61 protein-coding genes, 6 tRNA genes and 1 other annotated feature (2 of these 68 cut by a window edge) are annotated in these 57,671 nt (G+C 38.7%); of the genes, 58 read left to right on the forward strand and 9 right to left on the reverse strand.

Going from position 1 to position 57,671, the window contains the following annotated elements; genetic code table 11:
* From H6793_04075 to H6793_04205, 27 genes are all read left to right on the forward strand, one after another.
* Positions 1–237 carry the 3' end of a DDE-type integrase/transposase/recombinase gene (locus tag H6793_04075; GenBank protein ID USN95474.1) on the forward strand. It extends 870 nt beyond the left edge of the window, so only the last 237 of its 1,107 coding nucleotides appear in the window; its start codon lies off the left edge, out of view; the stop codon is at positions 235–237.
* A 247-nt stretch (positions 238–484) separates the two neighbouring features.
* Positions 485–8,260 (forward strand): BspA family leucine-rich repeat surface protein, encoded by a 7,776-nt coding sequence (locus tag H6793_04080; protein USN95475.1) that lies wholly within the window; start codon positions 485–487, stop codon positions 8,258–8,260.
* 58 nt (positions 8,261–8,318) lie between these two features.
* The gene (gene infA, locus H6793_04085) at positions 8,319–8,540 is read left to right on the forward strand and encodes a translation initiation factor IF-1 (GenBank protein ID USN95476.1); all 222 of its coding nucleotides are present in this window, start codon (positions 8,319–8,321) and stop codon (positions 8,538–8,540) included.
* 70 nt (positions 8,541–8,610) lie between these two features.
* On the forward strand, positions 8,611–8,727 hold the full coding sequence (gene rpmJ, locus H6793_04090; GenBank protein USN95477.1) for a 50S ribosomal protein L36: 117 nt from the start codon (positions 8,611–8,613) through the stop codon (positions 8,725–8,727).
* Between the two features lie 2 nt (positions 8,728–8,729).
* The gene (gene rpsM, locus H6793_04095) at positions 8,730–9,116 is read left to right on the forward strand and encodes a 30S ribosomal protein S13 (protein ID USN95478.1); all 387 of its coding nucleotides are present in this window, start codon (positions 8,730–8,732) and stop codon (positions 9,114–9,116) included.
* Positions 9,117–9,134: 18 nt separating this feature from the next.
* On the forward strand, positions 9,135–9,539 hold the full coding sequence (rpsK, locus tag H6793_04100; protein USN95479.1) for a 30S ribosomal protein S11: 405 nt from the start codon (positions 9,135–9,137) through the stop codon (positions 9,537–9,539).
* A gap of 4 nt (positions 9,540–9,543) precedes the next feature.
* The gene (rpsD, locus tag H6793_04105; protein ID USN95480.1) at positions 9,544–10,161 is read left to right on the forward strand and encodes a 30S ribosomal protein S4; all 618 of its coding nucleotides are present in this window, start codon (positions 9,544–9,546) and stop codon (positions 10,159–10,161) included.
* A 10-nt stretch (positions 10,162–10,171) separates the two neighbouring features.
* Positions 10,172–11,110 (forward strand): DNA-directed RNA polymerase subunit alpha, encoded by a 939-nt coding sequence (locus tag H6793_04110; GenBank protein USN95481.1) that lies wholly within the window; start codon positions 10,172–10,174, stop codon positions 11,108–11,110.
* A complete protein-coding gene (gene rplQ / locus H6793_04115) occupies positions 11,110–11,559 on the forward strand; it encodes a 50S ribosomal protein L17 (GenBank protein ID USN95979.1) in 450 nt (149 codons plus the stop codon). The genes H6793_04110 and rplQ overlap by 1 nt, the downstream gene beginning before the upstream one ends.
* 1 nt (position 11,560) lies before the next feature.
* Positions 11,561–12,001: a 50S ribosomal protein L13 gene (rplM, locus tag H6793_04120; GenBank protein ID USN95482.1), complete on the forward strand. Its 441-nt coding sequence runs from the start codon at positions 11,561–11,563 to the stop codon at positions 11,999–12,001.
* Positions 12,001–12,399, forward strand: a complete 399-nt coding sequence (gene rpsI, locus H6793_04125) for a 30S ribosomal protein S9 (GenBank protein ID USN95483.1) — start codon at positions 12,001–12,003, stop codon at positions 12,397–12,399. The genes rplM and rpsI overlap by 1 nt, the downstream gene beginning before the upstream one ends.
* A gap of 210 nt (positions 12,400–12,609) precedes the next feature.
* Positions 12,610–12,807, forward strand: coding sequence for a hypothetical protein (locus H6793_04130; GenBank protein USN95484.1), 198 nt, complete (start codon positions 12,610–12,612; stop codon positions 12,805–12,807).
* A gap of 20 nt (positions 12,808–12,827) precedes the next feature.
* Positions 12,828–13,856 carry a tryptophan--tRNA ligase gene (trpS, locus tag H6793_04135; GenBank protein USN95485.1) on the forward strand — a complete coding sequence of 343 codons (1,029 nt, stop codon included), beginning with the start codon at positions 12,828–12,830 and terminating at the stop codon, positions 13,854–13,856.
* 112 nt (positions 13,857–13,968) lie between these two features.
* Positions 13,969–14,826 (forward strand): RluA family pseudouridine synthase, encoded by an 858-nt coding sequence (locus H6793_04140; protein ID USN95486.1) that lies wholly within the window; start codon positions 13,969–13,971, stop codon positions 14,824–14,826.
* The gene (locus H6793_04145; protein ID USN95487.1) at positions 14,823–15,680 is read left to right on the forward strand and encodes a hypothetical protein; all 858 of its coding nucleotides are present in this window, start codon (positions 14,823–14,825) and stop codon (positions 15,678–15,680) included. The genes H6793_04140 and H6793_04145 overlap by 4 nt, the downstream gene beginning before the upstream one ends.
* 19 nt (positions 15,681–15,699) lie before the next feature.
* On the forward strand, positions 15,700–16,356 hold the full coding sequence (locus H6793_04150) for a tetratricopeptide repeat protein (GenBank protein USN95488.1): 657 nt from the start codon (positions 15,700–15,702) through the stop codon (positions 16,354–16,356).
* A 63-nt stretch (positions 16,357–16,419) separates the two neighbouring features.
* Positions 16,420–16,496: transfer RNA gene (locus H6793_04155), tRNA-Thr, on the forward strand.
* 81 nt (positions 16,497–16,577) lie between these two features.
* Positions 16,578–16,663 (forward strand) — tRNA-Tyr (locus tag H6793_04160).
* A 32-nt stretch (positions 16,664–16,695) separates the two neighbouring features.
* Positions 16,696–17,010 (forward strand): hypothetical protein, encoded by a 315-nt coding sequence (locus tag H6793_04165; protein USN95489.1) that lies wholly within the window; start codon positions 16,696–16,698, stop codon positions 17,008–17,010.
* Between the two features lie 91 nt (positions 17,011–17,101).
* Entirely contained in the window at positions 17,102–17,506 is a 405-nt protein-coding gene (locus H6793_04170) for a hypothetical protein (protein USN95490.1), read from the forward strand.
* Between the two features lie 24 nt (positions 17,507–17,530).
* Positions 17,531–17,605: transfer RNA gene (locus H6793_04175), tRNA-Thr, on the forward strand.
* Positions 17,606–17,761: 156 nt separating this feature from the next.
* Positions 17,762–19,021 carry a hypothetical protein gene (locus tag H6793_04180; GenBank protein ID USN95491.1) on the forward strand — a complete coding sequence of 420 codons (1,260 nt, stop codon included), beginning with the start codon at positions 17,762–17,764 and terminating at the stop codon, positions 19,019–19,021.
* Positions 19,022–19,126: 105 nt separating this feature from the next.
* On the forward strand, positions 19,127–19,354 hold the full coding sequence (locus H6793_04185; protein USN95492.1) for a PspC domain-containing protein: 228 nt from the start codon (positions 19,127–19,129) through the stop codon (positions 19,352–19,354).
* Positions 19,329–19,535, forward strand: a complete 207-nt coding sequence (gene rpmG / locus H6793_04190; protein ID USN95493.1) for a 50S ribosomal protein L33 — start codon at positions 19,329–19,331, stop codon at positions 19,533–19,535. Before H6793_04185 ends, rpmG begins: the two co-directional genes overlap by 26 nt.
* Positions 19,536–19,731: 196 nt before the next feature.
* Positions 19,732–20,403 (forward strand): transglycosylase family protein, encoded by a 672-nt coding sequence (locus tag H6793_04195; GenBank protein ID USN95494.1) that lies wholly within the window; start codon positions 19,732–19,734, stop codon positions 20,401–20,403.
* Positions 20,404–20,535: 132 nt separating this feature from the next.
* Entirely contained in the window at positions 20,536–21,240 is a 705-nt protein-coding gene (locus H6793_04200) for a DUF4203 domain-containing protein (GenBank protein USN95495.1), read from the forward strand.
* 101 nt (positions 21,241–21,341) lie between these two features.
* Positions 21,342–22,106 carry a class D sortase gene (locus tag H6793_04205; protein USN95496.1) on the forward strand — a complete coding sequence of 255 codons (765 nt, stop codon included), beginning with the start codon at positions 21,342–21,344 and terminating at the stop codon, positions 22,104–22,106.
* 122 nt (positions 22,107–22,228) lie between these two features.
* Here the strand turns inward: H6793_04205 and H6793_04210 are convergent, their stop codons facing one another.
* Entirely contained in the window at positions 22,229–24,994 is a 2,766-nt protein-coding gene (locus H6793_04210) for a hypothetical protein (GenBank protein ID USN95497.1), read from the reverse strand.
* Between the two features lie 1,810 nt (positions 24,995–26,804).
* Here H6793_04210 and H6793_04215 point away from each other — a divergent pair.
* Complete coding sequence (locus H6793_04215) at positions 26,805–27,095, forward strand: hypothetical protein (GenBank protein USN95498.1); 291 nt, start codon at positions 26,805–26,807, stop codon at positions 27,093–27,095.
* Between the two features lie 814 nt (positions 27,096–27,909).
* Here the strand turns inward: H6793_04215 and H6793_04220 are convergent.
* Positions 27,910–27,986: transfer RNA gene (locus H6793_04220), tRNA-Trp, on the reverse strand.
* Positions 27,987–28,104: 118 nt separating this feature from the next.
* Between H6793_04220 and H6793_04225 the strand changes: the two genes are divergently transcribed.
* The 11 genes from H6793_04225 (at position 28,105) to H6793_04275 (ending at position 36,969) form a co-directional block, all read left to right on the forward strand.
* Positions 28,105–28,758: an AAA family ATPase gene (locus tag H6793_04225; protein USN95499.1), complete on the forward strand. Its 654-nt coding sequence runs from the start codon at positions 28,105–28,107 to the stop codon at positions 28,756–28,758.
* A gap of 3 nt (positions 28,759–28,761) precedes the next feature.
* A complete protein-coding gene (locus tag H6793_04230) occupies positions 28,762–29,463 on the forward strand; it encodes a M48 family metallopeptidase (GenBank protein ID USN95500.1) in 702 nt (233 codons plus the stop codon).
* A gap of 21 nt (positions 29,464–29,484) precedes the next feature.
* The gene (locus tag H6793_04235; GenBank protein ID USN95501.1) at positions 29,485–30,600 is read left to right on the forward strand and encodes a hypothetical protein; all 1,116 of its coding nucleotides are present in this window, start codon (positions 29,485–29,487) and stop codon (positions 30,598–30,600) included.
* 84 nt (positions 30,601–30,684) lie between these two features.
* On the forward strand, positions 30,685–31,056 hold the full coding sequence (gene secE, locus H6793_04240; protein USN95502.1) for a preprotein translocase subunit SecE: 372 nt from the start codon (positions 30,685–30,687) through the stop codon (positions 31,054–31,056).
* Positions 31,053–31,595: a transcription termination/antitermination protein NusG gene (gene nusG / locus H6793_04245; GenBank protein ID USN95503.1), complete on the forward strand. Its 543-nt coding sequence runs from the start codon at positions 31,053–31,055 to the stop codon at positions 31,593–31,595. Before secE ends, nusG begins: the two co-directional genes overlap by 4 nt.
* Before the next feature lie 2 nt (positions 31,596–31,597).
* On the forward strand, positions 31,598–31,903 hold the full coding sequence (locus H6793_04250) for a hypothetical protein (GenBank protein ID USN95504.1): 306 nt from the start codon (positions 31,598–31,600) through the stop codon (positions 31,901–31,903).
* A gap of 74 nt (positions 31,904–31,977) precedes the next feature.
* A complete protein-coding gene (gene rplK, locus H6793_04255) occupies positions 31,978–32,406 on the forward strand; it encodes a 50S ribosomal protein L11 (GenBank protein ID USN95505.1) in 429 nt (142 codons plus the stop codon).
* Positions 32,406–32,840 carry a hypothetical protein gene (locus tag H6793_04260; GenBank protein ID USN95506.1) on the forward strand — a complete coding sequence of 145 codons (435 nt, stop codon included), beginning with the start codon at positions 32,406–32,408 and terminating at the stop codon, positions 32,838–32,840. Before rplK ends, H6793_04260 begins: the two co-directional genes overlap by 1 nt.
* 52 nt (positions 32,841–32,892) lie before the next feature.
* Complete coding sequence (gene rplA, locus H6793_04265; GenBank protein ID USN95507.1) at positions 32,893–33,885, forward strand: 50S ribosomal protein L1; 993 nt, start codon at positions 32,893–32,895, stop codon at positions 33,883–33,885.
* A 68-nt stretch (positions 33,886–33,953) separates the two neighbouring features.
* Positions 33,954–34,658 carry a deoxycytidine triphosphate deaminase gene (locus H6793_04270; protein USN95508.1) on the forward strand — a complete coding sequence of 235 codons (705 nt, stop codon included), beginning with the start codon at positions 33,954–33,956 and terminating at the stop codon, positions 34,656–34,658.
* Positions 34,651–36,969: an FAD-dependent thymidylate synthase gene (locus tag H6793_04275; protein ID USN95509.1), complete on the forward strand. Its 2,319-nt coding sequence runs from the start codon at positions 34,651–34,653 to the stop codon at positions 36,967–36,969. Before H6793_04270 ends, H6793_04275 begins: the two co-directional genes overlap by 8 nt.
* Positions 36,970–36,973: 4 nt before the next feature.
* On the opposite strand, the gene H6793_04280 is transcribed toward H6793_04275, so the two are convergent.
* Positions 36,974–37,339, reverse strand: coding sequence for a hypothetical protein (locus H6793_04280; protein ID USN95510.1), 366 nt, complete (start codon positions 37,337–37,339; stop codon positions 36,974–36,976).
* An 830-nt stretch (positions 37,340–38,169) separates the two neighbouring features.
* Here H6793_04280 and H6793_04285 point away from each other — a divergent pair.
* The 13 genes from H6793_04285 (at position 38,170) to H6793_04345 (ending at position 48,576) form a co-directional block, all read left to right on the forward strand.
* The gene (locus tag H6793_04285) at positions 38,170–38,544 is read left to right on the forward strand and encodes a hypothetical protein (protein USN95511.1); all 375 of its coding nucleotides are present in this window, start codon (positions 38,170–38,172) and stop codon (positions 38,542–38,544) included.
* Between the two features lie 152 nt (positions 38,545–38,696).
* On the forward strand, positions 38,697–38,888 hold the full coding sequence (locus H6793_04290) for a hypothetical protein (protein ID USN95512.1): 192 nt from the start codon (positions 38,697–38,699) through the stop codon (positions 38,886–38,888).
* 6 nt (positions 38,889–38,894) lie between these two features.
* Positions 38,895–39,338, forward strand: a complete 444-nt coding sequence (locus H6793_04295; GenBank protein ID USN95513.1) for a hypothetical protein — start codon at positions 38,895–38,897, stop codon at positions 39,336–39,338.
* A gap of 56 nt (positions 39,339–39,394) precedes the next feature.
* Positions 39,395–39,531, forward strand: a sequence feature (ribosomal protein L10 leader region).
* A gap of 35 nt (positions 39,532–39,566) precedes the next feature.
* The gene (locus H6793_04300; GenBank protein USN95514.1) at positions 39,567–40,091 is read left to right on the forward strand and encodes a 50S ribosomal protein L10; all 525 of its coding nucleotides are present in this window, start codon (positions 39,567–39,569) and stop codon (positions 40,089–40,091) included.
* Positions 40,092–40,110: 19 nt separating this feature from the next.
* Positions 40,111–40,494 (forward strand): 50S ribosomal protein L7/L12, encoded by a 384-nt coding sequence (gene rplL / locus H6793_04305; GenBank protein USN95515.1) that lies wholly within the window; start codon positions 40,111–40,113, stop codon positions 40,492–40,494.
* Between the two features lie 159 nt (positions 40,495–40,653).
* Positions 40,654–41,163, forward strand: coding sequence for a hypothetical protein (locus tag H6793_04310; protein USN95516.1), 510 nt, complete (start codon positions 40,654–40,656; stop codon positions 41,161–41,163).
* A 48-nt stretch (positions 41,164–41,211) separates the two neighbouring features.
* Complete coding sequence (gene dnaX, locus H6793_04315) at positions 41,212–42,654, forward strand: DNA polymerase III subunit gamma/tau (protein ID USN95517.1); 1,443 nt, start codon at positions 41,212–41,214, stop codon at positions 42,652–42,654.
* On the forward strand, positions 42,654–44,006 hold the full coding sequence (dnaB, locus tag H6793_04320) for a replicative DNA helicase (GenBank protein USN95518.1): 1,353 nt from the start codon (positions 42,654–42,656) through the stop codon (positions 44,004–44,006). The genes dnaX and dnaB overlap by 1 nt, the downstream gene beginning before the upstream one ends.
* Before the next feature lie 40 nt (positions 44,007–44,046).
* Entirely contained in the window at positions 44,047–45,246 is a 1,200-nt protein-coding gene (locus tag H6793_04325) for a hypothetical protein (GenBank protein ID USN95519.1), read from the forward strand.
* Between the two features lie 21 nt (positions 45,247–45,267).
* Entirely contained in the window at positions 45,268–45,561 is a 294-nt protein-coding gene (locus H6793_04330; protein USN95520.1) for a YbaB/EbfC family nucleoid-associated protein, read from the forward strand.
* Between the two features lie 6 nt (positions 45,562–45,567).
* Positions 45,568–46,176 (forward strand): recombination protein RecR, encoded by a 609-nt coding sequence (recR, locus tag H6793_04335; protein ID USN95521.1) that lies wholly within the window; start codon positions 45,568–45,570, stop codon positions 46,174–46,176.
* Positions 46,173–47,186, forward strand: coding sequence for a DHH family phosphoesterase (locus H6793_04340; GenBank protein ID USN95522.1), 1,014 nt, complete (start codon positions 46,173–46,175; stop codon positions 47,184–47,186). The genes recR and H6793_04340 overlap by 4 nt, the downstream gene beginning before the upstream one ends.
* On the forward strand, positions 47,173–48,576 hold the full coding sequence (locus H6793_04345; protein ID USN95523.1) for a cysteine--tRNA ligase: 1,404 nt from the start codon (positions 47,173–47,175) through the stop codon (positions 48,574–48,576). Before H6793_04340 ends, H6793_04345 begins: the two co-directional genes overlap by 14 nt.
* A gap of 5 nt (positions 48,577–48,581) precedes the next feature.
* On the opposite strand, the gene H6793_04350 is transcribed toward H6793_04345, so the two are convergent.
* The 4 genes from H6793_04350 to H6793_04365 are packed head-to-tail and all read right to left on the reverse strand — an operon-like array spanning position 48,582 to position 52,835.
* Positions 48,582–49,664 carry an AI-2E family transporter gene (locus H6793_04350; GenBank protein USN95524.1) on the reverse strand — a complete coding sequence of 361 codons (1,083 nt, stop codon included), beginning with the start codon at positions 49,662–49,664 and terminating at the stop codon, positions 48,582–48,584.
* Positions 49,651–50,769 (reverse strand): glycosyltransferase family 4 protein, encoded by a 1,119-nt coding sequence (locus tag H6793_04355; protein USN95525.1) that lies wholly within the window; start codon positions 50,767–50,769, stop codon positions 49,651–49,653. Before H6793_04355 ends, H6793_04350 begins: the two co-directional genes overlap by 14 nt.
* Entirely contained in the window at positions 50,766–51,884 is a 1,119-nt protein-coding gene (locus H6793_04360; protein USN95526.1) for a glycosyltransferase family 4 protein, read from the reverse strand. Before H6793_04360 ends, H6793_04355 begins: the two co-directional genes overlap by 4 nt.
* 24 nt (positions 51,885–51,908) lie before the next feature.
* Complete coding sequence (locus tag H6793_04365; GenBank protein USN95527.1) at positions 51,909–52,835, reverse strand: alpha/beta hydrolase; 927 nt, start codon at positions 52,833–52,835, stop codon at positions 51,909–51,911.
* Positions 52,836–52,897: 62 nt separating this feature from the next.
* Between H6793_04365 and H6793_04370 the strand changes: the two genes are divergently transcribed.
* Positions 52,898–53,653, forward strand: coding sequence for a M15 family metallopeptidase (locus H6793_04370; GenBank protein USN95528.1), 756 nt, complete (start codon positions 52,898–52,900; stop codon positions 53,651–53,653).
* On the opposite strand, the gene H6793_04375 is transcribed toward H6793_04370, so the two are convergent.
* A complete protein-coding gene (locus tag H6793_04375; GenBank protein USN95529.1) occupies positions 53,654–54,889 on the reverse strand; it encodes a CapA family protein in 1,236 nt (411 codons plus the stop codon).
* 50 nt (positions 54,890–54,939) lie between these two features.
* Positions 54,940–55,767 (reverse strand): hypothetical protein, encoded by an 828-nt coding sequence (locus H6793_04380; GenBank protein ID USN95530.1) that lies wholly within the window; start codon positions 55,765–55,767, stop codon positions 54,940–54,942.
* Between the two features lie 268 nt (positions 55,768–56,035).
* Between H6793_04380 and H6793_04385 the strand changes: the two genes are divergently transcribed.
* The 5 genes from H6793_04385 to H6793_04405 form a co-directional block, all read left to right on the forward strand.
* Positions 56,036–56,110 (forward strand) — tRNA-Gln (locus tag H6793_04385).
* Positions 56,111–56,129: 19 nt separating this feature from the next.
* A tRNA-Gln gene (locus H6793_04390) sits at positions 56,130–56,203 on the forward strand.
* Positions 56,204–56,498: 295 nt separating this feature from the next.
* Positions 56,499–56,720, forward strand: a complete 222-nt coding sequence (locus tag H6793_04395; GenBank protein USN95980.1) for a YdeI/OmpD-associated family protein — start codon at positions 56,499–56,501, stop codon at positions 56,718–56,720.
* A gap of 179 nt (positions 56,721–56,899) precedes the next feature.
* Positions 56,900–57,181: a metal-sensitive transcriptional regulator gene (locus tag H6793_04400; GenBank protein USN95531.1), complete on the forward strand. Its 282-nt coding sequence runs from the start codon at positions 56,900–56,902 to the stop codon at positions 57,179–57,181.
* A gap of 81 nt (positions 57,182–57,262) precedes the next feature.
* On the forward strand, positions 57,263–57,671 hold the start of the coding sequence (locus H6793_04405) for a copper-translocating P-type ATPase (GenBank protein USN95981.1). Its footprint extends 1,523 nt past the window's final position; only the first 409 of its 1,932 coding nucleotides appear in the window; it begins with the start codon at positions 57,263–57,265; its stop codon lies beyond the right edge, outside the window.

Here is a 57,671-nt window from a genome sequence, read left to right on the forward strand (position 1 = left end):
TTTAACCGTAGCATCCAAGAAGAGTTTATAGACTGGAACCTAGATAATCTAGCCTATGACCTTGAGGATTTCAATAATTCATTGATGGACTGGTGTATATGGTATAACACAAAAAGACCACATTATGGACTTGGTTTAAAAAGTCCAATGCAGTACTTACTAGAAGTGTTACAATTAAGCCAACAGGAGTCCAGAATGTTATGGACGGATACACCCCCTTTCATTCCCCAACCATAACCAGTACAATATTACTCAGTACATTAAGTAGTTGAGTGGTACCAACAAGTCGTAGTTAATAACAGACTTATATCAAATCCTGCACTTACCTATTCTGCCTAAACAAAGTTAGTATTAGTCACATAGTATAGGCTAAGTATCAATAAGCTATACGACATAATTCATCAACACCCCATCTCAACAACCAACAAATTAGTAGTACCTAAAATAGCAACTAATTTAGATAAATACCAAATCATTCATTAATATGAAACTAAACCCCAAAGCCCTACTATCCAAACTACCACTACCTTTCTGGGCTTCCTTCTATCTATTTCTCATCATACTTACCATACCAGTACTAGCTTATATAGGCACACTCAGTAAAGCAGATCCCGGAACCCTAACAGTAACCATCAATCAAAAAACAGGCACAACAGACCCCAATCCTTCTTATACATCAGTATTCACTGTAGTATTCAATGAAGCCATAAACAGTAACACCTTCACCAACACAGACATTACTCTAGGTGGTACCGCACCAGGGCAAACTATCCAATCTATTACTGAAGCTGGAGCCTTCAACAAAACCACCTACGAAGTCCGAATCCAAGCCACCGGAGCTGGAACCATCATCCCAACCATAGCCCAAGAACTCATCACTGCCCAAAGCAACAACACTAACACCAACCAAGCCTCTAGCTCATCAGACAATACAGTTACCTATGATGGAACCTATGCACCGAATGAATTTGTTACCACCTGGAAGACAGACAACCCAGGAATAAGTGCCAGTAATCAAATAACTATACCTACACATTGGACTGGAGGATACAACTACAACGTAGACTGGGGAGACTCTACCACTAGCTCTAACCAAACCGGAGACTCCACCCATACTTACTCAACACCAGGAACATACACCGTAAAAATATCCGGAACATTTCCTAGAATACATTTTGGAAAAGGTGTTTCAGATTATATAAAAATCTTAACTGTAGAGCAGTGGGGTTCAAACCCTTGGACTTCAATGAACGAGTCATTTTACTTCCCATATAATCTAACCATCCCTGCTATAGATGCTCCGAACTTATCCAATGTAACTGATATGAGTTCTATGTTCTCGAAGGCAACTTCACTAAATCAATCACTTAATCATTGGGATGTAGGTAACATAACTAATATGAGTAGAATGTTTAATGAGGCAAGTACATTTAACCAATCTTTGAACAATTGGAACACATCAAATGTGACAAATATTTCTGGAATGTTTGCATACGCCACTTCTTTTAATGGTCTTATAAATGATTGGACCACATCAAACGTAACTGATATGTCTGGAGTGTTTGTAGGCGCTACAATCTTCAATCAGCCACTAAACAATTGGGATACCAGTAGTGTAACCGACATGAGTTGGATGTTTTATCAAGCGACTTCTTTCAATCAATCTTTGAGCAATTGGAATACATCAAATGTGACAAAATTAAATATAATGTTCACCGAAGCGGCAGCTTTCAATCAGCCACTAAATAACTGGAATGTCGTTAATGTACTTGATTTATCAAATCTATTTGCTCGAGCGACTTCATTCAATCAACCTTTGAATAATTGGAATACCAGTAATGTTACGAATATGTCTGGACTGTTTGCGGGCGCTGCATCATTCAATCAACCTTTGAATAATTGGAATACCAGTAATGTTACGAATATGTCTGGACTGTTTGTGGGCGCTACGTCGTTTAACCAGCCACTTAGCGGCTGGGACTTGAATAGTGTGACAAATATGACGATGATGTTTTCTAGTACTTCAATTCAAGTTGCGCCTGGAGTAACATTATCTCCTTCCGGCCTCTCCACCACCAACTATGACTCTACCCTAGCCGGTTGGTCATCCCAATCATTACAAAGTGGTGTCACCTTTGATGCCGGCACTAGCAAATACTGTAACTCTGAAACCCAAAGGCAAAGTATAATAACCAATCACTCATGGACTATTAACGATGGTGGTAAAGATTGTAGTTCTATTGGCTCAACTGAATTCATTACTACCTGGAAGACAGACAACTCAGGAGTAAGCGGAAGCAATCAAATAACTGTTCCTACCTTTTCAGGAGAAACCTACAACTACAACGTAGACTGGGGAGACTCTACCACTAGCTCTAACCAAACCGGAGACTCCACTCATACTTACTCAACACCAGGAACCTACACAGTCAAGATAACTGGAACCTTTCCTAGAATATATTTCGATGGAACAACCGATCACGATAAGATCCTAACAGTTGAACAATGGGGAACTAACCCTTGGACATCCATGAATGGTGCATTTTCGGGCGCATCCAACATCACAATCCCTGCAACTGACGCACCAGATTTATCCGGTGTGACTGATATGAACGGCATGCTCCAGGGGGTAAGTACCTTTAATAGTAATATAAACAACTGGGATGTCAGCAACGTAACTAATATGGGGAGTATGTTTGCGGGAACAACAAATTTCAACCAACCTCTCAACAGCTGGGATGTCAGCAATGTAACAGCAATGGATGGAATGTTTTTCGGGGCAACGTCTTTTAACCAAAATATTGACAGTTGGGACGTTAGTTCAGTAATTAATATGAGCGGTATGTTTTCTGGGGCAAGCGATTTCAATCAGCCCTTAAATAGCTGGGATGTCAGCTCGGTAGAAAATATGACAGGAATGTTTGGCGGTGCACTAGATTTTAACCAACCTCTAAATAATTGGAATACTGAGAATGTAACAGAAATGGTGGGAATGTTTGCTAGCGCAACTTCTTTTAATCAGTCTCTAGATTCATGGGATGTAGGTAATGTAACATTAATGAATTACATGTTTGGTAATGCTAATGGATACTTAGAGCAAGCTTTTGCAGGTGTTCCATATGAAGATTGGCCAGCAATGTTCCAAGCATTATACAATCTTCCGATGTCAGGCTTATCAACCGCTAATTATGATGACACTCTCATCTCATGGGCACAGCAAACAGTTCAACAAGGAGTAGTATTTGGTGGTGGAACGAGTAAGTATTGTTTGTCGGAGACTTATAGACAAGCATTAATTAGTAACGATTCGTGGTCTATAACTGATGCCGGCAAAGATTGCCAAGGAGTGTCACTAGATAAGCCTCAAAACTTATCAGGCACGCCTTTTACTAGAATTGTTGAACTAGACTGGGATTCTGTAACTGGATCACACCATTACGATGTGCAATACAAAAAGACCTCTGAAAGTTCATGGGTTGATTACGTGGATTCAACAGTTTATGGGTCGTTTATTTCCATCTATGATCTAGATCCACAGACATCCTACGATTTTAGGGTTAAGACAGTTAGAAGTGATAGTATTACTAGTGATTGGTCGGATATCCTAACGGTTACAACTCTACCACAATCAACGTATCATATAACAAATTGTCAACAGTTGCAGGCAATAAGTATCGACCCAGTTACTTATGAGTTAGGAGATGCCTCCGGGAATTACATCATTGATAATAATATTGATTGTAGTGAGTCATCAAATTGGGATTGGCAAGGACTCCTGCCTGTAGAGATGCAACAAACTACAGGTTTTGTGAGCATATATAACATTACTAACGGAGGAGATTTTACCGGAAATTTTGAAGGCCAAGGACATACCATTAGTGGACTATACCAAGATTCTGATAGATATGGTGGGCTATTTTATACTATAAAGTACAGTAGTATCAAAGATATAAATCTCGCCAACATAGATGTAAATTTTACGTCTAATCATATAACGTCAAGTTGTCAGAATGAGTCTTCGTTTAGTGTTATCGATGAATCTAATGTTTGTAGTGCTATAGGTGGATTGGTTGGTGGCATGAGGGAAAACTCTAAGATTAGTAATATCTCAGTGGGTGGCCAAATACATGTTGACTCTACCCCCATTAGCAATGCGAATGGTTACGAAACAACAAATATTATTGGTGGCCTTGTTGGCGTTGGGTCTGATACGTCTTTTGATGGTGTTGTTGATATCAATAACTCATCATCTAACGTAAATATTACTGTTTCTAGCTCAAATAAGACGGTAGCACAGCCTGGGCTTCAAGATTTTGTAGCAAAAATATTTAGCCTGGATGTTGGTTATGAGAATAATGACCCGAACTATACTAGTATTATTGCTGGTGGGGTTATAGGTTCTGCGTTGGGATTTGAGATTTCAAATGTTCAGGCTAACGGAGGGGTGTCAACTAACGGTTATTATAATGTTAGATCAGTTGGTAATCTAGCTGGAGTTTTTGCTTCTGCTTTTGATTCTTCTATAAGTAATAGTACTGCAGGGGGAACTATCGAATGTCAGGGCGGAGGATCAATGAGCTCAATTGGTGCAGGTGTCGGTATTGTTATGAATATGATCCCGCTTAACCTTAGCAACTCTGAGAATATTTTTAGCAATGCATCTATACACGATATCTCAACATCAACAAATATAAATTGTAGTGTTGATTATAGTTCATTTAGTGTTGGAGGTGTCATTGGGGCAACCTTTTCAATGGCTCCAGCAATAGAAGCTATCGAGCCAGAAGTTGTATATAACAATCTTTCATCGACAGGCAACATAAGTATAGGGGCCAGTAAATATCGATCTTACACAAATTTTGCATACTCCATATTCACATACTTTGGTGGTCCACATAAAATTTTGGATGGTGTCGGTGGTATTATTGGGTCTGTTGCTGGTGGGCCAAGTGGTGCTGATTTTAAAATAAGTAAAACATCTGTAAAATCCTCTCACTCTAGTTCTAATATAACAGTAAAGTCTGGTATACCTATCGGTGGTCTTGTTGGTTTAACAGAGGGAAGAGTACTGATTGAGGAGAGCGACTCGTCAGGCAACATAGTAAGTGATACTACAGAATGGGCACAACAGCCTTCTGAATGTTACTTCGCACCAGATGCCAATAGTGATTGCGCTGGGTACTATTTTAGTTATGGTATTGCCGGCGGGCTAGTCGGTATGGCAAACGGCAATTGTTCTTATCCAATAACAGAATTCCAAGACGACAATACAAACTGTGAGAATCGTATTGATATACAAAATGCAAAAGCAACGGGCAATGTCGAAGCACTCAATGGTAGGGGCATATCGGGCGGGTTAGTCGGGACGGCGAATAATACATTAATAAGCCGTTCATACTCTTCTGGAGAAGTACAATCGAGGATTGCCGGCGGGCTAGTCGGGGTAATTATCTCCGATTCGGTAAATAATCAAGGTATTGAAAACTCGCATTCAACCAGCCAAGTAACTTCAACGTATGACCCAAGTAATCCAACATATTTTGATGAAGGGTTTTTGTTCGGAGGATCCATACCAATCGCTGGTGGACTAGCGGGGATATCCATGGCGCAAATATCTTCATCATATGCTTCTGGAGATGTTACCATTCAACAATCTGCCAGCCGGATAGGTAACGGAAGGTTATATGGGGTAGGTAGTGCCGGAGGGCTGGTTGGTTATGGAATCGCTGGCTTAGATACATCTAACTTAATTACCCTACCACCAGAGGATAGGCCAAACCCAGTGAATTTTGCACCATTCTTTACGCGTCCATCAACGGATCCACTCGGTGTTTTTGGCGTCGTTAACTCTTTTGCTACCGGTAAGGTTAGCGTACCTAGTAACGAGGTTTATGTACCTATTATTGATAAGAATGTTCCTGTTATTAGTGCTGGTTTGATTGGTATGTATCCCGAATATCGTGATCCAGATTATATTTCACAGAATAATATTTTGCCACTAGATTTTAATAGTTATTATGATGTTGAAAAAACAGGACAAGACGAATGTGTTAAAGATATTTCTGTAATTATTGGGGCACTTGCGTATCCAGATATGTATTCCGACTGTCACCCCATCAACACCGATGGTTCTCAACCTAACTACTTCAAGAACAACTCTACCAACCCCCCCTTGAACCAATGGAACTTCTCTACTATATGGAAGACTAACTGTACTAACTATCCAGACTTTGTAGGCTCAACCAACTGTAATCCATCCAACCCTCCAGAAAACCCAGGCAATGGCAATCCTCCAACAACTCCAACTACCCCAACCACCCCTACAACTCCTACAACCCCAACCAATCCTCCAAAGACTCCTAGTACCACCAAACCACCTACTCCCACAACTCCAACCACTCCTCCATCTCCAACAACTCCCACAGAATCAGACACCCCTTCATCTTCATCCAATAATCAGTACTACTCCAACCCTCAATCTACAGCACTACCAGCTCCCCTATCTAAAGTAGTCAAAGGTTCCTTCATGCAATCTCTAGTGAACTATACTGCTAACAATATACCTAAACCCGTAGCTAAAGCCATTCCATACAGCCTACTCATACTTCTACTAGCTCTCTCAGCCCTCTATGGCTATTCTAGCTATCTAGAAAACAAAAGAAGACAAGCTCTCCAAGCTCTCATCACTCGCTTTAAATCTCTACTATCGGCTAGAGCTACCTTCCTACGTATTACCTCCCACTACATCAATACACCGATCACTAAGATCCAAGGAACCATAGAACTACTAGCTATGGGTACTACTTCAACCACAACTGCTAATACCACAACAGCAAGTACCAACACCACAAACAATAACTCAAGTACTAACAATAACTCTACAGGCTCTAATACCAACCCTCCTACTAATACCAGCTCTACTCCTCCAAGTAACACTACTAGCTCTACCAGTAATCCAGGCACTACCTACACCCCTAACTCTAGCTCCCAGACTAGTTCAGCTTCCGTAAACAGCTCTAGCAATCAGGCTAGTACCACCAGCTCCATCAGTTCTACTCCTAGCTCCCCTAATAGCATTAGTATACCTATTAATACTAACTCTAGCTCTCAGTCTGGTTCAGCTTCCGTGTTCACCTCAACCCTAGCCACTACAGCTACCACTCTAACTATCCCAGAAGCCTCTATCGTAGCCTCTAAGTCAGCCATCAAGAGTCTCACTAACCATGCCAATGAACTACTAGATGAAGGACAATCCCTCACCGGAAGACAACAAGCTAACATCAGAAACCTAGAACAAAGAAAAGGACTTAGCTTCCTAACCCATCCTTTCTTCTGGCTCCCAGTAGTAGTTATCTCTACCTTAGTAGTACTACTCAACATCATCTTCATTCAAGCTGAACGCTATACCCCTACAGCTATTACTATTGCTTCTCAACTTATCCTAGGCTTCGTTGGTGTTATAGCTTTAGGTGTCAGCTACTACTTCTACCGTTCCTTCCAGTCCCAAAGACAAGCTCTACTAACCGAACAAGAAATAGAACAAGAGTTCAATGCTCGCCAAGCTAACTTCATAGCTGATGCCTACAACAAGCTCAACGATGACATCATAATCCTAGAAGGTGTCAGCCAAGACCTAGCTAAGTATCCTAAAGTCCGTAACTTCAACCAAGGCCTCAATGAACTAAAAGACATAGTCTCCCAACTAGAAAAACTCAGCAACCTATCTAAGCATGTCCCAGGACTGCAATACCACACCAACCTAAGCAGTACTATATCTACTACCCTAACTAACCTCAGATCCCTAGCTGACCAACAGAACATCACTATAACTACCAACAACATCAAACCCAACCAAAACGTCAACATAGAAGCTAATGCTCTAACCCATCTACTGTCAGCTCCACTCAAGAATGCTATCTCAGCTAGTACTGCTGGCTCCAATATAGAACTATCCCAATCCAACCACAAAGCCAACAAATCTAACCAGATAAATAAACCCAACACAGTAACTACCAACCTTAGCAATACCAACCTACCTATCCAAATAACTATTACCGATCATGGCAAAGGCATACCCCCAGAACAACTAAACAATATCTTTACCCCATTCAACTCAGCCCATAGCCTAGAACACTTCACTGATACCGGACTAGGACTAGACCTCTACCTATGCAAAGTAATTGCCGAACAATACAACGCCAACCTAACCATCACCAGCCAACCAGGAGAAGGCACAACAGTGATAGTGGGGATGGGGTGAGAAAAAGTGCTTTACATGATCTTGTACATCTGATAAAATTAAATCTTGTTATATATTTATGGCTAGCAACAAAGAAGTAATCGAGTTAAATGGTGTGATTGTGGAAACCTTACCGGGTACACAATTCAAAGTTGAACTCGAGAATGGCCATCAAATTATAGCTCATGTTGCTGGAAAGATGCGCAAACACTACATACGTATCGTGCCAGGTGACAGCGTTACGGTTGAGTTGACCCCTTATGATCTCACTAAGGGAAGAATCACCTATCGCAAATCATAAATAATAATACGCAGTGAGTTGCAATATATTGCAATCCGTAATCACCCACGATAAGGAGACGATCAAAAGGATGAAAGTACGTGCAAGTGTAAAGAAGATCAGCCCCGACGATAAGATAGTTCGTCGTAAAGGGCGACTTTACGTTATCAATAAGCTAAAACCAAAGCATAAGCAGAGGCAAGGTTAATTATGGCAAGAATTTCTGGAGTTACAATTCCAAATGACAAACAAATTGAGACTGCCCTAACTTATGTATATGGTATTGGCCCCAAATTCAGCAAAGATATACTGAAACAAGCCAAAATCGATCCGACAATTCGTGTCAATAAATTAACTGATCAAGAAATTTCACAAATTCAAGATGTTATAAATAACAATTATACAGTTGAAGGTGAATTACAAAGAATTGTCACGTCTAACATCAAACGACTTAAGGAAATAAATTCTTATCGTGGAATGCGCCACAAGGCAAACCTACCGTCTCGCGGTCAACAAACTCGAACTAATGCACGGACTCGACGTGGCAAGAAGACTACAGTTGGTGGAACTAAGAAGAAAGCACCAGCTAAGACTTAGGTCAGGAGAATATAGGATATGGCAGAGAATACTACAAGTACAACAACTATCAAAAAGAAAAAAGCTAAGCGCGCAGTTCCATATGGACAAGTTCATGTATTGGCGACTTTTAACAACACAATAATTACTTTCACTGATAGTAAGGGTGGTGCATTAACCTATGCTAGTGCGGGTGGTTGTGGATTTCGTGGGTCAAAAAAGGGTACGGCATACGCAGCGCAAGTCGCGGCAGAAAAAGCAACACAAGCAGTTAAGCAAATGCATGGTATGAGTAAAGTTGATGTGTATATTAAAGGTATTGGTCTTGGTCGGGATGCAATCGTCAGAGTTCTAAATACTATGGATGTTCGCGTCGAAAAGTTAATTGATGTAACTACCGCTCCACATGGTGGTGTTAGACCAAAGAAAGCACGAAGGGTTTAGTATTATGGCAAGAGATTTACAACCAATTGTTAAAATGAGTCGTCGTGAAGGTTATGCCTTGCACCCAAAGGCACACAAAGCGTTGGTTAAGCGGGCTACACCAGCAAACCCAGGTGGTCGAAATAGTAGAAACAAACCTAGCCAATATGCGATACAATTGCGCGAAAAACAAAAAGTCAAGCGATTGTATGGATTATTAGAACGACAATTCCGTAAATTAATGGCTGAGGCCGACCGTACAGAAGGACAATCTGGCGAACATCTATTGATATTCTTAGAAAGGCGCTTAGACAACGCGGTTTACCGTAGCGGCCTAGCAGTTAGTAGACGTTCAGCAAGACAGTTAGTTACTCACGGTCATTTTATGCTAAATGGACGTCGCGTAGACATACCCTCAATCCGTATTAAGCCTGGTGATGAAATCGTTCTTCGAGAAGCGAGCAAATCTAACGAGTATTTTAAGAAGATTGATGATGTCAGTCCAGGAGGTCAAGAAAATGAAGCCTCATGGCTTACTATAGATAGAAAGAAGTTCAAAATAAGCATCACCGGTATTCCAACACGTGATGAAGTTGAACCAGATATAAATGAGCAATTAATTGTTGAGTATTACTCACGATAAGGAGGCAAAGATGTCAAAAAATATATATGTACCAGGAGTAGTGTCAGTTGATGAACATTCTGCTACAAGTGCAACTTTTGCAATCGAACCATTACATACAGGCTATGGAATGACACTAGGTAACAGCTTACGACGTGTTCTTCTTTCAAGTATTGCTGGCGCAGCGGTAACGGGCTTTAGGATTGAAGGAGCAACACATGAATTCACAACTGTATCTGGAGTCAAAGAAGATATTGTTGATATTATGTTGGCACTTAAAGGTGTTCGTTTCAAAGTATTTTCAGACGAACCACAGGTCTTATCTATAAAGAAATCAGGAAAAGGTCCAGTATTGGCCAAAGATATTCAAGCTACTGCTGATGTAGAAATAGTTAATGCTGATCACATTATCTGCACAATAGACGACCCTAAAACTAGTTTAAACATTGAAATTACGGTTGAAACAGGTCGTGGCTATCGCCCGGTTGACGAAACAGCCCATCGAAAATCTAGTGATATGATATCGGTTGACGCGATCTTTAGTCCTGTACAAAGAGTACGATATAAAGTTGAAAACACCCGTGTTGGCCAAATGACCGACCTTGACAAACTAATATTAGTCATCGATACAGACGGAAGCATTACTCCGAAGGACGCTTTCGAAGAAGCTGCAGCCATTTTAGTTAATCAATATACTGCGCTTGCTGGTCAAACTAAAGTTGAGGCTGCTCCCAGTCTTGTAGCAACTCAACCTGTTGAGGAGGAAGCTTCTGAGGACAGTGCAGAGTTGATGACGCCCATCGAAGATCTCAATCTTACGGCTCGCACAAGTAATGCACTTGTTAATAACGATATACATACATTGAAGGACTTGTTAAGTTTAGGTGATGCTGAATTACGAGACCTAAAGGGATTTGGAGCAAAAGCTCTTGACGAAGTTAAAGATAAAATGGCGGAGTTGGAGATTTAATTATGCATCGCCATGGATACGTAGGTCGAAAATTTGGACGTGAACGTGATCAACGCGAAGCTTTAATTAAAAGTCTAGCTGAGTCGTTAATTGTTCAAGAATCAATTGAAACCACATTACCAAAAGCTAAGGAACTTGTTCCTTATGTTGAAAAATTGATTACTAAAGCAAAAAAGGGGGATTTGCACAGTCGACGTCTTGTTGTTAGTAGATTAATGACTAAAGAGACTGCAAATAAATTAGTTGATGCAATTGCGCCTAACCTAACCGATCGCACCAGTGGTCACTTGAGAATTGAGCGAACACGTTTACGTCGTGGAGATAATGCTCAACTAGCAAAGGTAAGTTTTGTAGACGATCTATCTTTGGATGAAAAGAAAGAGTCCAAGGATGACGCTAAATCAAAGACTCTCACTTCAAAGTCAAAGAAGAAAGACGAGGTGAAGTAATATGAAGACGTATAGCGCAAAGCCAACAGACATAAAAAGAGAATGGTTTGTTATTAATGCAAGTCAAGCAACCCTTGGTCGCTTATCAACACAAATAGCTAATATCTTGACCGGAAAGCTAAAACCGCAATATACACCTCACATCGATTGCGGTGATTATGTGGTTGTGATCAATAGTGATTCACTAAAGGTAACAGGAAAGAAGTTAACGGACAAAATGTATTATCGACACTCTGGATATCCCGGTGGAATAAAGCAGATGACCCTAAATGAAAAGATAGAGAAGGATTCTGCAGATGTAATCATCAAGGCCGTGAGAGGAATGATTCCTGCCAACAAATTGCGTCCCGGTCGATTAGCAAGACTTAAGGTTTATGCTGGTAACGAACATCAGCATACAGCTCAAAAGCCAAAGCAAGTTAACGTTAAGGAAGCCAAATAATGACAAAAAACAGTTATTTCTATGCACTTGGACGACGAAAAAGCTCAACTGCTCGTGTTCGTATCATGAATGGAAAAGGGGTAGTTACTATTAATGATAAATCTGCAGAAGACTATTTTTCGGGCAGTAAAACATTATTATCAGAACTTCAAAAACCATTTGCGCTACTTGATCAGATCAATAAGTTTGATGTAAGTGCTAAAGTTAGTGGAGGTGGTCATAATGGACAAGCTGAGGCCATAAGACTCGGAATAGCACGTGCATTAGCTACGATGAACGGCGACCTAAAGGGTACTTTAAAGCGCGCAGATATGCTTGGACGTGACCCTAGGGAAAAAGAACGCAAGAAGTTCGGCCTCAAAGGTGCCCGAAAACAACGCCAGTTCACTAAGCGATAGTTACCGGACTATATTATTTACCTACATATTGACAATTAGTCACTATCGGTGTATTTTGGTCTAGGATGATGCGCATATTAGATTACATATTTTTTTGGTTTAATCGCTCAGAAATGGCGGTTGCTAAAGTGCGTATTAAGTAATAAACTCAGCAAAAATTGATATAACCGCCCTAGCCAAAGGCGGTTATTTTAATTGAAAGGAATGTATATGATAGTAGACAACAGATTAGCTAGAGAAGTACTCAGCGAACATAAGATTGAGATGGATCCAACCGATTCTCGATCAGCAGAAGAGTATGTACTGCAATTACTGGTTTTGATAGAAGAACTACAAAAGAACGATATTCGGAACGAACAGAATCTAAGAAGTGAATCAGCACAGTCTGACGTTCCGTATTTTGCATAATATAAAGTATAATTATATCTATGAGTAAATCAGTAGTCTTAACCGGTATTAGGTCAAATGAAGAACCTCAGCTAGGAAATTATTTTGGAGCAATGCTTCCAATTATTGACATGGCAAAAAAAAATTCTAGTAAATATCAAATAAATTTATTTGTACCGGACCTTCATAGTTTTACTACAGAAATCCAATACGATCGACTATATGATCAAACAATCAATACTCTAAAAAAGTTTGTAGCTTCGGGCTTGCCACTAAATGACGACAATGTGCATATTTATAGACAAAGTTTTGTGCCTGCTCACAGCGAGCTAACGGTAATACTGAACAATTTTACTGGATTTGGTGAAATGTCACGTATGACTCAATTTAAGGATAAATCAAAAGGTAAAGATTCAATAAGTGTTGGTCTGTTTGACTATCCTGTGTTAATGGCGTCTGATATTTTGTTGTATAACGCTCGGTTCGTTCCAGTAGGGGATGATCAATCTCAACATCTTGAGTTTACCAGAGATATTGCAGAGAGAATTAATAGTAAGTTCGGTAATATCTTCACTATTCCTGAGTCCGTAAAAGATCAACACAAACTGTTTGGAAACGATCAAGGCTTGAGGATTAAAGATCTACACGACCCGCTCAAAAAAATGAGCAAATCTGATGAAACTGGTAAAGGTGTTATATTCTTAAGCGATAACCCTGAACTTGCACGAAAAAAGGTAATGAGCGCAACTACAGACAGTATTGGGAAAATTCACTATGACATCATTAACCAACCAGGTATTAGTAATTTACTGCAAATTCTTGCCTTATTGCTAGGAGAAGAACTAGATGTAGTGGTAAAGAGATACGTAGGCCAAACCCAATACGGAGCATTAAAACAAGATGTAGCAGAGCAAGTAGTGATATTCTTATCAGCTTTTCAACAAAAATTATCATTGGTTGACGAAACGGCCTTGATCAGTAAGTTAGAAAAATCCGAAAAGGTTATGAATAAGCAGGCAAACACAGTACTATTTAAGCTACAAAAAGCTGTTGGCTTAAGGAGCAAATAACTGTATGCACAAAACTTTAAACTTCAGAGGTATGACACCAGAATTAAAACAGATCAGACAGCTATTGTCGCCTATTGAAGTTGATAAAATAGAAGAAATTGAAAAAATATAAATGAAGAAATGGGAATATAAAGCTGATTCAAGTGTCCGACTTGACATTGCACTGCAACAACAATTTCCAAATTTATCTAGGAGCTACATAAGAAAACTTTTAGATAATGGCAAGATCTTGGTTAATAATCAGCGCTATAAGGCTGGATATATGCTCAAGAATAGCGACTTAGTCTTGATTGATTTTGAAGAATCTGATGGGCGGATTGATGATATAAATATACCAATTATCTATGAAGATCATGACTGTCTGGTAATAAATAAACCAGTGGGGGTGTTAAGTCACAGTAAAGGCTCGTATAATCCAGAAGCTACAGTGGCAACATATATTGCAAATAAAATTGACGGACTCGAAGGAGAAAGGGCGGGTATAGTCCACCGCCTAGACAGAGCTACATCTGGTGTGATGATTTGTGCAAAAAATCAAGAATCACAAAAGTGGCTTCAAAAACAATTTGCCCAAAGAAAAGTCAAAAAAACATATGTAGCAGTAATAAAGACTGGTTTAAAACCCGAGAAAGCAAGAATCGACATGCCAATAGAGCGCGATCCACGAAGCCCTAAACAATTCAGAGTAGGCGTAAATGGTAAAGAAGCTCAAACAAATTACGAGGTGACTGAATCGAATAACCTACATTCAACAATAATTCTTAAACCTGAAACTGGCAGAACTCATCAGTTAAGGGTACACTTAAAACAACTTGGCTATCCGATTGTTGGCGACATACTATATGGTGGAGAGGATTATTCCAGATTAATGCTACACGCCAAGGAACTAGAGTTAACTTTGCCAAATAAGCACAGACAAGTTTTTAAAGCACCACTACCCAGTGAGTTTAAAGATATAATGGATCTATGAAAATTCTACTAAGTGCAAATACGCAATCTTCAATAAGAAGTATATGCAGTAAACCCCCTCATGGACTTGGGATATTCGCACCGATAGGATTCGGTAAAATGCATGTCGCTAAATATATTGCGTACAAGGTTCTGGGCAATTCACCTGACTTTGAAAGTCAACATATGAAAATAATATCTCCAGAAGAGAATAAGAACATGGTAACTATTGATCAGGTTCGTGAAATACATGCTTTTTTTAAGCTAAGGATTAAGTCTGATAAACAGGTTGCTAGGGTTTTGATAATTGAGGATGCACATAAGATGCATACAGACGCTCAAAACGCGTTGTTAAAGATAGTAGAAGAACCGCCTAGTCATTCTATGATAATACTGACAGCCACTTCTACAAGTGGTTTGTTGCCTACTATCCTTTCGCGCATTGAAAGACTGCAACTATCGGAAGTCTCGACCTCAAAGATTCATTCATATTTTTCTAGCGACTATAATGAAGATGAGATTTCTAGAGCTCAGATAATTGCCAGGGGACGGATTGGGCTGATTGCGTCCATATTGCAAAAAGCCGACCATCCTTTGCTTGAATCAATCGAATCTGTCAAGAACTTCTTAAAGGGAGACAAATACACCCAGCTAGCATCTTTAAATGAACACTTAAATTCAATAGAAACCTTCTTGGAAGCACTTAAGATTATTAGTTATTCTGCATTTATGCAAAGTGTAAACAAAACTACCTTGCCTAACGAACAAGCTAAAAGATGGTTGAAAATATACAAGCAATCATACTTTGGGTTACAAGACATACAACATAATGCTAACCCTAAAATACTTTTAACAAACTTAACCTTAGCAATCTAGTGTAGTATAATACAAATAGATGTTTGCTTTAATATTGCTTGGATTTTTTGGGTTTCTGACTTACCGCAGTGCTAGCCATTATGAAGATGACATAGTTCAACTACCAACAAAGCTTTCTAATCGACTGGGTCAACTTTGGAATGTTGCTCATCAAGGGATGCGTGAAAACAGGTTCTTGCGTGCCGAGAAAGCTTTATTATTGATACTAAGGATCGATGAAAAAAATGCTGCGGCATATAATCGGCTTGGAATATTGTATGCAAAACAAAAAGAGTATAAAGATGCGATTGATTGCTTTGAGATTGCTTCAAGTATCGAGACATCGCCATCAAGTTTACATAACCTTGGTCTTATATATTACGAAACGGAACATTACGACAAAGCTGGCGCGGCCTTCGAGCAGGCACTAAAATTAGAAGATGGACTTGCTACTAGACATATTGCGTACGCTAAAGTTCAAGAAAAGCTCGGTAATGATAAGTTGATGTTTCAAGAACTAGAGAAGGCCGTAGAGTTAGAACCAAACAAAGAATCATTAACTTTACTGCATCGTGCCTATGAGAGTCGTAATCGCGAAGAAGACGCAGATAAAATTCAAAAAAGGCTAGATAAACTAGTTGTCCCAAGTGGTAAACCGAAAAAGGTCATCAGACATAAGCGCAGAGTTGTAATTTAACCTCTGTTCTGATAAAATTCTTCGAGTACATTAATAATCTGTCAACAAGTGATGATGTATTTTGCCGGCATAGCTCAGTTGGTTAGAGCGACGGTTTTGTAAACCGTAGGTCGTGGGTTCGAATCCCTCTGCCGGCTCCATTTAGGTATAATGCGAGAATACCTAAATATCCTGAGGAGAGTCAGGTCGGTGTTCTTTGACTAACACCTGTTAGTCAAATTGCAGGGATAGTGAAGCGGTCAAACACGGCAGACTGTAAATCTGCTGGCATATGCCTTCGGGGGTTCGAATCCCTCTCCCTGCACCACTACTAATTATGATGCTTGCGAGTTACTATTTATGAGTCAAAAAAGCAGGAAATGGGATTTTGAATACCCAGAGGACGGATTAGAGTTCTGGCAAGAATCCACTAAAACTGACAGAAGAGTAATGTTGACGAGTTTAGGTATAATCATCACCAACGCAACGATGATCGGTGCAGGTGCAGTACTCAGCGTAGAGGGAGATATTGTTAACGGAGCAATATGTGTTTCCGTAGGGGTCGGTGCTGTAGCATTGTCTACCAAAATCTTCTTAAATGAGCTCGATGAATATTCAAAGTCAACAAGTAAAGTGTCTATGTATCAATCGAAAATCGAAGCACAACAAAGATGAACTCACAAATCGTGTAGTGTAATTTGATTGTTGTAAATATTTAAATAGGATTGCTAGAAGCTTACTGTTGAATATATAATTCTTATGTTACATGAGAACAAATATTGAGGGAGACTGGTTTAGAGTGTACGTTGGTACTGAAGCTGAATTCATTACCTATAATCATAGTAAAGATCATGCAATAGATTCGGTTAAGGAATATTGCGATGAAAATAGGTTTTTAGGATTAGATCCGACGATGATGTTGCCCCACGGAACAATCAGTAAACCATTACAACCGCATGAAAGCCAAATGTATTCGATAATATCAAACGAGAATAATCTCTTTACTCCACGTCTTGTTAATTATCGCGAAAACTCACAAAGTTCAAAGGAGGAAATCGGAAGTCAAACCGAATATGTTTCAGCAAACCAACTAGCCTTATTTGGGCTAAAAACCGTAACATCGCTAGGTTTAGCTACGAAAGAAAGTGACTATTCGTATTTTATCCCCTAGTTTGATAAAATTATCCAGGCGTATGCCGTTGTAGCTCAGTGGTAGAGCACTTCCATGGTAAGGAAGGGGTCCCGGGTTCAAGTCCCGGCAACGGCTCCACAACCAAACTTTTTCAGGATGTAATGGTTGCACTGTCATATTTTGCAGTTTCCGGATAATGATTATATCTTAGCAATAGCGAAGCATCGACATAATTATGTTAAATGATCGGCACTGTACATAATAGTTTATTTGCTCTTATGTTAAAGTAGTAAAATGAGACAAACTATCTTTCGATTCCGTAGACCAATGTTAGTCATTGGAGTGATTGCTACAATTGGAACATTGATACTAGTTATCTCGAGGGCTTCTAGCTCATACATTTCATTAGAAACAGAAGACGGAAGTACTGTAGGAGCAAATATTAGTTTAGACTCAACGGCATCAGGTGGGAAATATGTACTTTTTGGTGATAGCGCCACTTCAGAGAATTGTTCAAAAGGAGGTAAATACCTATGGGACAATCTTGAGAAGTGTGGTTGGCCGGGTCCCAACAATACTGGAGTTAATATGTCTGAGTGTCCTAATGGCTTGACGCCTCTAGGTTCATCTATAGCATCCATAACAACCATAAAAACAGAAAATACAACGATTGAATGTAAAGAAGTAAAAGGCAGTTTGAATATAACTGCACAAAATGTAACTATAAAAAATAGTAAAGTATCATATGACGCTGGAGGTCCAACTAAAGGGGGGTCTGGTGTTATTAAGATATTAGATGACGCTAGTGCCACTATCGAACAAGTAGAATTGGACGGCATGAACAAAACTCATGCATGTATATTTAATCTAGGCGTAAAAGGCAAAACACTGAAGTACAGTATGATTGTAAAAAAAGTTAATTGCCATAATGCCAGCGACGGTATATTTAGCTGGTACTCTGCACCCGGTAGCGATTATCCGAGTAAATACCCAAACACAGCCAGTGATTCTATTATAGAAGATAGCTATTTGCATGACTTTACCGAGGGAGCAGCAAATGGACACATAGACGGATACCAGACCCAAGGCACCTCAAACGGTATTATCAGGAGGAATACTTTTAATGTATTCATCCGGCCGGGTGATACTCATGTCGAAGGTGGGGGCCTTAATAGTGTCATGGCTATTTGGAATGTATCGAATAATGTTAACAACTATGAAATTTCAAACAACTTGATAAGCGGTGGTGGCTTTACAATATATGCATATGACCGTCATCCAGAGGTTAAGCCTCCCGAAAAGGGCGGTAATGGTGTTGGTGGTTACTACGTAAAGGGTGTCAAAGTATTAAATAATTCCTTCAGTAACTACTTTAATAAATGTGTAGGTAAGTATGGTGTGTGGTTTGAGCGTTCTCAATGGCCACCGTTGTTTGGCGGGCCAACTGGTGGTTGGAGTAGTAGCAATACAACAGACTCAAATTATAGATCTGGTAATAAAGTACTAGAAACGGGCCTTAACTTAGACACGGGCAACCCAGCTGGTTGTAAATAAGCATAACTATTAGAATAATAGCATGTAGGTAGCAGAAGTTTGTAGTGAAATTACCCAAGATGCATATTCTTGAAAAGAGAGTAATCTTCTGGTAAAATATTCAAAATGAAGAAATATTTATACAAATCCGAGGATGACAAAAAACTCGATGGTGTTTGTTCAGGGATAGCTGAATATTTCGATTTAGATCCAACTTTGATACGTGCCGGGTACGCATTACTAACGATAGTAACTGGCGTGTTTCCTGGGATATTTGGATATATAGTATTATCAATAATAATGCCTAAAAAGAGCGAGGTACAATCAAATGGCAAAAAAATCAGCAAAACGTAAAGTAATTGGCTTAGTGTCAGAAGAATCAGGCAATAGAAACTATTACACAAAGAAGAATCATCAGAATACGCCTGATAAATTAGAATTACGTAAATACGATCCAAAGCTTAGAAAACATGTTTTATTTGTGGAAACAAAAAAGAATTTAGGAAGAAACGAAGTCAAAGCCAAAAAACGGTAACCATAAATCTAAAGATCCAGTTATATTTATTACAACACAAATTCTACTCTGTAAGGCTTGACAATATATACACAACAAGTATGATAGAATTTGTGTCTTTTTTATGTGAGGAAAAAGTACACCAATTACCCCAAATGACAAAGAAAAAATATTAGTGATCATACGAGGGTACTTCAAAAGGTATAAGGAGGAATAAATGCGGAAATCCGTAATAATTGCGGGCTTATTTGTGGCGAGCTATATTTGGTTTGTCAATAAACCTGCTGTTAAGGCTCAGGAAGCGAATAATCCTGTAGCACAAGAGCAAACTACACAACCAGAACCAGTTGTTGTGGAAGTACAAAAGGGCGATAATTTATCAAAAATTGCCAAGAAATACGAAACCACGTATTCGCGTCTTTATGATGCTAACATTCAAATTAATGACCCAGATGTTATACATCCGGGAGATAAGATTAGAATACCAACTGCAAACGAACAATTAGTAAGTCGTAAACAACCTACTAACTCAAATGTTGTAACGACCACAAACAGAGTAAATACATCAGTCCGTAAGACTACGCCAAAAAATACGAAAGCCAGGAAACGTCAAGTAACAAAGCAAACGACTCAAGCTTCTCCAGTGACTACTGGAAGTGTTTGGGATAATTTAGCTCGTTGCGAGTCTGGCGGAAACTGGTCAATTAATACCGGAAATGGATATTATGGTGGCCTTCAGTTTACGGCTTCAACATGGAGAGCCGTTGGCGGAACAGGCTTGCCACATCAAAACTCACGAGAAGAACAGATACATCGTGCACAAATTCTACAAGCTCGTAGTGGCTGGGGGCAGTGGCCAGCATGCACAAAAAAACTTGGCTTAAGATAATCGCCGTATATTACATTTAGCCTTGGTAGCTCACACTATCAAGGCTATTTTAAGATTATCTAGACTACAAAATATATGAGAAATTCACATGCTAATGTATAATTGTACTTAATAATAATAAAGGAGGCGTACATGGGTTTTGGTGAAATACTAGTAGGGATATTTGCGATATTAATTGGAGCGCTGTTCGCTTTCCAGGGTGGTAACTTACTGCGGATAATGTTCCCATTTGTTGGATTCTTCGTTGGATTTTCAGCAGGTGCTGGTCTTATTTCTGGTGTAACTGGGGATGGTTTCTTGAGTACATTACTTGGTTGGGTTGTTGGATTTTGTGTAGCGATACTTTTTGCATTTTTGGCATATTTCTTTTATTCTTTTGCGGTTATTTTAGCTTTCGCAGGTTTAGGGTTTTCTATCGCAGCTGCGATTCTAGGTTTGTTTAATCTTGACTGGAATTGGCTAGTTCTGATTGCTGGCACAGCTCTAGGTGCTGTTTTTGGATTATTCGCTTTTGTTGGTGGATTGCCAATGATCTTGTTAATTGTGGCGTCATCATTCTTCGGGGCGTCAATGATAATTTATGGTCTATTGCTAGTATTCAATGGAGCTAGCTTTGGTGACCTAGCAAATGGTACGGTATACACAATGATACGTGATAGAGCTGGCTTATATATTCTTTGGCTTATGATCGGAATCTCATCTAGTATTACCCAAGTCCGTATTCTAGGTGAACAAATGAAAATGGCACAGGAATACTGGAATTCGTCAATGACGTTTGATGAATTTTTAGTCAGTAACTCATCAAACGTAAAGAAATCAAAAAGTAAGAAAAAATAGATATACAATACTAAACCGTAGGCACTGAATTAGAGATTATCAATATTAACACAAACTTGATTACATTCGATTTAGACTAAGATATAATAATCTGTGCTACCATGTCACTATTTACCAAACAATTAACGGACCAGCACGACAATATTAATAATGAAACAGATGCAACAGATATTAATTTATCATTAAGTCCATTAGATAATAGTAGTAAAGTCCAATACCAAGAACTACATTTAAAAACCACAAATAAGTTACGTATTGTCAATAATTGCCTATTGGCCGTTTTAATAGTTATTAATACCTATATCATCCTAGTGCCTTTGATGCCACAACTTATCTATTCTAATAATATTAATTCTGGCACGCAAAAACTGCTTGAGGAAACCATAAAGCAAAGGGTTGATAGCAATAAACCTACCAATAATGTTAGTAATGTAGCTACTTCCATAGCAAACAAGAGCACTCCTAATACCTTAACCGTACCTTCTATGTTGTTAGACGAGCCAATTATTGAAGGGCAAAACTCTATCAAAGCATTAAGACAAGGTGTTTGGCGATGGCCTGGTGGTAGCACACCAGATAAAGGCGGAAATACTGTTTTGGCAGGACATCGTTTTACATATAATAAACCTAAGGGTACTTTTTACTTTCTTAACAAGATAACCATAGGAGACACCATTGGTGTTACCTGGAGTGGCCATACATATATGTATAAAGTTATTGAGACCAAGACTGTTAAAACCTCGCAAACTGATGTTTTGCATCCAACGGAACAACCAAGATTAACATTATATACCTGCACACCACTTTGGAACCCTAAGGATAGGCTCGTGGTAATTGCTGAGCTTCAGAAGAAGGATACTAAGTGAACGAAAAACGCCTATTTATTGTGCTGTGCTTGCTGATATTGTTGAGTATCGGACTGATGCTATACATATCAGGCAATGCAAATAATGTCATAGTTTCATTGGGATAATAACAGATATTGTCTTTATTTATTATTACCTCTACGAACCCACACAAACACCCCAACTCCACAACTAATAAGTACAATTGCGGTTAACATGCTAGCAATAAGTACTTGCCCGGTGTTAGCAAATATAGTCGCTGGCTTATTCTTTACTTGATTAGTGCTTGACTGAGGTACAGGAGAGCTTGTTGTATTTTCTGTGGAATTAGGTGTGGTTGTAGTAGGATTTGTTGTTTCTGAATCCTGAACAGGGGGATTTACTATAGAAGCAGTAGTAAACCCGAAATCTAGTGTGTGATTATTAGCACCACTTGGTCCGGTATCAAATGTTACAACTGCTGGATTTGATGCAGATAGGGGGGTCTGCAAACTTAAAGTTACGGCATTTGAATCGTTCTGTGAGTTACCATCGTTAATCCTAGAATCTGCTGTTGTTAGGTAAAGTCCGTTCAGCCGGTCTTGTGTCATATAATCTGATTCATTTCTCAATTCTAATCTAAACCCTTGTGTATTAGTAGTTAATCCAGATACGCCGTATATATGGCTACTTGAACTGTTCATGGTATTACCATCTTCATCTTGAACTCGATTAGAAAAGATATAATTCCCATTGGAATCTGTTATAGCAGTTGCCAGTACATTATTAGCATTATCAAGTAAGCTTACGGTGACACCAGGGATAACTGGCTCGCCTGCATCTTGAATGCCATTGGAGTTTTTATCGTTCCAAACTAAGTTGCCCACCTCGATCGGAGCCATTTTACAAATAGCCTCAATATCACCAATACCATTGGCTTTACCGAAGTATGGTGTTCCAGCTACGGCATTCTGGTAATCACTCTGATATAAACGGTAAGCATTATTTTTTGTTCCATTATCGCTATTGTACCAACGTAGGCCTCCACTCCATATTCCATCCGGAATGCCTCTCAATGGGTTCATAGCTGAGCTTACAATAGAACTAAATCCTGGTACTTGCGCTAAGCCACCCTGAGCCCCCTCGTCATGAAATAACGGATTATCGTTATCATCTGCATAGAAGTCGAAATTGTAGAACTCAAAATCACCAGGTCCTTGAGGTAAACTATCAACAACTGCATGTACTCCACTACTTCCAGGACCTTTACCATCGCAGAGGCCGGCATTTTCTAAAGTAAATTTTCCATTTACTGAGCAAGCACGTAATAAGTCGCCTGTACTGGTGGCTATATATAGAGTATTGTCGGTATTGTTGGTATTAAAAGCTTGGTAGCCCATTTGATCACCGTATCGATCGCGTAACCCTATTGTCATACTACCATTTGATCCAAATGTAATATCAGTCAAAATTGGTTGCGGTGCGGTTAAGATCTTGACTCCATTTCCCATAGGGGGCTGACCATCATTGACTAACGGATCATCAAATGAATCTATCCAAGGAAGCCAGTTGGCTCGTTGCCAACAACCAGTGTTGTTGTTGCCATTTGAACAAGAGCGACCATAATTCAATGGAAATTCTAATGTCGGAGCTGTTGAAAATGTCATGGTTTGTGGAATAAAGCTGTATACGTATGCTCGTAGATCGGATTGATTTCTGCTAGTTTGTGCTGAGCAGGTCATGCCAACGTAACCTGTGCCTTGGTAAACAGTTACAGCAAAAGGCCTAACATCAGAAAGAGTGCAAGGCTGGTGCTGACCTGATGCGCTACCTTCAGGTAATGCGTCAGCGCCACTATTCGGTAGGTTAAGAGGCAAATTATACTCACTTACACTCTTTGTAGTATCTAAGTTGGATACTTTATATATTTTTCTGTTATTTAGATTTATAGTTAATAATGAATCATTAGATGTATTATCTGGATCCGAAAATAATGCCAGACCACCTAGTCCGCGCTTGTTAATTGTGCTGAACGAAAATTCATCACGAGCCCAACATAAGTTTGTATTCTGGCTTTGCTGTCCATCTCGTGAATCGCAGTTTGTATTGCTGATAGGATGTGGATCTGTGCCTGTGTCTGGTATTGTAGCCACATGAATTGGAGCAGTAGAGCCTGTTCCAGAATCGGGGACAGGAGAAGCATATATTGCACCGGAACCACCTGGACCAAAATCAGCATGTCTTTTCATAAACGCCCCACTATATAACGTTTGCGTTGACCGTCTGTATGCCAACCCCCATGTTGATCCTACCAGACCAACTTTACCAAGTTGCATGGGCGGGGTAGTAGTGCCAGAGATGTTGAATGGGAAACCCACCAGCGTATCATTATTAGTATTGCTGTCGGCAATATTTCCGAAGCTATAGCATGAAGTAACTAAATTTGGATTATTTTGGCAGAATTCGTCAGGTCGATTGATCCCTAGGTTTGCTACACCTCCTGAAGCAACGAACTGTGTTGTAGATTGATTATCTTCCCCTAATTGTGATGGATACGTACTTGCTGGAATATCAGAAAATTCAATACGAAACTGCGTGGAAGTACAGGTACCCATATTAAGAGCGTATTCGCCATTTGAGTTAGTTTTTTGCGCCCCACATAATTGCCCATCAGAATCAAAGCCTTTTACTGTAATATCTTTGGCACCTAAGTCTGTTGCAATAGAGTTATTGATTGTTTGGACATTATCTCGCTTACCATTACCGTTATAATCATAAAAAACAACTCCCGATACCGTTGCGCTATCAGCAAAAGTACTGAGCAAAACTATTACACCTATTACGCCAAAAAATAATGCAACCAAACATCCACGAACCATGTTTTGATGTTTTGAAGATATTTTTCCGTATCTAGTAGCTAACTTATCCATAGTCCCCCCATGATTTTCAATAAATACAGTATATCATCAATGATTGTGTTTTTATGTATGAAAAAACTTTACTAAAAGCATCACAAATAATGTTCTGGTCTAAGGGGCATCAAATCCGATATGGCAGCAGTTACAGTACGACTATAGAACTTTAATAGGGGTGGCACCTCGTAAAAGTGTTGTAAAAAACCATCGCTATAGATATTCGTCAAATGGTACTATACATATAGTGAATAATGTTCTAGAACTACGAGAGCTAAAACAGATTTTGAAACTTAGTTCCTGGTCGCAAGAACAGCTTGCAGCCGTTAGGTGTATCTTTTCCTGCGCTCAATGCTTGATTAACGGTCGTGCCCTAGGCCAAGGCACGAGACCGAATCAATTTACTTTACATTCAAATAGCAGGAGCAACTGAGGTATCTAAAGATGAAGCCTAACAAAGTCGACAACGGCTCTTGCTCAATCTTTAACCGCCCAACAAATTATCTCAGATAAAGATCTCCGAATACCTTACACTGCATTTGACATACCACACGAATACTATCGAGGGCAGTAATACCATGACGTTAGTTGATGTTAACGACGTACTATTCGACGGCAAGCAGTACTATCTTAATCGACGCATATTGAGCAGCTGAAGCAAAAAAATCAACTAATCTGTTTGTACTGGTTGCTTGATGTAAGCTTGCAGCCACGAGAGATTCATAATTGGTGAAGATTTACCGCTTAATCTACACCTTAGATTAATGAACGGATTGTAGGTGATGCAGGTCATCTTAGGAAGCACACTGTCAGGATCATGGGGGCAAATGTACCGCCTGCAAATTGGCAAGAAGGTTCCTACGCTTAGCAGAAAAGCATTAGGAAGATAATAGTAAAAGCAAAGAAAGTATCATCTCGAAAATAGCTCATTTTCATGCAAAGTTCGAACAAATTCATCCTTTAGTGATGGCAATGGTCGTACTGGACGTCTATTAATGCTGGCTCAAGCTCTTCAGTCTAACATCGCACCACCGCTCGTAGTAAAGGAACGCAAACATGCCTACTTTATAAATATCTCGAAGTAGCACAAACCAAAAACAACTATTTACCTTTGGAATTGTTCGTTTGCTGAACCGATAAAATTTTCAGGAGATCTATTACGAAAGAAGTGGAATCATATTTACTAATGATTTATTGGGCCAGGCCTCTATAAACTCAATGCTCTAACTGTCACTACATTTTCTTCAACAACCTCGACATCAGCAAAGAACATAATTGTATAAGCGGACCCTACTTCTTTCGGATTCATAATATTTCAACAGGATTTAACAAGTGTAGCTTTCTCATCGTACGTACGTCCACGTTCTCCATTAAAACTACCGTCTTCAATACAGTCTCTATGACGCCTTTTCCATCGTTCTGTAGGGATTGCACGTTTATCAAAAGCCATGGTCATTCAACAATTATAACAAACCAAACGGGAAATTTGCTAGTGTAAAACCACCCCAAATGCGACTTTTTCGTAACTTTCGCTAGTTCTGAGTGTAGCAGTTTCGGTTCTTTACCCAAAAAGTTGGCAGGGGTAAAGGAAGGGTTTTCTGAAGAACAACCAATCAGACTTTGATCCAGCAGAGTTAGATGATATCATGAAGATATATGCATAGCTGAGTCACTATGAAAGGGTCTTCGCTTTTTATGGTGATGATTATTGGCTTGCAACTAATCCCACAAAACGGCCAGGACTTAAGGCAGGTTGCGTTTGGATCTAGAATTTAGACAATAGTTATCCCACTTGTATGGCCTAGCGAATATTCAAAATCCATCATCAATGGCGAAGATTGCGATTTCTCGGTCTCAAATTTCATTGACTGTAGCAATTACAGAATTATATTTTTCTGAATCTAAGCTTTTCAAACATCCTAAACAACAGGGTGATTGCTGCTTCATGATTATTGGAGCAGCTAAGTTCAATGTCGCGCCATTAATCGTTCCGTTGCTGTTGCTAAATACTTGGAAAATATATACTCTGCCATATCCCAGCTTGATGTTTTCATTAAAACCAACTATAGGTAAAATTATGGAATTAGAATTTGAAATCCAAGCAGCCACAAACTTGTAATTGCCCACAGTTTTCCAAACTCCAGTCTCCTAGAGTCACTGGAAATAAAAGCGGTTTTGCTAACTCCTGAGCTTGGTGGTTTGAAGAATACACTTTATGCCTGCCTTTGTGTCTTTAAGAAGTACATCCGGAAATCTTAGATATCTATATAGCTTGGACGCTATCCATAAGTCGCCAACAGCCCTGTAAAGTTACTCTTGAAAACCTAATAGCGCAATTTGCTGATGCTCAGGAAATAATATAGCGAGCGAGATGAAGAAACAAGATAATACGAAGAAGGTAAATATGCAACGACTAGCATTGAGGGAATTGAGAGCATCTTGTTTGAAGTAGCGTACGCAATCGGCATTAAATCCGGCTATACTAATATCAAATTTTGGTTTAGCCTTTAGCTAACAAAAAATCCAACCATGCAGTAACTCGTGAATAATAATTGTATTTATGTATGTTATAGGTGGGTGACCCAACTGTTGACACTGATATTGTCGGTAACGTAATCCTGGTGATAGCTCCAATAAAGAATAAAATATCATCTGTAGAGTTAAAACGTATGACATTTGTTTATCTATTTTGATAGTGCTAATCTTTTTCATTTTAACTGTATTCATGAAATAAGTTTAGCATACTCAGATAAGCATTAGGATTCTTTGTAAATACAAAAATTTGGTAAAACTTGAACTTTACTAACTGAAAAATAATAGAAGAATGTGTTATTAGATATGAAATACACCTGACCCTATAACATATTGAAGGAAACGATACTTGTCTAAATTTTACAGATCAGTTCGATCAGGATAATAGCTTCTTGTAAGTTTGGCAGGGGTGGAGGGACTTGAACCCCCGACACCAGGTTTTGGAGACCTGTGCTCTGGCCAGCTGAGCTACACCCCTATGTCTATAAAAGAACAGAGGTAATTATACATTATGCGTTAAATTTTGTCATTATTTTATAATCTACATCCTGATGATACTTTTCAAAATATGGCATATCTGTTATACAATATAGTACATGGCAAAATTAGAGTTAACTAAGCCTACTTTATTTATGCTATATGGCTATCCTGGTTCAGGTAAGTCGTACTTAGCAAAAAATCTGAGAGACACTATTCAATCTGCGCATGTTCATGCAGACAAAATTCGATATCAGTTATTCGAGAATCCTAGATTTGATCGTGCCGAGAACGAAATTGTTGATCAGTTAATGGAGTACATGACTGAGGAGTTTTTAGATGCAGGAGTCTCTGTTATTTTTGATACAAATGCAATAAAAAAGTCCCAAAGACGCATTTTACGAGATATTGCTAGAAAAAAGAAGGCCGAAAGTATGCTTGTTTGGCTTCAAATAGATGCAGACAGCTCTTTTGCACGTGCATCACAGAGAGATAGACGTAAGACAGAGGACAAAGTTGCTCAACCGATAGATCGACCGATGTTTGATAGCATAAGTTCAAGGATGCAGAACCCAGGGCATGACGAGGATTACATAGTATTGAGTGGCAAACATTCGTTCCAAATGCAAAGGAGTGCCATAATCAAAAAACTATATGATCTAAAGTTGATTCGTACGGAAAACGTATCACCTAATGTAGCAAAGCCTGGCTTAGTGAATCTAGTTCCAAACTCCTATAATGGCGATAGTAGACGAAATATTGCAATTCGGTAATTGATGGCTAGTAAAACTATATACTTTGATGACATCGGTGATGTTACTTTTACTAAACGAAGAGATGCAAAGAATATTAAAGTTAGAATCGTTGGTTCTCATGTACGAGTGTCATTACCAACTTGGGTTCCGTACTCATCAGCGATATCTTACATTAAACAACGCACGGAATGGATAAATCAGAACAGGCGACAGGCAGTCATTCTAAGAAATGGCACTGTTTTTGGCAAAGATCTGCGTCTATTAGTGAAATTAACTGAATCCAGTAGAATTAGTTCAAAATTTATCGCTGGTATTTTAACTGTTAATGTTCCTATCGATAAAGATATTAGTTCGGATGATGTTCAGAAGAAGATTAAAGAACGAGTCATAAAGATTCTTCAAATGCAGGCAGAACAATTGCTAGTACCAAGAGTAAGACAGCTAGCTAAAACTGGTGAATACGATGTTAATCGAATTGAGGTGCGTAGACTTCGAAGTAGGTGGGGAAGTTGTACGAGCGAGAAAAATATGACATTTAATCTCTTCTTGATTCAACTACCTTGGCAGTTTATTGATTACGTCATCTACCATGAATTGTCACATACTGTTCACATGAATCACGGAAGTCAATTTTGGGCTTTAGTTGAAAGCCATGTTCCAAATTATAAATTGATTCGTAAACTAATGGCGAATTATTCACCAGATATAATTCTGCAAACATAACAATTATGCAATAATATATATGTGAACGACGAAGCAAAACAGTTGACACCAAAACGTGGCTCGCTAGAGCATGAACGATTAAGTAGCTTGATTAACAGCATGGCAGATGGCGTTATTGCCATTGATGATCAGATGAATGTAGCTATATATAATGGAGCGGCTCTAAATATCATCAATATAAATACTGCTATTACTAACAAGAGTATAAGCCAGGTTCTTAAACTACAAGATAAAAATGGTCAACCAATAAATCTAGTAGAACTTATAAACAGCCTAAAGACACAGTATTCAAATAGGGATTTGGTGCTTAGCTATCCAGATGGTAGCCAGATTAACGTATATCTTAGTATTGCGCCTGTTAGATTAGGCTACGGTATAAATGGAACAAAGGGGCATGTTGTCTTGATTCGTGACATTACTCATGAAAAATCACTAGAGGAAGAACAGGCAGAGTTTACAAGTGTCGCGAGTCATGAGCTAAGAACTCCGATTACAATAGCTGAAGGAAACATAAGCAACGCTTTAGTGCTTGCGGAAAAGTTTGGCAACAATCCATCAATATTAGATGCATTAAAGCAAGCCCATCAGCAGATAGTCTTTTTGAGTGACTTAATAAACGACTTATCAACCTTATCGAGAGCTGAACAAAACAAGCTTAAAGTTAATATCGAAAGTATAAATGTACATCAGTTTATATTAGATATCTCAAAGAATTATCAGCCTCAGATAGAAGCAAAAGGTCTAAAACTACATCTAGAATTAGCGCCGAATCTAGAACTACTTAATACAAGTAAACTTTATCTTGGTGAAGTATTGCAAAATTTTATTACTAACGCCATAAAGTACACAACTGAAGGCAGTGTTACGATTGGTGCTAAACCTCATGTTAAAGGGGTGCAGTTTTATATCAGAGATACAGGTATTGGCATTAGCAGGAATGATCAAACAAAAATATTCAATAAATTCTTTAGGTCTGAAGATTTCAGAACAAGACAAAGTAATGGCACTGGTTTAGGTTTATATATAACTTTAAAGCTAGCAAAGTTAATACATGCTGAGATTAATGTTCAGAGCGAATTAAATAAGGGCTCGTTATTTACAATATTAATTCCAAATTTAAGCATAGAGCATCATTGACAATGACATATGTAAGTAGTATTATTGACATGTTTGACCTACTATTAATAGTAGGTTTGTTAAATTTAGGAGGCTAAGCAGGCAGTGGCAAGAACTAGAAAGCTACCAAGTAAAAAAAGCAAGAAATCGCCAAGATTTAAAAAACCCACTGCGGTTGGAAATTTTTTTTCCAAAATATGGAGTGTCATCAAGAAGCTTTTTAGGCCTTTTCGATTTTTGCTGAAGCCATTTAAACTCCGACCAGTAAGATTTATTGGTAGAGTCTTGCGCAAAATTCTATTAATAGATTATTTTATAGCAAGTTGGCGTGAACTTAAGTTAGTTTCATGGCCTGGCAGAAAAGAAACATTTCAACTCACGATCGCTGTTTTTGTTTTCGCTATTGGATTTGGCGTTTTTATCGCAATTGTCGATTTTGGATTAAGTAAACTATTTCAAGAGGTATTATTAAAATGAGTAAGAGATATGACACAACAAAACATTGGTACGCAATTCATACTTATAGTGGTTATGAAGAAAAGGTTGCAGAGAGCATCAGGCAACGAGCTGACAGCCTGGATATGAAAGACAAAATTTTTCAGGTATTAGTGCCTAAAGAAAAAATGATTGAAGTCAAAAATGGCAAACGTAAGGTAGTAGAAAAGCGAATATTTCAAGGGTATGTTATAGTTCAGATGAAACTGACCGAAGATGCTTGGTATATTGTTAGGAATACTCCGGGGGTAACCGGGTTTGTAGGAACTGGCACAAATCCAAGTCCAGTTAGTGAAGCAGAAGTTGAAAAAATCCTAAAGCGAATGGGTCGTGCTGAACCAAAACACAAAATCGACTATCGTGAGGGAGAGGTTGTAAATATTATTGACGGACCATTTAAGGGATTTGATGGCACGATAAACGAAATTGATGCCCAAAAAGGCAAATTAAAAGTACTTGTTAATATGTTTGGTCGTGAAACACCAGTTGAACTAGATAGTTTACAAGTAAAAAGGGTATAGAAATGGAAAAACTACCGAATCCAGAAGAACATCTGATTTTTGAGTGGATGGACAACATGATAGACGACAATCTGGATATTGAGCGAAGAAATATTGGTGAATCTTACCATAAGTTTGGCCTTACCTACGTCTTAGCTGTGTTAGAAGGTGGAACCGCCAAATGGGATCACAGAGTGAGGCTTTACACACCTGCTGAGTCAATTTTTGCAGATCACGCCACTGGAAATCTGTCATTCAGTGAAGTTTCTGAGATTCTAAATACAATGGTTGATGGAACCTTTAGTGGTTACACTAGACAACAGAGGTGATCTTTGTTATAGTAAGCTACGTTACACATATTATTTAGCGCAACAAGCTTCGGTTGCAATCAATAAGGAATTATATGGCACAGAAAGTAGTAAAAGCAAACTTGAAACTCAAAATACCAGCAGGTAAAGCAAGTGCGGGCCCGCCAGTTGGCAGCACGCTTGGTCAATATGGAGTTAATATGATGGATTTCGTTACTCCATTCAATGAACAAACACGAGACATGAAAGGCACTGTTACAGCTCACATCACAGTTTATGACGATCGTTCTATGGATTTTAGAGTAGTTAGCCAGCCCACAGATGATTTAATCCGAAATGCACTTGGCATTCAAAAAGGATCGGGTAAGCCGAATAGCGAGAAAGTTTCCAAAAAACTGACTGATTCTCAGCTAACGCAAATTGCCGAAGAAAAAGCTAAAGATATGAATACAGATGACATTGAGGCAGTTAAGAAAATGGTTGCTGGTACGGCCAGAAGTATGGGTGTGGAGATTGAAGGTTAATGATGACTCTCTACGCAGGTCAGACAAAGAACTCTGTTACTCCACTCGAAACAGAAAAGGGGCTGACACTTTTTGATGAGGCTACACGAAAACAAGCCAATAACGCATTAGAGACAGGTGTTGTTTCTTTCGAACTAAAGTCAAAACTTGAATCTATGTATATTGATGGAAGTCATCAAGCAGGATATTTTCTTGGCACAATGATTATACAGGGAGTCATTGAGTACCCTATTGCAATAACAAAAAACAAAGTCTCACGTGGAAATGCTGGCCCTGGCATGGAAGGTCCAGAGTATGAGAGAATGGTTGAAAATATGAGGATGCGTATATTCACAGATATGAATGATAACGAAACCGACTCACCAGTATCTACACTAGATTATTTACGAGCTAGAGGTATAGATGACGTATATAGTGCAATTGAAGAGGAATAATTAATACAATTGTGGGAGAGTTAAACTCGCTTGTACCACGAAAGGAGTCACAATGACAAAGAAATCGGAACTATTAGAACAAGCTACTGAGCTTGGTTTAGATGCTACAGCAAAGAATACAATTGCCGAGATTGAACAAGCTTTAAGCAATGCTACCAACATAAATAATAACGACACACCAGATAAAGAAGAAAAATTAGCAAAATCTGGTAAACATAGCGCCAAAGGGATTAAGGAGTCTGAAGAAAAACAGGCAAAAATCGAAAAACAGCATCATCGTGATGAAGTAATGGATAGTGAAGAGCAAGCTTCTAACCCTAAGCCCAAAAAACCCGTAAAGCCAACACGCTCTAAATTAGAACGCCGTGGGAAAAAATACAAGAGTGTAGCCAAGTTAGTCAATAAAGACAATGAATACTCACTAGATGAAGCGCTTGAATTATCAATTAAAACTAATCCTAGTAAGTTTAACGCAAGTGTTGAGCTACACGTAAAATTAGGCGTTGACCCACGACAAGCTGACCAAAACATACGCGGAACAGTCAGCTTGCCTTCTGGTACTGGTAAAAATGTTAAAGTGGCAGTATTTGCGGATGTTGAGGATGTAAAGAAAGCCAAAGAGGCTGGAGCTGATATTGCTGGAAGTGATGAATTCTTGCAAATGCTCGACAAAGAAGACATCCAGTTTGATGTACTAATTTCAACTCCTCAAATGATGGCAAAGCTAGGTAAATATGCCCGTCTACTAGGACCAAAAGGATTGATGCCAAACCCCAAGAGTGGGACAGTTACCAAAGACATTGCTGTTGCTGTCAAGGAGGCAAAGGCTGGAAAAGTAGAGTATCGTGTTGATTCCACCGGAATTATTCATTTGAGTATCGGTAAGACTGATTTTAGTATTGATGATCTACAAAAAAACGCAAATGCTGTTTTTGGTGCCATAAAATCTGCCAAACCATCTTCATTAAAAGGAAGTTATGTGCAAAGTATATATATTGCGACTACAATGGGGCCATCAATTAAAGTCAGTCCTAGCGTAATATAGACTCTACTTTCTCGACGCTATAAAAAGAACAACAGACTAAGAATCGAGCTGTTGCTATAATCTCCCTTATGGGAGTTTATAGCAACAAGCAGATCAACGATGCAATTAAGTCTAATCACATTGTCTACCATCCATACAATGCCAAGCATATTGCTGGTAGTAGCGTTGATGTAACTTTAGGTAATTGGTATTACAGAACAGAGAAGCCAAGCCAAGGTGGGTTTTATAATCCTTTTGATAAGAAATCGGTTGATAGCTATTTTAGCGGTCCATTTAAAGCTGAAATTCATCAAGAATGGGCCGATAAACACGGAAAGAAACTGTTTACTAATATACCTGCTGATCATCCTATAATAGTATTGCGTCCACAAGAACGTATTTTGGCGCACACACATGAGTTTGTCGGTATCAGAGCACCTGGGACTAGTACAATGCAGGCCCGAAGTACATGGGGTAGAAATGGTGTTGCTGTTTGTCTTGACGCTGGCTGGGGTGATCCGGGGTACATTAATCGTTGGACAATGGAAGTTTATAATATGAACCAACATGAAAGTGTAATTCTGCCGGTAGGTGAACGGATTGCACAAATTGTGTTTTATGAAACAGGCCCTGTTGATAACGAATACAAAAAAATTAGTGGTAAATATCAATCAAGTACCAGTGATGATCTTGATTCAATAATTGCAATGTGGACACCAGAACAAATGTTGCCACGAGGATATAAAGATTCACGAATCATTCCGGAGGCCATTAAAGGTATAAAATATGAATAATGAGCCTACGCCTTATGAAAGTGGTGGGCAAAAGGGTTTATTCATAGTAATTGAAGGAACTGATGGTTCTGGAAAAAGCACGCAATATAAAAAGCTACGAAAACATCTTGCTGATAGTGGATATGAAGTTGTCGATATGCATTTTCCTAGATATAAAGAAGATTCTAGCTACTTTGTCAGACAATATCTTGCAGGAAAGTACGGGTCATCTGATGACGTCGGCCCATTCACTGGTTCACTTTTTTATGCCTTAGATCGCTATCAGGCATCAAATGAGATTCGCAATGCATTATCAGAAGGTAAGATCGTACTATGCGATAGGTTTGTCGGTTCAAACATGGCGCACCAAGGAACAAAGTTTAGCAATGCTGAAGAGCGTCGTGGATACTTTATTTGGCTTGACAATATCGAGTTTATAACACTTGGCATTCCACGCCCTGACCTAAACTTTGTACTCAATACTCCCCTGGATATAATTGTTCGAAGGTTAAATGCAAAAAAACAATCAAGTGAAGCAATTCAAAAGGATATTCATGAGACAAACGAGAACCATATTTCTAAGTCAATTGAAGTATATAAAGATTTGTGCAACTTGTTTCCAAAAGATTTCCAAAGAATTGATTCATCTCGAGGTAACGAAGAGCTAACAGTCGATGAAATACATAATCTAATATGGGAGAAAGTTACACCAATGCTTCAGCCAATCAAAAAAGACTTTGACGATACAGATAAAGTTTTAGAAAAGACAGACCTAGGTATAATTATTACAGATGCAGGGAAGAGATTACTGAGTGAATCAATAACAAACACAGATGGAAACGTGTATGCATTTAATGAAAACATTAGTCCAGTGACAGTGGCTGCCGCAATGGCAAGACTTAGCAGAAGAGGTGATGATATGCGCGTAACACTTCTGGACGAGTTTATTAACAAAGCCGACAAAGACAAAGGACTGCTTAAACGCGTCATAACAGCGTATGGCGATGACTCGGTTCAACAACTAGTTGGTCAACACGTTGTTGTCGAGAACGCTTCTAACCTCTTAACTAAAAAACTAGAATGGGGAAGGCTAGCCTCTTATCTTGAACAATCTACTAGATATATATATTTTGACCAGAAAGACCAAAACGGAAACTATCGATACCATATTCCAGAGTATTTTGATGATAAAACAAAATCACAATACATAAGTTCCTTGGACAGTATTTTTGATTTGTACTCTACGATAGTTCATAGATTAACTGATTATGTTCGCGAAAAATCAAGCATACCACCAGAATCTAGAGACATTGCCTGGAAAGGAGCAACCAGAGCGCAGGCGTGTGACGCTGCTAGACCACTATTACCGGTAGCAACAACATCTACGGTTGGAATATTTGCATCTGGTCAAGCGCTAGAAAGTCTAATAATGCATCTACTTAGCGATGAACTACCAGAAGCTAGAAATGTTGGTCAACAAATTCTTGAAGAATCAAGAAAAGTAATCCCTACATTCTTAGAGCGTGCAGATAAACCGGATCGTGGAGGAGCAACTATTGCTTATATGTCCAATACTAAGCGATCAGTCAAAACACTAGTAAGCAGTCTATTGCAAGATTCATACAGCAATGATCACAGATCTGTGACTCTTAGTAATTATTGGCCAAAGAATGAGCTAGATGTTATTCCACAGATGATATATGAGCATAGCAACTTATCTCTTCACGAAATTAAACATCAAATTAATAACCTAGATTATAATCAACGTTGCGACATCTTTAACGCATACATCGGCGAGCGATTAAATCGGCGACACAGGCCAGGGCGGGCGCTTGAAATTCCTCACTATAGCTGGGATATTGTGTGTGACTATGGGATTTTTCGTGATCTTCAAAGACATAGAATTGTAGATGATTTACAGTGGCAATCCCTAACACCACGATTTGGATACGATATACCTGAATTAATTGAATCTGCTGGCCTGGTCGATTTATTCGAAAAATGTTTTTCAATTAGTCTGGAACTATTTAGCTTACTTCAAGCCAATAACTATGCCACTGAAGCACAGTACGCAACATTACTAGGTCATAAGATGCGTTGGAAGGTCACCTATAATGCTCGTGAGGCTTTTCATCTGCATGAACTACGAACCAGTCCACAAGGGCATCCTGGGTATCGCAAGTTAGTGAAAGAAATGCATGATAAGCTATGTGAAGTACACCCTATGTTGGGACAGGCTATGAAGTTCATTAATCAAGATGAGGATCCAGAGCTAACTCGATTAGCATCTGAGCGTTACACTCAATTTAAATTGCAACAAATTGACAAGTAAGTTTTTACGACTCGTCAACAGAAGTTGTATGAATCTCTAAATGCGTGTCAGAGATGTTAAAAGTTAGATCACTAAAACAATTTTTTACACCGGTCATCTCTGAAAACTTTGTAGCGGTGGAGTTTATGGTGTTAATGATATTTGCTATACGTTGGGCATTTGCCTGTGAGTCACCAGGAATCAGCTCGATGATTATACCTGATTTTCTGGAGATTAAATCTGCTAGACCATGAGCCGTAAACAGCTCATTTATGCCTGAAGATTCGGTATCCGATACCGTCAGACTATCAACAGGAGAAATGTCTTCAATATGACAATACATGGCGTAATGATGTTCGTATTTTTCTTGTGGTGAGCTATTATCGTGCATATATTTGAATTTATGGAGGAAGATTTGGGATATTAATCGATGATTTGAGGCTTAGGTGGGGTCTATTTGTGAAGTTCAAAAAAACTTCTAGACGCAAATGAGCTTGCTTCACAAGGCCTTCTTGTGAACCCACCTGTACCGCGAGCCTATCTTCAACCTTGAACAGGCTACCTGCAAATGCCTCGCAGATTCTGTTCCTGCCTTTGCAGACGAAGCTCCCAAATCCTCTTCAGGTCTGGAGAATCCTCTGCCTTCTGCGACTGGAGCAACCGCCTGGTGCGCTTGATTGCCTCTTCAAGCAACTTTGCACTCGCCATACGGCGTGCGCTGGCCTCATCGACATCCATCAGGATATCAACCACTTTCTTCCCCCATTGTTAATCACCCTACTCAGGTGGCTAATGACATGATTGTCACTAGACTTGCTTGGAAGCAATGCTTCCATGAACATCTTGCTACAAAACGCTCATCGAAACACTGCATTATAAAAGCCGAACTTTTGGTTGGAGTTCGGCTTGTAATTTCTGATCTTGAAGCTACTCCAACACACTATTCATAAATAATCACAAAGCAAAACGCTTTGTTCATATTGAGTCGGTATGTGTGTTGTGTCTTCACAGTTGAATAATTTACTCTGCTATACTAGATTTGTCAATACAATATATTGAGTATACAATACTAATAGATGAAAAATTTCGTAAATAGACTACAGCTACTCCTCTTAACTCACCTTAAAGGGCTGTGTTTAGCATTTGCGAAAGCCTGATTGATAAGAGATTCAACGAACACAGCCCGAACTATCGGGCTTTTTTATTAGCAAAGGAGAATATATGAAATACATTAATGACAGTCAGTGGGAGGCTGAATATGAACAAATGCCTAGAGTCAGGGGATATACTGAAGCCGAACGAAGTATTATCGACTCTGAACCCCAAAACTCCCAACAGCGAATTGCGAAAATTCAAAAGGTTATGGAAATTGATCAAAATAGATACCAGGAGTTCAAAGAGATATACCCAGATCAATCGGTACACATGGATAAGTTGATTGAAGCTTGCGCATTTTTTGCACAAGCAATGGTACGTATTTATAGTCAAGATTGGGGTGTAACGACAAGCGAAAATAGCGAATCTTGCCCAGAAGATATTCCAACTAAAGGTATACTTACGCTATTAAACGTAGAGTTTATCGATAGACCGGCTTGACAAACGTGCTTACACGGAGTACAAATAGTTTCATAATGACTAAAATGATAATTTCAACAATTATTATCAGCTCGCATTTGCGGGATTAGTTGTTATATTTAGTAACAAATTAACCCCGCAAACGCGGGGTTTTTAAATTGGAGGATTTAATAATGACGATATTTGAACAAGAACTAAAATATGATTTTTATACAGAAGCATCAGATAAGATGTCGGATAGCACATTACAAAATGAGCTAGAAAATTTCTTGGAAACAACAGGGAATCCTGAAGTCAAGCAACATCTTACAAACCACAAATTACGTGCTGATTTTATACTAAAAGTAACAGATTTTATGGACTAATTTGATATGGAGGTTTTGTTACAAGAAATGACAGTAAGTGGATACGAAATCCATAAAAGTATACAAAATGACATAAAGTTGACTGCTCAAGATCGTTTGTATTTTACAAGATTTAACGCATTAGAGTCACTCGATAAAGAATCATACATAAAAGGCCTCGCATCTCTAGCTATTTCGGTAAGCGATAACTGTGAAACACACGAAAACATTACTAGTCAGAAACGACTAGAGCGCATGTATGCATCTCTGAGCATAAATATTGAACCATATGACGAAACAAGGCTACTTAGTCTGGAGACTGTTGACTCTATTCTTTTAAACGTAATTGAGTATATTGATTCTAATTGTGATGGTTACTATGGATTAGATTTTATCGATAGAATAAGAACCGCTCGACGTAGTGGACTAGCCCCCACAAAACAAGACAGCAATCCATTTACTGACATATAGTGTTTTTGAATCATGTAAAAGTTTACGCCAAGTTGACCAACATGCAAGTATTTGATAAAATAAGCTTACATTTACCAAAGAAAGTGGCGCTATCAATCATAGTTAAGAATGCTACCGAGGTACGAGAAGTCACAATAAAACTGATTCGTATAATATAGCCTCTGGTAAACCCGGAGGCCTTTTTGGTAATAGCAAGGTCGATAAATATCAATAATAATAGGATAAATTATGGCATTAACTAAAGATCAAAAACAGTTGGTGGTCGACGAAGTTAGCTCGTTACTTGAAGGCTCAAAAATGACAATCGCTGTCGAGTATAAAGGCATCGGAGTAAAGTCATTGCAACAACTACGCAAATCTGCCAAAAATAACGGCACAGTAATAAAGGTTATTAAAAACCGTTTAGTTGTAAAAGCACTGCAAAGTAACTCGAAGTTAAAAGATGTTGACATTAATGATTTAAAAGGTCAGCTTCTATACGCCTTCAACGGCGAAGATGAAGTTGCACCCGCTCAAACTTTAGCAACGTTTGCAAAAACTAATCCGTCATTAAGATTTGTGGGCGCAATCACTGCAGAAGGACAGTTTATGAGTCCTGACGAAGTAAAGGTTCTAGCCTCGTTACCAAGCAAGAACGAACTAGTTGCACAAGTTATAGCAACATTGACATCACCACTTAATGACGTAACAAATGCACTTTCCGGAAACTTACACGCCCTACTTGACGGTGTGGAGTCAAAAGTGAGCGCTTAATAATACTAAGGAGATAATTATGGCAAAAGATTTAAAGAAAATTGCAGAAGAACTTACCAGTTTAACTGTACTAGAAGTAAATGAACTTAAGACAATCTTAAAAGATGAATACGGTATCGAACCTGCCGCAGCGGCAGTAGCCGTAGCTGGACCTGCTACAGGTGGAGACGACGCTGGATCCGCTGAAGAAAAGAGCGAATTCAATGTCGTACTTAAAGACGCTGGAGCTCAAAAAGTGGCCGTGATCAAGGCAGTAAAAGAAATAACTGGTCTTGGTCTTGGTGAAGCTAAGGCGATTGTTGATGGTGCACCAAAAGCTGTACTAGAAAACGCCAAAAAAGAAGACGCTGATAACGCAAAGAAAACGTTAGAAGAAGCTGGAGCTACCGTAGAGCTTTCATAAAGTCTATAGCTACAAGAGAAAAGGTCACCATGTCGAAGGCATAGGTGACCTTAATTTATGCGTTTTCCACAGGATTATTTATGAAATCTTTGACAATTACAATGGGACGTGGTAATTTTACATCAGAGAGTGTAGGAAAATAAAGAGAGGCGAGGATATATGCCAGATGTACCAGATAAACAAATCAAAAGACTCAGAATCTTAATACAAGAGGCTGAAACTTCACTTGCTGCCGCCAAAGAGTTATTAATAAGTGTGGTTGGTGAAGACAGCTCACAGGCTGTTAAACTTCAAGAAGAAGCAATAGGTAAAATTATTGAGGGTGTATTTGATGGCCAAACAATGGTCGGTAGTGATGGAAAAACCTATCCTGTACCTGCCAACTATGCGTCTAAGTCAAAATTAGTACAAGGTGACATTTTAAAGCTTACGATTGCTGATGACGGAACTTTCTTATACAAACAGATCGGTCCTGTATCGAGGGTTCAAAAAGTAGGTTTGCTTGTGCTTGAAAACGGACAATATTATGTAGAGATTGATAAAAAACAATACCGGGTATTATTAGCTAGTGTTACCTATTTCAAGGCTAAGCCTGGGGATCAAGTTAGTGTTGACCTACCTGAAGACCATAAAGATGCCGAATGGGCAGCACTCGAAGCAGCATTATAAGAAACTACAACAAATCAAAGCAAAATATTAAGGTATAATTATATATCCATGAGGGAGGCACTATACCGTAAACACCGACCAAAACGTCTTGATGATGTTGTTGGGCAACCACATATTACCAAGACGCTTCAGAATGCAATCGATTCTAATCGTATTAGCCATGGATACTTGTTTGCCGGCCCTAGAGGAGTGGGGAAAACGAGCGTTGCGCGAATCTTAGCTCATCAAATCAATGATTTTACTTATGATAGCAACAATAGTAATATTCTCGACATTGTTGAGATTGATGCCGCAAGTAACCGGCGAATAGACGAAATACGCGAACTCAGAGATAAGATTCATACTGCCCCAGTGTCTGGTAAATACAAAGTTTATATTATTGATGAGGTTCATATGCTTACAAAAGAAGCATTCAATGCACTTCTAAAAACCCTTGAGGAACCACCAGAACATGTCGTATTCATATTAGCAACGACAGAAATCCATAAAGTTCCCGAAACTATTATAAGCCGTACGCAACACTTTACTTTCAGATCCGTCGAAAGCGAATCTGTCATTGCTCACCTAGATACCATTGCTAATCAAGAAGGGATAAGCATAGATAGAGCTTCCTTAGAATTAATTGCAAATTATGGTCAAGGAAGTTTTAGGGATAGCATTGGACTGCTCGACCAGTTAAGTTCTCTTACTGAAATAAATGAAGATTCCGTAAACACTCTCCTCGGATTGCCACCCCATAGACTTGTGCGTGACATTTCAGAGGCGCTACATAACAATAAACTCACCGACCTAATTAGTTTACTCGATCAATCAAGATTCAGTGGAATCAGCGCAAATCATTTGTCAAGCGCGTTAATCGACTACATGAAGAAAGAGTTGGATAATTCGCTATCAGAGGAGACAATTGCGTTAGCCCTCAAATTATTAAACACCAGTTCTTCAACAGATCCTGACCGATACCTGGAATTAATCTTGATTGACTATATTGTCAATAGAACAGTTGTTAATACTCCGGCACAAAAATCATACACAGATGCTAATGAATCAAAGCCAAATAAAGATACTAGCAATACCGATATAGACACCAAATCATTAAGCAAGTCTAAAATTTCGTCAAAGCAAAATGTAGTTAGTCAAGAAACTGATGAACCGGTAAGTCTGGATGAGGAATCTTGGAATAAAATTCTTAGTGAGTTAAAAAAACAATATAATACACTTTATGGAATTGCCAGAATGGGCCGAACCGAGATCAACAACAACACATTAACTATATACGTTAGGTTTCCATTTCATCAAAAACGCCTAAAAGAAGATAAGAATGCCAAAATTATTCATAAAGTGGCATCCCAGATTATTGGTAGTTCTGTAAAAATTAACATTGAGATAGATGACGGCGTTTCTAAGCAAATCGATCATTCCGATACCCCAGATAAATCCGATATATCAAATGTGACTAAGATTTTTGAAGGCGCTGAGTTATTGGAGTCTTAATGGATACTCAAAATAAAATTCCCCCACAAAACATCGACGCCGAAACTAGCCTGTTAGGTGCAATATTAATTGACAGTGATGCTATTGTAAAAATTGCCGACATCATTGTTCCTGATGATTTTTATGACCAAAAAAATGGATTAATTTATCAAAGCATTAAACAGCTATATGAAAGTCATAGCCCTATTGATGTTCTTACAGTAGCAGATAAATTAAGGTCAGAAGGCAATTTGGATGTTGTTGGAGGTGCCGGATATCTAACAGAGCTAACCAATTATGTTCCAACAGCGGCCCACGTAGAACAATATGCTAATTTGGTTAATCAAAAGGCCTTACGTCGACGTCTAATAAAAGCCAGTCAAAACATAACTTCACTTGGTTTTGATGAGGCAAAAAGTTTACAAGAATTAATTGAAGAAGCAGAAGCAACGCTTTTTGAGGTCAGCCAGAAACATGTTAAACAAGATATCGTTAGTCTTGAAACTATTCTTGGAGATAGTTTCGATCGTTTAGATGAACTGCATAAAGACAAGGGCAAAATTAGGGGAGTACCGACAGGGTTTAAGGATTTAGACGGGATTCTTGCCGGACTTCAAAGATCTGATCTTTTCATCCTGGCCGCCCGTCCTAGTATGGGTAAAACTGCTTTGGCATTAAATCTTGCCCACAATGTAGCAACAAAGGCGGGTGAACCAGTGTTGGTATTTAGCTTAGAAATGAGCAAAGAGCAATTAGTAGATCGTATGTTAGCAATGGAATCTGGAGTTGATGCCTGGGCACTTCGTACTGGAAATTTGAGTGATCAGGATTTTGAGTTAATCGCACAAGCAATGGGAACCTTAAGTGAAGCGCAGATATACATTGATGATACCCCAGGCATAACTGTTAGTGATTTACGAACCAAAGCACGTCGAGAAATGCATCAAAGACCATTAGGCTTGATTATTGTTGATTATTTGCAACTGATGAGTGGTGGTTCAAAATTTGGTGGCGATGGTAATCGTGTACAAGAAATTTCCGAAATATCCAGAGGACTAAAAGGAATTGCGCGTGAGCTCAATGTTCCACTGATTGCCTTAAGTCAGCTTAGTCGTTCAGTTGAGAGTCGTAGTCCTCAGATACCTCAATTGTCAGACCTAAGAGAATCAGGATCTATTGAGCAAGATGCCGATGTTGTAGCATTCATATATCGAGAGGACTACTATAATAAAGAATCTGAACGTCAGAATATTACTGATATATTTATCAAAAAACATCGTAACGGTCCGACAGGCGCAGTAGAGTTGTTTTTTGAAAAAGACAAACAAAGGTTTAGATCTCTTGATACTAGACATACTGTGCCTTTCGAATAAATTAATGGTTAGCGAAACCATAATGGTATACTAAATAAGAATGAAACAATACTTTTTGTGGCTTAAAGATAATTGGGTGCAGATATTTGTTACGATAATAAGTATAGTTATTTTGATAATTGTATGTAGCTACAATTTATCCGGAATTACAAATAATCAGTTAAGCAAACCAGAGGTAGCTACTATTGAAGGATCATCAAGTGGTAGGCGTATTTGGAGTAATCCATTATTTTTGCCAATAAAACTACCACAATACGCTTTAATTAAAACCAACTTGGCATCAGTATCGTCAATGCGCGCTATTTCAGCTTTTTATGGGGTGATATTCGTCATCATCTTCTTTTTGTTGGCAAAAATATGGTTTTCGCCCAAAATCGCATGGGTGACAAGTGCCATGTTGTTAAGTAGTGGATTATTTTTAAACTACACACGACTTGCAACTACAGATATTCTTGTGCCACTAGGCTTACTGGGCTTAATGTGGTCTGGTTGGTGGATATTTCAAAGCAAAAATACAAATATCAAAATTGTATCGTCAATGATTATTTTAGCGTCTTGTATCTACATACCAGGATTAATATGGTTTGTGGGGTTAATTGTTCTTGCGCTGGGCAAACGAATTACTAAAATACTTAAGAAGACTAACGTCACCTCTATTGTTATTGCTAGTTTACTTTTGGTCGTATTACTTACGCCTCTGCTTAGATCGTTGTTTTTAAATCCAAAACTTATAATCGAGTGGTTAGCGTTACCGTCGACATTAAGCATTCACGATTTCATCAAGAATCTAATTATGGTGCCGGCCTCGCTGGTTGTTCGTTCCACATTTGACCCGATATATAATTTAGGGCGTTTGCCGTATCTTGATATATTAACAATTGCCCTATTAGTACTAGGAGTATACGCATTTCTACTCAGGTATAGTCTAGTCCGAACCAGAATGCTCATTGGTGCACTATGTATAGCATGGTTACTAATTGCTACCCAAAATGAAATACGAATTAATCTGCTCCTTCCTCTGATATATCTGATGGTTGCGGGAGGTATAATGTTTATTCTTCAACAATGGTATAGTGTTTTCCCCAAAAATCCTATAGCACGAATGCTAGCGATAATTATGGTTTTAGCAGTTGTTTCCATTAGCATATTCTATAATTCAACTCGATACTTTGTGGCATGGTCAAATAATCCAATAACTAATAAGGTTTTTAAGTACAAAGTTCCGCCAAATCTGTTATAATTGTTACGTAAAGGAGAATGTATGAGTCGTTTTGATCAGGCTAAAATGCTACTTAAAGTAAAGAAAGTCCAGAAAGAGCTACAAAAACAAATCATTACCGTTGAGCAAGGTGATGGCGCTGTTAAGGTTGAAATTACCGGAGAGCAGAAAATACGCAAAATCCACATTGATCCAGATAGTGTTGACCTTGATGATATTGGTGAACTTGAGCGCTGGATAGAAGATGCAGTAAAGGACGCAATATCCCAAAGTCAAAAGATTGCTGCCGAAAAAATGCAACCATTTATGAGCATGCTTGGCGATTTAGGACTTTAGCTATCCATGGCGTCAGCTTTGCCACCCGCCTTATTACGAGTTATTGAGTCGCTACGAGTATTGCCTGGTGTAGGCCCTCGTAGCGCAGAGCGTTATGCATATTACCTCCTAAAAACAAATCCAGATAAGTCAAAACAACTTGCAGAAACCCTTCAAAAATTACACGATGAAGTGTCCTACTGCGAAGTAACTTTTGCATTAATAGAGAAGGGGCAAAAATTATCTCCACTTTACACCAACCCAAGTCGAGATAAGCAAACTATTGCTGTAGTAGCCGAACCTTTTGATATTATTGCTATCGAAAAAACCAGCACATACAAAGGCACGTATCATGTTCTAGGTGGTTTAATTTCTCCTATGGATGGAATTGGCCCTGATCAATTAACAATAACACAATTGCTTAGTAGGGTTGAAAAAGACCAAGTAAAAGAAGTTATCTTAGCCACAAACGCAAGCGTGGAAGGTGAATCAACAGCTTTATACATTCAGCAACAACTAGAAGGCATCAACACTAAGCTAACACGCCTAGCTAGAGGTTTGCCAATTGGTGTAGACTTAGAGTATGCCGATCAAATTACTTTGACAAGAGCACTAGAAGGAAGGCAAAGTCTATGAATCTAAAAGGCCTTAAAGAATTATTATCAAGCAAGAAAAAGATTTTAATAGCACAAGCTGATAACCCCGATGGTGATAGCGTCGCTAGTGCCTTGGCACTAGAACAAATCCTCTATGACATGGGGAATGAGCCTTTATTATACTGTGCAATCGACATACCGAAGCATTTACGACATTTGCCGGGATGGGACAGAATCGATCAAGAAATACCAACAAATTTTGAAGCAACAATAATAGTTGACTGTAGTTCTAAAAGTTTATTTGAAATAGCAGAAAAATCCGGTGAATTATCCTGGATATTATCTAAACCTGTAATAATCATTGACCATCATGACGTATCACCCACACTTGATGCTACCATCACCTGTAATGATATAAAAGCTGTGTCTACGGGTGAAGTGGTCTACAAGATAGCGCAAGAATTGAACTGGCCTCTTTCAATTGAAGCCAAGAATATGATTGCTGTTTCTATATTATCGGACAGCTTAGGGCTAATGACAGAATCTACTACCGCTCAAAGCATTCATATTATCGCTGAACTTGTAGAATCTGGCGTTAAACTAGCTGAACTTGAGGAAACTAGAAGACAAACAATGAAGAAAAGTATTGAACTAACGCGATATAAAGGGGAATTACTGCAACGAATACAATATTCAAGTGACGACCGCATTGCAACAATAGTGATTCCTTGGGAAGAGATTGAAAAATATAGCTCTCAATTTAACCCATCCATACTTGTCCTTGACGACATGAGACTTACGGATAATGTACAAATAGCAATTGCATTCAAGACATACAATAATAATCGTATAACCGCCAAGATTCGTTCGAATTATGGATTCCCAATTGCGAATAAACTAGCAGAACATTTTGGTGGTGGTGGGCATCAGTATGCTAGTGGGTTCAAAGTAAATACTACTGATTATAATCAAATCATATCTGAATGTATTGAATATACAAAAAAACTATTAGATCAACGTAAAGAAAAGACTTCGGATGAAACTATATAATTCATTAACTAAAACAATCGATGTAGTCAAGCCACTTGAAGGCAATACTATCAGGATGTACACCTGTGGTCCGACTGTTTATGATAGCGCTCATATAGGTAATTTAAGTTCATATATATTTGCGGACACACTAAAAAGAACATTAAAATCCGCAGGCTTTAAGGTTGAGCACGTAATGAACTTTACCGACGTTGATGATAAAACTATTAAACGTAGCCAAGAAATGCACCCAGACCAATCGCCATTAATGGCGTTACGCAAACTTACTCGTTACTATGAGCAAAAATTCCTTCAAGATATGAAAGATATAGGGAATTCCATAGAAGATATCGAGTTTGTTCGTGCTACTGATATGATTCCTGCGATACAAGTGCTCATCTCGTCACTTTATGAAAAGGGTTTTGCATATATTGCTGAAGACGGTATATATTTTTCGATTGATGCTTACAAAAAATCTGGTAAAACATACGGACAGTTATTGAACCTTGATGATATGAATATCCAAAAAGAACGCATCTCAAACGATGAATATGACAAAGAATACATACATGATTTTGTGCTATGGAAGAAGAAAAAATCGAGCGAACCAAGCTGGGAATTTCATATTGACAATCAGAATATCCCTGGTAGACCTGGCTGGCATATTGAATGCTCCGCCATGAGCACATCACACTTAGGTCAACCGTTCGATATACATACGGGAGGGATTGACTTAACATTTCCGCATCATGAGAACGAAATCGCACAAAGTACAGCCGGACGCGAAGATAAACTTTACGCTAAATTCTTTGCGCACAACGAACATCTACTTGTTGGTGGCAAAAAAATGAGTAAATCATTGGGTAACTTTTATACCCTCGATGATATTAAACAGAAAGGCATAGATCCGAAGGCATTCAGGTTAATGGTTCTTCAGTCTCATTACACCAAACAGTCTAACTTCACCTGGGATAATCTACAATCAGCAAGCTCAAGACTAAAAGATTTAAAATCTATCGCTGATCTAAGATGGCAACCAGACGCGACCCAACAATCCAATGTTGATATTTCGATCAAAGATATATCTTTTGCCCTCTACAACAATATAGACACCCCGAAGGCACTCAGCAATTTGTCACTTCAACTTGATAGGATAGTGAATGATTCGATTAGTGATTCCGATGTTAAGGTTATTAGTTCCTTTCTGCAATCAATAGATGAGTTGTTCGGACTACAATTACTAAATTCTACCGATATCAAACCTGAACAAAAAGAATTAATCCAAAAAAGAGAACAAGCAAGAAGATCCAAGGATTGGATATTAGCGGACAAAATCCGTAAGCAGTTAGCTCAAGAAGGGATTGAGCTTAAAGACTATCCAGATCGATCAATTTGGAGCCGTAGTCGATAACAATATTATTCTTTTAACGAAGGCGCAAGTGTTTCGCCGTAAGTACTTTTTAGATATATTCGAATACATCCAGCAACCGGTATTGCAATAAGCGCACCTAAAAATCCAGCGATGCTTACTCCAATAATTGCCGAAACAAAAACGGTTAAAGGGGTAAGTTCGTTATATCTAGACTGAATATATGGCTGTAGTGTTGCATTCTCTACCTGTTGGTAAATGATGAAGAAAATCGTCATAACAATTGCTAAAGGCAATGACACAAATAAACAAGAAATTACTACAATAACCGAAGCCATTATATTGCCGATCATCGGGATTAACCCAAGCAATCCTACAATACCAGCCATAGCTATCGGATTAATATTTACATGCAAAATAGTACTAGCAATAGAAAGCGCAAAGAAGGCAAAAATTGAAGCAATGGTTGCAACCACTAATTGACCGATCACATAACCAGTTACCATTCTATACATACTTGAGATCATCTGTTTATGTTTTTCTAATTTTTTCGAGGAAATCATTGTGTAGTACCTTGCCAGCCACCTTGGCCCTTCGATCAACATCATAAATGTCATAACTAAAACTGTAATAACAGACACTAAGCCACTACCTATAAGGGTTGCTAAAGAAAAGGCTCGATTAGTAACACTCCCCAGATTATCCTTAATATCACTAATTGATTGAGTATATGCATTAGTTAAATTATGAGTTTGAATAAATTCGACTATTGGTGAGTCGTTATTTCTAAAATCTTCTACACTGATTGGAATTTGATCGACGAAATCCACGCTTTGACTAACCAGCGGTGGAATAACCAGCGCCACAAACCCAACAAATACTAATAACGCACATAAATATGTTACTATTGTGGCTTGCACCCTACTTTTGTTAGGTAATTGCTTACAAACAAAGCTAACTATAGGGTTTAACGCTAATGCCAGAAATGCCGAAATCAAGACTAACTTAAGTGCGGTAGATATTCTTGAAATAAAACCAATCAACAAAAAGGCAACCGCTACAAAAATTACAACCCTAATAACCGTCTTGTTGGTAAAGGTTATCGTAACTGTTTCGTTATGCTTGCTCATGATTTGACCTAACTTCCTGATTGTACAATTTTAGTATAGCACTACCAACCCGGTTTATATCAAATTGATCAAGTAAATTTTGTTGCAGATCGTTAAGGTGTTTGCGCTTTGCATCGTTAGTTAATAGCGAGTAAAGTTTTTCAGCTAATTCATCAGACAAATAAGGATTAAACATTGATTCTGACACCGATCCTAACACTGACGCATAACCTGGATTACCCCCTGCAAGCACCGTAGCACCGCTAGCTAAAGCTTCGATCAAGACAATACCGAAACTCTCTCCGCCTGTTGACGGGAACACTGCTAACTTGCTACGACTTAACAGCTTCATTTTTTCATCATCAGACACAAAACCCTTAAATTCACAATTTGCACTTAGGTTATTAGTGTGTACATAATTTTGTAATTTAGCTCTTTCAGTACCATCACCTACAATTACAACCTTAATGTCATCTAGTAGGTCTCTCTGCTTTAATTTACTGATGGCATTTAGTAGATATATACAACCTTTGCGTTTCACGAGTCTTCCTACGAATACTATGTCTATGTCTCTCTTTGATAAATTAACAGCACTGGATTGAATATTAACCGCATTAGGAATAACTATACTGTCTACTCCATAAACTTGCTTAGCAAATTCTTGAGCAACTGAAGATACGCTAATAATTTTGTTAAATTTGCTAATCGACTGTTTTTGTACTGTTCCTAAAATCTTGCTCCCCAAAACTACACTTTTACTATGAGGTGCAATATGAAAGGTTCCTATTAATACTGTACCCTTTGGGGCGAGTTGAATAATCTTGCCTGCCAACAATGGACTATAAGGCATTTGTATATGCAAAACGTCAAAGTTGTATCTATCAAAGATACTTTGAATTTTATTTGATGATACTGGTAAGGGAATAGAAAGACGATTTTTATTAAATCGAACACGTATGTTCTTGGATAAGCTATGTAGATTATTTATATCGGTGCGCTTCGATTGTCCGGTGAGATATACCACTTTATAGCCTTTACTGCTAAGCCAGTCACCAAGCAATAAGACGTATTGCTGAACCCCGTCTGTCGAATCTAAGGTATCATCAATTACGAAACCAATAGTCACTTCTTGGCTTTCATAGTTTTTTCATATATATCAAGATACTGCTGAGCTATACGAGCGTACTCAAACTGTTGTACATAATTCTTCGCCCACTTAACCCATAAATCACGCATTTTAGTGTCAACCATCATTAACTGCAAACGTCTAGCAAATTCTGCAGTATCTTTGACGTTTACAATAGATATCGCACCTGTTTCTTTAAGAACACTTTCATATCCAGGGTTATTACTGGCAACTGTAACTGTACCCGCCGACATAGCTTCTAGTAAAACAATTCCGAAGCTTTCGCCATAGATGGCTGGAGAGCAGAATATTGTAGCACTATGCAGTAACTCAATTTTTGTTGCTTCATCAACAAAACCCAAAAATTCAACGTGTTCAATATTATTATCGTCAACAAACATTTCCAACTTTTGACGATCCGGACCATCTCCTGCAATAACTAACTGAGCTTGGCTATTTATCTTTTGTAATTCAGCAAATGCCTTTAATAAATATAGGACGCCCTTTCTTTTTTCTAGACGTCCAATATACAGAATTGTTGACTCATGCCTCTGCGTACCAGACTTTGGTGTAAACTTTTTGATGTCGATGCCATTTGGTATTAGTTCAATATTTGAATCAGTAAGTGTTTTTATATACTCCGATGCCGGTTCTGAAACAGCAGTATAAGAGTCAATATATTTTAAGATTGATTTGGTATAAGGAGTAATGACTTTTTCGATAGTTTTACTAACCATGGTTTCGGGCAATTTTGCATGGAATGTAGCAACATTAACAGTGTTTGATTTAGCTAGGATCTGCCTACTAACAATTGGAACCCAAGGTTCATGAAAGTGCAAAATATCAAATTTATGTTCCTCGAGTATTTTTTCTATAGCTCCATTCTCAAGACTAACAGAAACTTGAGCTGTTGTGTGAAAAGGCGATTTAAAATCACGAGATTCACCAACTAATATAATTCCATCGATTTGTTCAGTCTCAACACCCTTTGGGCGGGGAGTAATAATGTACGCCTCATGACCAGTTTTAGTATATTCATGCTTGAGAGCTAAGACACATTCTTGTACGCCACCATTCTTAAATATGTCATAAGGGCATATTAATCCAATTTTCATTATGAACTAAGTATACCAAAATTGTTATGATTTGCTTAATATACGTCGGAGCTCTCTAGGGATAAACGGTGCAGCTTCTTTTGCTGTAGCTACAACAGTTGGAGCATGCACCTTTTCTTTTGATTTAATGATATATACATTTTTATAGATAATCGCCAGATGTTGCTCAACACGATGATTATCAAAATACCTATCAACATCTATTGCGACATGATAAACATCAAGGTCTACACGAACATCACATGTATCAGCCTTTAGCATAGAAATTGTAGTATCCATATATGTCCTTATATCATTGGATTGCCACAATCCGATTTCAAAATTGATGCGTTTATCTACTTCTTGCTTATCTGCCCCCGCAAGCTTACTATGACTACTGCCTTGCAGTTTATAGCAAGCACGAATAATAGGAGCTCGAAGAACAAAAGTTCGCATAAACCAAGCAGGATATTTTCTTGAAAAGATTTCCGCCATCGTACGCAAGGGCCACTTAATTCTTCTTGGCAAAATAAAATCATCACGATGAGCAAAGCCAACAACACTAACCAGAATATCGACTCGTTTTGCAATTTCTGGATACTTCTGAAGCATTTTTGTTGTTATTAAAAATCCTAATGACATCGCCATGATAGTAATTCGTCGTCTTTTATATCTTAATTTTATGAATGCAGCTAGGTAATCTGCGAGGTTATCTAACGACGGTTTTTCGCCAATACTATAGAAGCTTTCCATACCACCAAATCCCGGTAAATCAGGTACTGTTACGGCACCGTATTTGTTAAGTTCTTCCACGAAACCTATCATCCTCTCGATACTGGCATGATGCCCATAGACCATAAGTATCTCTCGGCGTTTTTTGTTTTGCGGAGCAACTCTAAGCATACGACCATGTAAGCCATTTATATTTAATGGAATAATAGCCTCGTTGAGGTTATACCTTTCTTTTGACATCTTGTTTTGACTGTACCCGAAACACACACTAGCGTCAAGAATATAATGCTACAATATAAGACGTGAAACGAATAATAACAATATCGCTAATTATTGTATCTATACTGTGCGCCGTTGGTTTTCTTATTCTCAACAAAAACAAATCTCCAGCAAAAAGCCCAACACCACAAGAAACTCAGCAACCACAGAACACAACCCAGAACTCTTTTGATAAAACAAAATATTCTACATCAGATCCAACTAGTATCTGGGTTGTCGTCAACAAGAAAAACGGTATTCCAGAGTCATTCATACCAGAGCTTGTTGTCCCTGACGTTAAGCTTCGCCTCTCTCCAAACGAAGAACAAATGCAGATCAATAAACCTACGGCTACTGCAATAAAAGAGTTATTTGATGGAGCCGAAAAAGAAGGTGTCACATTAGTATTCGGTAGTGGATACCGCTCTGGAGTATTACAAAAACAATTCTATGACTCCTACAAAGCTAAAGATGGTCAAAAAGGGGCCGATACATATAGCGCTAGACCAGGACATAGCGAGCATCAGACAGGTTTCTCTGCAGATCTTGATAGCGTAGGAAACAAATGCCATCTTGAAATTTGTTGGGAGGATACAATTGAAGGTAAGTGGATTAAAGACAATGCTTACAAGTATGGTTTTATTATTCGCTACCCAAAAGACAAACAATCTATAACAGGGTACCAGTATGAGCCTTGGCATATTCGATACGTTGGCAAAGAATTATCTCAAGAACTACATAAGACAAACAAAACACTTGAAGAGTTTTTTGATATGCCACCGGCGCCAGATTACAACTGATTAAGATTGAAGGAATTCATCTTTAGATATTAGTTTGATTTGTGTTAACTTGTTGAGAGTTTGCGTAATGCGTGCCTTTTGTTCTTCGAATGTTGTATTGTTTTGAGACTTTTCTAAAGCTTCTTGTCCATCTTCAAAAGTATACATTCTAAAATTATGTCTTGCCATCAAGTCACCTTGAGCTTTTTCCTGTGCTGTCCATTCATAGTGCATATAGACCGGCAAATACTCTGTAGTCTGAATCTTTTTAGAATCGGGATCGATATCCATAGTAGCAATACCATTAAAGAGAGAAGGAGGGTCAAGTTGAGCATTAAGAAAGTTGCCAAGGCTATACCAAACAATCGCCTCTCTACCGTCATCAAGTTTGATCTTATCAACAGGTTCAAGCACGTGAGGGCCATGACCTAAAATAATATCCGCACCATAATTTGCTAGTTTGGGTGCTAGATTTTTTTGAGCAGTATTAACATCTGTAGAATATTCTGTACCCCAGCGCAAAGAAGCAATCACAATATCGGCATTTTGGCGTGCTTCTGTAAGCTGTTGCTTTGCTAATGAATCACTATACATCGTAACACTATATCCATTCGGCGACGGCTCGTTAGTATATGTCGTATATGACACAAATGCAAATTTTACACCTTTAACTTCAAAGTATCTAACTTTATTCATCTCTTCAGGTGACCGATTAGCACCAGCAACTGCTTTCACGCCCGGCAGTCCATCCCAAGCGCTCACTGAGGCAGAAATAACGTCTTGACTGAAATCGTTAACATGATTGCTACCTGTATTTATCACGTTACACCCAAGTTCTGCCATATCGCGCGCAAATTCTGTTGGAGAGTTAAACTTTGGATAGCCACTAATTCCAAATTCTGTACCACCACCAAGCACCGCCTGGTTGCAAAATTTAACATCACTATTGTCAAAATACTTCTTCATGTCTCCATACATCTGTGTATATTCATAGCTACCATCTGCCTGTTTGGCTTCTTGGTTTATGGCGTCATGAGGAATGAAATCGCCAGTAGCTATTACTCTAATACGTTTCTTGTTTTGGTTTGACGCCTGATCGGTTTGTTGTTCTTTAACAGAACTTGATGTATTATTTGATGTTTTGTTGTTTTTGAAAAACACCAACCATACACTTACGATAATTAATGCTAGAATAATAATCCCAAAAATTATCATTGGAGTCTTACGCCTACTCTTTTTATATGGTTGTGGTGACATATGTTCTATATTATAACCTTGTTCTGAAGTTGATTCTATGGGAGTATTCTTCATAGGTTGTTTGCACCTAGCCAATAAAATTGATTTAATCTTGCTTTTGTCATTGATTGGTCAGTGCCAACTAGTATTGGAATCCAGCCAAATCGCTTTGCATTAGCATAATTATCTGTTGATAGCCATTTGTAACAGGTTGTCGTTTGAAAGTCTTGAACTCCATTACCACAGCTAAACACAACTCCATAACCAGTATGAAGCCACGAATACCCAGGAGGATCAACTTCGCCAATAATTTTAAGAATCTGATTATCAGCTGAACCGTCGATAATCTGCTGTACTTGAATACCTTGATTAACTATTGCCTCGGCGAACAAACTTTTACTCTCATCAACCGAAACTTCACCTTTAATAGCAATCAAAGGGGTGTTATTTTTATGCGCATCATCAATAAGATCATTTAACGCTCGTCTTGCTAATGGTTGCAATACCACTTCTTTACCTGGATTATTGTTGGAAATATCTGCCTTTGGTACGTTTGTGAGCTTAAATCCACGACTCTCAATAATCTGTTTGATTCTGCTATTCGCTTGTTCGTTTGATGTAAATTGGGGCGTGTACACTATTGGCTTAGTGTTAGGAAGGCGCGAACTTTGTAGTAGTTTCACAAACTCTTGCTCTGTGTAATTTTGTTTTTTTGTTACATTGTTCTGTAAAGATTGTGCAATTACTAAGCTAGCCGAAACGTCATTAAGGTTATTAGTTCTGAGTACATATACTCCAACGATGACAGGTATTAAAATAATTGTCGCAAATATCCACCAAGTTGTTCTTTTTGTTGGTTTGTGGGTCTTTGTTTTTCTTGGCGCTTGAATAACACGCATACGCTTATATTGTACTCTATTGGTTGTTATTAGCGATAATATACTGTAAAATAAACAGGTTAAAACACATAGTATAACGAATTCAATGGGATGTGGCCAACGCCGCACCGGCACCAGGTTTTGGTACTGGCATTCGGGGTGAGAAATGCCGGTGGCATTTTGCAAGGAAATCTTCCGATGAAAACTTGTTTTCAATCGTGAAGTTTCGGGCTCGCCGAAGGTGAGTCGAGTCGGATTCGAACCCAATATAAGGTATAATTTAACATGATGGGATGTGGCCAAGTGGTAAGGCACCAGGTTTTGGTCCTGGCATTCGGGGGTTCGAATCCCTCCATCCCAGCCAACTTCCTTAGTCTAGATTTTGGGGATTAGCCAAGCGGTAAGGCAGTGGGTTCTGGTCCCATGATCGGGGGTTCGAATCCCTCATCCCCAGCCAGGCTTTTTGCTAAACTTAACCGATAGATATGTTGACTAATTCGCAACAGAATAGTTCGAGTCCCTTTTGGCCCTCCGTTAAGAAAACAGCTCACCAATGGTGGGCTTTTTTCTTGGTTGACGTGTTAACCGAGACTTGAACCCAATGCGGTTCGATAATCCCCCACCAACTTGTTGGCAAACGGGCGGACTATACTCCAGTATTCCCAGATAGCCCTCCAATCCGCTTATGCTTAAAATAGAGATGTGATAATCTCTGTTTTTGTTACAATCAGAGTATGAGAAAAAGATGGGAAATGCCAGGCGATGTGCAAGAAGCAATCACATCGAGCGGCCTACAGCAAGAATATGATAGTCGTCCGCCCTATCAAAGAAACGACTACATTGGCTGGATTACTAAGGCTAAACGAACTGAAACAAGACAAAAAAGAATAGAACAAATGCTATCCGAATTAAAAGTCGGGAACGTTTATATGAAAATGTCCTGGAGCGGACAAAATAAATATTCTAATAAATAACGTTCGATCTCTGTCATTAAGATACCAATATCGAAATTTGGAACTTAGTTGCAACAAGAAGCACAGTGGCCCTCCAAAGTAAATTACAACACTTCTTGTGTAAAAACGTCTCTGTGTAGGGGCGTTTTTTGTTGCATGAGTAGTTGCATGAATACCCCCCTTGGGTATATAGTATGTCTATGATTCAAGATATTAAAAAACGCGCTACACATCGATCAAAGATTATTGAGGGACAGTTCAAGGGACTGGTTAAAGCTATTGAAAACGAGGAATATTGCATAGATATTCTCACCCAAAGCTTGGCCATTCAGCAGTCCCTCCGTTCACTAAATAAACTCGTGCTGGAAAATCACATGAAGACCCACGTAAAAGAAGGTATGCGTGAAGGAGACGATAAGACTCAGCAGGAAATTATTGATGAGATGTTAAAGATTTATGACTTAACCAACATACGAGGTTAAGTCATGGATCACCACGAACATCATAGTCACTCGAACCAAGGTGAGCACGATCACGACAAACATGCTGGCCATAGCCCAGACATGTTCAAGCAGAAATTTTGGTTGTCATTCTTTTTAACACTCCCTGTTCTATACTTTTCACAGACCATACAAGATTTACTTGGATATAAAGCTATTACATTCAATGGTAGTGAGTACATACCAGCAATATTTGGCATCTTCATATTCTTCTATGGTGGCTTGGTATTTCTAAAGAGCGCCAAAACTGAGCTTGCATCCAGAAAACCCGGCATGATGACGCTTATATCGCTAGCAATTAGTGTCGCTTTTGTTTATAGCTCACTTATCACGCTAAACATAGTTGATGGCATGGACTTTTGGTGGGAGTTGGCCTCGCTGGTCACTATTATGTTGCTCGGGCACTGGCTGGAGATGGCATCAGTCATGAATGCACAAGGGGCATTAAACGAGCTTGCAAAACTACTTCCGG

This window comes from Candidatus Nomurabacteria bacterium, from assembly GCA_023898625.1.
GTDB lineage: Bacteria > Patescibacteriota > Saccharimonadia > Saccharimonadales > JAGQNJ01 > HK-STAS-PATE-36.

Bases quoted from the DNA above. Each gene is read 5' to 3' on its own strand.
- H6793_04080 (USN95475.1), top strand. From the start codon at position 485: ATGAAACTAAACCCCAAAGCCCTACTATCCAAACTACCACTACCTTTC.
- infA (USN95476.1), top strand. From the start codon at position 8,319: ATGGCTAGCAACAAAGAAGTAATCGAGTTAAATGGTGTGATTGTGGAA.
- rpmJ (USN95477.1), top strand. From the start codon at position 8,611: ATGAAAGTACGTGCAAGTGTAAAGAAGATCAGCCCCGACGATAAGATA.
- rpsM (USN95478.1), top strand. From the start codon at position 8,730: ATGGCAAGAATTTCTGGAGTTACAATTCCAAATGACAAACAAATTGAG.
- rpsK (USN95479.1), top strand. From the start codon at position 9,135: ATGGCAGAGAATACTACAAGTACAACAACTATCAAAAAGAAAAAAGCT.
- rpsD (USN95480.1), top strand. From the start codon at position 9,544: ATGGCAAGAGATTTACAACCAATTGTTAAAATGAGTCGTCGTGAAGGT.
- H6793_04110 (USN95481.1), top strand. From the start codon at position 10,172: ATGTCAAAAAATATATATGTACCAGGAGTAGTGTCAGTTGATGAACAT.
- rplM (USN95482.1), top strand. From the start codon at position 11,561: ATGAAGACGTATAGCGCAAAGCCAACAGACATAAAAAGAGAATGGTTT.
- rpsI (USN95483.1), top strand. From the start codon at position 12,001: ATGACAAAAAACAGTTATTTCTATGCACTTGGACGACGAAAAAGCTCA.
- H6793_04130 (USN95484.1), top strand. From the start codon at position 12,610: ATGATAGTAGACAACAGATTAGCTAGAGAAGTACTCAGCGAACATAAG.
- trpS (USN95485.1), top strand. From the start codon at position 12,828: ATGAGTAAATCAGTAGTCTTAACCGGTATTAGGTCAAATGAAGAACCT.
- H6793_04140 (USN95486.1), top strand. From the start codon at position 13,969: ATGAAGAAATGGGAATATAAAGCTGATTCAAGTGTCCGACTTGACATT.
- H6793_04145 (USN95487.1), top strand. From the start codon at position 14,823: ATGAAAATTCTACTAAGTGCAAATACGCAATCTTCAATAAGAAGTATA.
- H6793_04150 (USN95488.1), top strand. From the start codon at position 15,700: ATGTTTGCTTTAATATTGCTTGGATTTTTTGGGTTTCTGACTTACCGC.
- H6793_04165 (USN95489.1), top strand. From the start codon at position 16,696: ATGAGTCAAAAAAGCAGGAAATGGGATTTTGAATACCCAGAGGACGGA.
- H6793_04170 (USN95490.1), top strand. From the start codon at position 17,102: ATGAGAACAAATATTGAGGGAGACTGGTTTAGAGTGTACGTTGGTACT.
- H6793_04180 (USN95491.1), top strand. From the start codon at position 17,762: ATGAGACAAACTATCTTTCGATTCCGTAGACCAATGTTAGTCATTGGA.
- H6793_04185 (USN95492.1), top strand. From the start codon at position 19,127: ATGAAGAAATATTTATACAAATCCGAGGATGACAAAAAACTCGATGGT.
- rpmG (USN95493.1), top strand. From the start codon at position 19,329: ATGGCAAAAAAATCAGCAAAACGTAAAGTAATTGGCTTAGTGTCAGAA.
- H6793_04195 (USN95494.1), top strand. From the start codon at position 19,732: ATGCGGAAATCCGTAATAATTGCGGGCTTATTTGTGGCGAGCTATATT.
- H6793_04200 (USN95495.1), top strand. From the start codon at position 20,536: ATGGGTTTTGGTGAAATACTAGTAGGGATATTTGCGATATTAATTGGA.
- H6793_04205 (USN95496.1), top strand. From the start codon at position 21,342: ATGTCACTATTTACCAAACAATTAACGGACCAGCACGACAATATTAAT.
- H6793_04210 (USN95497.1), bottom strand. From the start codon at position 24,994: ATGGATAAGTTAGCTACTAGATACGGAAAAATATCTTCAAAACATCAA.
- H6793_04215 (USN95498.1), top strand. From the start codon at position 26,805: ATGGCGAAGATTGCGATTTCTCGGTCTCAAATTTCATTGACTGTAGCA.
- H6793_04225 (USN95499.1), top strand. From the start codon at position 28,105: ATGGCAAAATTAGAGTTAACTAAGCCTACTTTATTTATGCTATATGGC.
- H6793_04230 (USN95500.1), top strand. From the start codon at position 28,762: ATGGCTAGTAAAACTATATACTTTGATGACATCGGTGATGTTACTTTT.
- nusG (USN95503.1), top strand. From the start codon at position 31,053: ATGAGTAAGAGATATGACACAACAAAACATTGGTACGCAATTCATACT.
- H6793_04250 (USN95504.1), top strand. From the start codon at position 31,598: ATGGAAAAACTACCGAATCCAGAAGAACATCTGATTTTTGAGTGGATG.
- rplK (USN95505.1), top strand. From the start codon at position 31,978: ATGGCACAGAAAGTAGTAAAAGCAAACTTGAAACTCAAAATACCAGCA.
- H6793_04260 (USN95506.1), top strand. From the start codon at position 32,406: ATGATGACTCTCTACGCAGGTCAGACAAAGAACTCTGTTACTCCACTC.
- rplA (USN95507.1), top strand. From the start codon at position 32,893: ATGACAAAGAAATCGGAACTATTAGAACAAGCTACTGAGCTTGGTTTA.
- H6793_04270 (USN95508.1), top strand. From the start codon at position 33,954: ATGGGAGTTTATAGCAACAAGCAGATCAACGATGCAATTAAGTCTAAT.
- H6793_04275 (USN95509.1), top strand. From the start codon at position 34,651: ATGAATAATGAGCCTACGCCTTATGAAAGTGGTGGGCAAAAGGGTTTA.
- H6793_04280 (USN95510.1), bottom strand. From the start codon at position 37,339: ATGCACGATAATAGCTCACCACAAGAAAAATACGAACATCATTACGCC.
- H6793_04285 (USN95511.1), top strand. From the start codon at position 38,170: ATGAAATACATTAATGACAGTCAGTGGGAGGCTGAATATGAACAAATG.
- H6793_04290 (USN95512.1), top strand. From the start codon at position 38,697: ATGACGATATTTGAACAAGAACTAAAATATGATTTTTATACAGAAGCA.
- H6793_04295 (USN95513.1), top strand. From the start codon at position 38,895: ATGGAGGTTTTGTTACAAGAAATGACAGTAAGTGGATACGAAATCCAT.
- H6793_04300 (USN95514.1), top strand. From the start codon at position 39,567: ATGGCATTAACTAAAGATCAAAAACAGTTGGTGGTCGACGAAGTTAGC.
- rplL (USN95515.1), top strand. From the start codon at position 40,111: ATGGCAAAAGATTTAAAGAAAATTGCAGAAGAACTTACCAGTTTAACT.
- H6793_04310 (USN95516.1), top strand. From the start codon at position 40,654: ATGCCAGATGTACCAGATAAACAAATCAAAAGACTCAGAATCTTAATA.
- dnaX (USN95517.1), top strand. From the start codon at position 41,212: ATGAGGGAGGCACTATACCGTAAACACCGACCAAAACGTCTTGATGAT.
- dnaB (USN95518.1), top strand. From the start codon at position 42,654: ATGGATACTCAAAATAAAATTCCCCCACAAAACATCGACGCCGAAACT.
- H6793_04325 (USN95519.1), top strand. From the start codon at position 44,047: ATGAAACAATACTTTTTGTGGCTTAAAGATAATTGGGTGCAGATATTT.
- H6793_04330 (USN95520.1), top strand. From the start codon at position 45,268: ATGAGTCGTTTTGATCAGGCTAAAATGCTACTTAAAGTAAAGAAAGTC.
- recR (USN95521.1), top strand. From the start codon at position 45,568: ATGGCGTCAGCTTTGCCACCCGCCTTATTACGAGTTATTGAGTCGCTA.
- H6793_04340 (USN95522.1), top strand. From the start codon at position 46,173: ATGAATCTAAAAGGCCTTAAAGAATTATTATCAAGCAAGAAAAAGATT.
- H6793_04345 (USN95523.1), top strand. From the start codon at position 47,173: ATGAAACTATATAATTCATTAACTAAAACAATCGATGTAGTCAAGCCA.
- H6793_04350 (USN95524.1), bottom strand. From the start codon at position 49,664: ATGAGCAAGCATAACGAAACAGTTACGATAACCTTTACCAACAAGACG.
- H6793_04360 (USN95526.1), bottom strand. From the start codon at position 51,884: ATGAAAATTGGATTAATATGCCCTTATGACATATTTAAGAATGGTGGC.
- H6793_04365 (USN95527.1), bottom strand. From the start codon at position 52,835: ATGTCAAAAGAAAGGTATAACCTCAACGAGGCTATTATTCCATTAAAT.
- H6793_04375 (USN95529.1), bottom strand. From the start codon at position 54,889: ATGTCACCACAACCATATAAAAAGAGTAGGCGTAAGACTCCAATGATA.
- H6793_04380 (USN95530.1), bottom strand. From the start codon at position 55,767: ATGCGTGTTATTCAAGCGCCAAGAAAAACAAAGACCCACAAACCAACA.
- H6793_04395 (USN95980.1), top strand. From the start codon at position 56,499: ATGCCAGGCGATGTGCAAGAAGCAATCACATCGAGCGGCCTACAGCAA.
- H6793_04400 (USN95531.1), top strand. From the start codon at position 56,900: ATGATTCAAGATATTAAAAAACGCGCTACACATCGATCAAAGATTATT.